This is a genomic window from Snodgrassella sp. W8158, from assembly GCF_016100435.1.
Lineage (GTDB): Bacteria > Pseudomonadota > Gammaproteobacteria > Burkholderiales > Neisseriaceae > Snodgrassella > Snodgrassella alvi.
Genome location: NZ_JACFSM010000010.1, coordinates 1 through 41,148, shown reverse-complemented (window position 1 = coordinate 41,148; position 41,148 = coordinate 1). Strand labels below are relative to the sequence as shown.

The 41,148-nt window shown below is 42.8% G+C and carries 40 protein-coding genes and 1 pseudogene; 24 read left to right on the top strand and 17 right to left on the bottom strand.

The genetic code is table 11. From position 1 onward, the window contains the following. Nucleotides 1–210 precede the first annotated feature (210 nt). Nucleotides 211–1,104 (bottom strand): Rossmann-like and DUF2520 domain-containing protein, encoded by an 894-nt coding sequence (locus tag H3V11_RS11600; protein WP_198225089.1) that lies wholly within the window; start codon nt 1,102–1,104, stop codon nt 211–213. 133 nt (nt 1,105–1,237) lie between these two features. On the opposite strand from H3V11_RS11600, the gene minC reads away from it, so the two are divergent. The 5 genes from minC (at nt 1,238) to dtd (ending at nt 4,659) form a co-directional block, all read left to right on the top strand. Further along, nucleotides 1,238–1,969: a septum site-determining protein MinC gene (gene minC / locus H3V11_RS11595; protein WP_025329961.1), complete on the top strand. Its 732-nt coding sequence runs from the start codon at nt 1,238–1,240 to the stop codon at nt 1,967–1,969. Between the two features lie 62 nt (nt 1,970–2,031). Continuing rightward, entirely contained in the window at nt 2,032–2,847 is an 816-nt protein-coding gene (gene minD / locus H3V11_RS11590; protein ID WP_025329960.1) for a septum site-determining protein MinD, read from the top strand. 3 nt (nt 2,848–2,850) lie between these two features. Further along, nucleotides 2,851–3,117, top strand: a complete 267-nt coding sequence (gene minE / locus H3V11_RS11585; protein ID WP_025329959.1) for a cell division topological specificity factor MinE — start codon at nt 2,851–2,853, stop codon at nt 3,115–3,117. Continuing rightward, complete coding sequence (locus tag H3V11_RS11580; RefSeq protein ID WP_198225087.1) at nt 3,117–4,043, top strand: hydrogen peroxide-inducible genes activator; 927 nt, start codon at nt 3,117–3,119, stop codon at nt 4,041–4,043. Before minE ends, H3V11_RS11580 begins: the two co-directional genes overlap by 1 nt. Nucleotides 4,044–4,224: 181 nt before the next feature. Beyond that, entirely contained in the window at nt 4,225–4,659 is a 435-nt protein-coding gene (gene dtd / locus H3V11_RS11575; protein ID WP_025329957.1) for a D-aminoacyl-tRNA deacylase, read from the top strand. A gap of 36 nt (nt 4,660–4,695) precedes the next feature. Here the strand turns inward: dtd and H3V11_RS11570 are convergent, their stop codons facing one another. Next, on the bottom strand, nt 4,696–5,280 hold the full coding sequence (locus H3V11_RS11570; RefSeq protein WP_144353313.1) for a hypothetical protein: 585 nt from the start codon (nt 5,278–5,280) through the stop codon (nt 4,696–4,698). A 386-nt stretch (nt 5,281–5,666) separates the two neighbouring features. On the opposite strand from H3V11_RS11570, the gene H3V11_RS12110 reads away from it, so the two are divergent. Further along, a complete protein-coding gene (locus H3V11_RS12110; RefSeq protein ID WP_025329955.1) occupies nt 5,667–6,257 on the top strand; it encodes a CHAP domain-containing protein in 591 nt (196 codons plus the stop codon). A gap of 39 nt (nt 6,258–6,296) precedes the next feature. On the opposite strand, the gene H3V11_RS11560 is transcribed toward H3V11_RS12110, so the two are convergent. The 3 genes from H3V11_RS11560 to H3V11_RS11550 all read right to left on the bottom strand — a co-directional run bounded on the left by H3V11_RS11560 (nt 6,297) and on the right by H3V11_RS11550 (nt 9,254). Next, nucleotides 6,297–6,860 carry a DNA-3-methyladenine glycosylase I gene (locus tag H3V11_RS11560; protein ID WP_037393194.1) on the bottom strand — a complete coding sequence of 188 codons (564 nt, stop codon included), beginning with the start codon at nt 6,858–6,860 and terminating at the stop codon, nt 6,297–6,299. 52 nt (nt 6,861–6,912) lie between these two features. Then, nucleotides 6,913–7,479: a TMEM165/GDT1 family protein gene (locus tag H3V11_RS11555; RefSeq protein ID WP_025329953.1), complete on the bottom strand. Its 567-nt coding sequence runs from the start codon at nt 7,477–7,479 to the stop codon at nt 6,913–6,915. A gap of 320 nt (nt 7,480–7,799) precedes the next feature. Continuing rightward, a complete protein-coding gene (locus H3V11_RS11550; RefSeq protein ID WP_025329952.1) occupies nt 7,800–9,254 on the bottom strand; it encodes an anion permease in 1,455 nt (484 codons plus the stop codon). 398 nt (nt 9,255–9,652) lie between these two features. Here H3V11_RS11550 and dnaK point away from each other — a divergent pair, with 398 nt between their 5' ends. The 4 genes from dnaK (at nt 9,653) to H3V11_RS11530 (ending at nt 15,823) form a co-directional block, all read left to right on the top strand. Beyond that, complete coding sequence (gene dnaK / locus H3V11_RS11545; RefSeq protein ID WP_198225084.1) at nt 9,653–11,587, top strand: molecular chaperone DnaK; 1,935 nt, start codon at nt 9,653–9,655, stop codon at nt 11,585–11,587. A 283-nt stretch (nt 11,588–11,870) separates the two neighbouring features. Beyond that, a complete protein-coding gene (locus H3V11_RS11540) occupies nt 11,871–12,038 on the top strand; it encodes a hypothetical protein (protein ID WP_167539456.1) in 168 nt (55 codons plus the stop codon). 157 nt (nt 12,039–12,195) lie between these two features. Then, nucleotides 12,196–13,365: an alpha-hydroxy acid oxidase gene (locus H3V11_RS11535; protein ID WP_025329950.1), complete on the top strand. Its 1,170-nt coding sequence runs from the start codon at nt 12,196–12,198 to the stop codon at nt 13,363–13,365. Nucleotides 13,366–13,543: 178 nt separating this feature from the next. Continuing rightward, complete coding sequence (locus H3V11_RS11530; protein ID WP_198225074.1) at nt 13,544–15,823, top strand: Tex family protein; 2,280 nt, start codon at nt 13,544–13,546, stop codon at nt 15,821–15,823. 65 nt (nt 15,824–15,888) lie between these two features. Here H3V11_RS11530 and H3V11_RS11525 read toward each other — a convergent pair whose 3' ends face one another. After that, entirely contained in the window at nt 15,889–16,326 is a 438-nt protein-coding gene (locus H3V11_RS11525; RefSeq protein WP_037393202.1) for a hypothetical protein, read from the bottom strand. A 112-nt stretch (nt 16,327–16,438) separates the two neighbouring features. Further along, complete coding sequence (gene budA, locus H3V11_RS11520; RefSeq protein WP_100116792.1) at nt 16,439–17,140, bottom strand: acetolactate decarboxylase; 702 nt, start codon at nt 17,138–17,140, stop codon at nt 16,439–16,441. Between the two features lie 76 nt (nt 17,141–17,216). On the opposite strand from budA, the gene H3V11_RS11920 reads away from it, so the two are divergent. The 5 genes from H3V11_RS11920 (at nt 17,217) to H3V11_RS11495 (ending at nt 20,596) form a co-directional block, all read left to right on the top strand. Further along, complete coding sequence (locus H3V11_RS11920) at nt 17,217–17,822, top strand: YnfA family protein (protein WP_232335828.1); 606 nt, start codon at nt 17,217–17,219, stop codon at nt 17,820–17,822. 111 nt (nt 17,823–17,933) lie between these two features. Further along, on the top strand, nt 17,934–19,094 hold the full coding sequence (locus H3V11_RS11510) for an MFS transporter (RefSeq protein WP_198208068.1): 1,161 nt from the start codon (nt 17,934–17,936) through the stop codon (nt 19,092–19,094). 17 nt (nt 19,095–19,111) lie between these two features. Further along, on the top strand, nt 19,112–19,318 hold the full coding sequence (locus H3V11_RS11505) for a cyanate hydratase (RefSeq protein ID WP_232335827.1): 207 nt from the start codon (nt 19,112–19,114) through the stop codon (nt 19,316–19,318). 27 nt (nt 19,319–19,345) lie between these two features. Continuing rightward, nucleotides 19,346–19,939 carry a uracil-DNA glycosylase family protein gene (locus H3V11_RS11500; RefSeq protein ID WP_084562176.1) on the top strand — a complete coding sequence of 198 codons (594 nt, stop codon included), beginning with the start codon at nt 19,346–19,348 and terminating at the stop codon, nt 19,937–19,939. A gap of 27 nt (nt 19,940–19,966) precedes the next feature. Next, on the top strand, nt 19,967–20,596 hold the full coding sequence (locus H3V11_RS11495) for an NAD(P)-dependent oxidoreductase (protein ID WP_025329942.1): 630 nt from the start codon (nt 19,967–19,969) through the stop codon (nt 20,594–20,596). A gap of 60 nt (nt 20,597–20,656) precedes the next feature. On the opposite strand, the gene H3V11_RS11490 is transcribed toward H3V11_RS11495, so the two are convergent. The 6 genes from H3V11_RS11490 to metK form a co-directional block, all read right to left on the bottom strand. After that, the gene (locus H3V11_RS11490) at nt 20,657–21,541 is read right to left on the bottom strand and encodes a lipid A biosynthesis lauroyl acyltransferase (RefSeq protein WP_037393236.1); all 885 of its coding nucleotides are present in this window, start codon (nt 21,539–21,541) and stop codon (nt 20,657–20,659) included. 206 nt (nt 21,542–21,747) lie between these two features. Continuing rightward, nucleotides 21,748–23,277, bottom strand: coding sequence for a DHA2 family efflux MFS transporter permease subunit (locus H3V11_RS11485; RefSeq protein WP_025329940.1), 1,530 nt, complete (start codon nt 23,275–23,277; stop codon nt 21,748–21,750). A gap of 208 nt (nt 23,278–23,485) precedes the next feature. Further along, on the bottom strand, nt 23,486–24,682 hold the full coding sequence (locus tag H3V11_RS11480) for an efflux RND transporter periplasmic adaptor subunit (protein ID WP_025329939.1): 1,197 nt from the start codon (nt 24,680–24,682) through the stop codon (nt 23,486–23,488). Between the two features lie 38 nt (nt 24,683–24,720). Next, a complete protein-coding gene (locus tag H3V11_RS11475) occupies nt 24,721–26,166 on the bottom strand; it encodes an efflux transporter outer membrane subunit (RefSeq protein ID WP_198225072.1) in 1,446 nt (481 codons plus the stop codon). 18 nt (nt 26,167–26,184) lie between these two features. Further along, nucleotides 26,185–26,679, bottom strand: coding sequence for a MarR family transcriptional regulator (locus tag H3V11_RS11470; RefSeq protein ID WP_078474474.1), 495 nt, complete (start codon nt 26,677–26,679; stop codon nt 26,185–26,187). A gap of 784 nt (nt 26,680–27,463) precedes the next feature. Continuing rightward, complete coding sequence (gene metK, locus H3V11_RS11465; protein WP_078474476.1) at nt 27,464–28,633, bottom strand: methionine adenosyltransferase; 1,170 nt, start codon at nt 28,631–28,633, stop codon at nt 27,464–27,466. A gap of 103 nt (nt 28,634–28,736) precedes the next feature. On the opposite strand from metK, the gene H3V11_RS11460 reads away from it, so the two are divergent. After that, nucleotides 28,737–29,609, top strand: a complete 873-nt coding sequence (locus H3V11_RS11460) for a lysophospholipid acyltransferase family protein (protein WP_078474478.1) — start codon at nt 28,737–28,739, stop codon at nt 29,607–29,609. 381 nt (nt 29,610–29,990) lie between these two features. Here the strand turns inward: H3V11_RS11460 and H3V11_RS12105 are convergent. The 4 genes and pseudogenes from H3V11_RS12105 to dinG form a co-directional block, all read right to left on the bottom strand. Continuing rightward, nucleotides 29,991–30,209 (bottom strand): annotated as a pseudogene (locus H3V11_RS12105) (tRNA-dihydrouridine synthase); the annotation flags it as partial. A 160-nt stretch (nt 30,210–30,369) separates the two neighbouring features. Then, nucleotides 30,370–30,762, bottom strand: a complete 393-nt coding sequence (gene rpsI / locus H3V11_RS11450; protein WP_025329932.1) for a 30S ribosomal protein S9 — start codon at nt 30,760–30,762, stop codon at nt 30,370–30,372. A 9-nt stretch (nt 30,763–30,771) separates the two neighbouring features. Next, the gene (gene rplM, locus H3V11_RS11445; protein WP_025329931.1) at nt 30,772–31,200 is read right to left on the bottom strand and encodes a 50S ribosomal protein L13; all 429 of its coding nucleotides are present in this window, start codon (nt 31,198–31,200) and stop codon (nt 30,772–30,774) included. A 144-nt stretch (nt 31,201–31,344) separates the two neighbouring features. After that, nucleotides 31,345–33,477: an ATP-dependent DNA helicase DinG gene (gene dinG / locus H3V11_RS11440; protein ID WP_198225070.1), complete on the bottom strand. Its 2,133-nt coding sequence runs from the start codon at nt 33,475–33,477 to the stop codon at nt 31,345–31,347. Between the two features lie 133 nt (nt 33,478–33,610). On the opposite strand from dinG, the gene H3V11_RS11435 reads away from it, so the two are divergent. The 8 genes from H3V11_RS11435 to trmL all read left to right on the top strand — a co-directional run bounded on the left by H3V11_RS11435 (nt 33,611) and on the right by trmL (nt 40,993). Continuing rightward, the gene (locus H3V11_RS11435) at nt 33,611–34,441 is read left to right on the top strand and encodes a MetQ/NlpA family ABC transporter substrate-binding protein (RefSeq protein WP_084547198.1); all 831 of its coding nucleotides are present in this window, start codon (nt 33,611–33,613) and stop codon (nt 34,439–34,441) included. Nucleotides 34,442–34,725: 284 nt separating this feature from the next. Then, a complete protein-coding gene (locus H3V11_RS11430) occupies nt 34,726–35,325 on the top strand; it encodes a CDP-alcohol phosphatidyltransferase family protein (RefSeq protein WP_078474481.1) in 600 nt (199 codons plus the stop codon). Nucleotide 35,326: 1 nt separating this feature from the next. Beyond that, nucleotides 35,327–36,241 (top strand): phosphatidate cytidylyltransferase, encoded by a 915-nt coding sequence (locus tag H3V11_RS11425; protein WP_078474483.1) that lies wholly within the window; start codon nt 35,327–35,329, stop codon nt 36,239–36,241. 3 nt (nt 36,242–36,244) lie between these two features. Next, a complete protein-coding gene (locus H3V11_RS11420; RefSeq protein WP_037393225.1) occupies nt 36,245–36,889 on the top strand; it encodes a 1-acyl-sn-glycerol-3-phosphate acyltransferase in 645 nt (214 codons plus the stop codon). Continuing rightward, nucleotides 36,882–38,642 carry a bifunctional alpha/beta hydrolase/class I SAM-dependent methyltransferase gene (locus H3V11_RS11415; RefSeq protein WP_100125445.1) on the top strand — a complete coding sequence of 587 codons (1,761 nt, stop codon included), beginning with the start codon at nt 36,882–36,884 and terminating at the stop codon, nt 38,640–38,642. The genes H3V11_RS11420 and H3V11_RS11415 overlap by 8 nt, the downstream gene beginning before the upstream one ends. Further along, a complete protein-coding gene (locus tag H3V11_RS11410; protein ID WP_100125444.1) occupies nt 38,639–39,961 on the top strand; it encodes a phosphatase PAP2/dual specificity phosphatase family protein in 1,323 nt (440 codons plus the stop codon). Before H3V11_RS11415 ends, H3V11_RS11410 begins: the two co-directional genes overlap by 4 nt. Next, nucleotides 39,907–40,314 (top strand): hypothetical protein, encoded by a 408-nt coding sequence (locus tag H3V11_RS11405; RefSeq protein WP_100125443.1) that lies wholly within the window; start codon nt 39,907–39,909, stop codon nt 40,312–40,314. Before H3V11_RS11410 ends, H3V11_RS11405 begins: the two co-directional genes overlap by 55 nt. A gap of 196 nt (nt 40,315–40,510) precedes the next feature. After that, the gene (gene trmL / locus H3V11_RS11400; protein WP_198225068.1) at nt 40,511–40,993 is read left to right on the top strand and encodes a tRNA (uridine(34)/cytosine(34)/5-carboxymethylaminomethyluridine(34)-2'-O)-methyltransferase TrmL; all 483 of its coding nucleotides are present in this window, start codon (nt 40,511–40,513) and stop codon (nt 40,991–40,993) included. The last annotated feature ends 155 nt before the right edge of the window (nt 40,994–41,148 follow it).

The window sequence follows — 41,148 nt, the reverse complement described above, 5'->3', positions numbered from 1 at the left end:
TTCGACTGCGTTCTACTTTAAACTGTTCGTTTGTTTCGTGTCGCGTCATCAGCGAAGAAGGCGAACTATACGCCTCCACAAATCCTCTGTCAACTCCTGCCTGCATTTATTTTTGACTTTCTTCTCACTCAACTGTTTTACTTGCGTTTATTTTTGATCCATTATTTTTGATTACATCAAATTTGTATTCTTTAGCTGTGTATTTACTTTCTAATTCTCTTGCGAATTGATTATTTGCAAAATCTGTTGCTGTTTTTCTGCACTCAATGAGGTTAAGTGTAAGGTTTGCTCTGCCAATACTTTATATAGTGTTTGTTCTGATTGTTCTAATGTTTGCCAGTGGCGGGCAATGGTATTGCTGTCACCACGTTTAATGGGGCCGGTTAAGGCTTCTTCCGGAGACATTATCTGCAATTGATTGAGATTTTGCTGCATTAGCTGATTTACCAGAGCTTCTGCCAATTCTTGTGGCAAAGACAGGGAAGTCAATATATTTCTTGCGAATGCATTTAAGGTTACTAAAAAATTTGCACTTATGGAGAGAGCCGCGTGGTAACGGTTTTTCTGAGCAGAATCAATATTAAAGTAGGATAAGTTTGCTGCCTGTGCCAATTTATATAATAAAGGTAATGCTTCTGCATCGCCTTCTATTGCACATAGATGCCCCGGTAAAGTATTGATGGCCGTTTCTATCGAAGCAAAGGCAAATACCGGATGTAATGAACCTACTAATAATTTTTGTTGATTGTGTGGTATTAATATATTGCTATTTAATGCACCACTGAAATGAAGTATCAATGTGTCAGCCTTTAGCCACTCAATTTGATGTATTTTCCTGCTAATTTCTTCAATGAACTGATCGCTAACACCTATGACTATAATATCCGCTGGTGGTAATGTTTCTAGCTGTTTGTGTACTTGGATGTGCGGTATGTGATTTTTAAGATACTCTGCAGCTGAAAAATTACGATTCCAGACTGCCTGAATATTAATCAGTTTACTTTGATGCCAGATTATGGCTAATGTTGAGGCAACCTTACCTGCACTAACAATGTTTACGCTTGGTCTGTGTGCTTTTTTCAGGCAAATGGAGCTAGTTGTCATTATTAATTTTTCTAACTAAAAGACGATTATTTTACCTGAGGCTTCGTGTTGCAATTGAAGCCTTTTAACCAAAACGGTACACTTCAATACTTACTCTATATTCTAACCATAATTTACTTGGGCAAACACGTTAATGAATGCTGCTTTTAATGTGAAATCTGCGCGTCTGGACACGCTGTCAGTACAATTACTGACAGATGATCTGACTTTGATTAACCAGGAACTAAAGCAACGGGCAGAACGTTTTGGTAATTTACGCAATATGCCTTTTACTCTGGATCTGCAAAATCTTTCCAATCAGGCAAATGTGAATTTAGCGAAGCTGATTGCGCTGTTTGCACGATATAATTTGCGCATTATTGCTATCCGCCATACCGATTTATCCTGGTCCAATCTGGCTAAACAGCATAATATTGCTTTCAGCATTCTTCCAGAGGAACAGGCCAGTGCACGCGTCAAAGCTGTAACTGAGGCGCAAATACCACAAATTACTGAAAAAGAAAAATTTACTTCATCTGTTTCTGCCTTACCAACTCTGGTAATAGATCGCACTATTCGTACCGGTCAGCAGGTTTATGCAGAAAAATCTGATTTAATTGTTCTGGGACTGGTAAGTGAAGGGGCGGAAATTATTGCGGATGGCAATATTCATATCTATGGCCCTTTACGCGGCCGGGCTCTGGCTGGTGCTGCCGGAAATAAGGATACTCGCATTTTTGCACAGTCTATGCAGGCCGAACTGGTATCGGTAGCAGGAATTTATCGCATTTTTGATCAACAATTACCAGCACATCTGTATCGTCACCCTGTACAGATTTTCCTGCAGAATGACCGGCTGGTGCTTAGTGCGATTCAGGCACATTAATTTTATGACTGATTTTTGAATGTATTGACAGATTCATTTATATAACAAAAAGGATTTTGATTGTGGCAAAGATTATTGTGGTGACGTCAGGTAAAGGTGGTGTTGGTAAGACCACAACCAGCGCCAGTATTTCAACAGGTCTGGCTTTAGCAGGCCATAAAACTGCGGTAATTGATTTTGATGTGGGCTTACGTAATCTGGATTTGATTATGGGTTGCGAACGCCGTGTGGTTTATGATCTGATTAATGTTATTCAGGATGAAGCTACTCTGAATCAGGCATTAATTAAAGATAAACACTGTGAAAATCTTTATGTATTACCTGCCTCTCAGACCCGGGATAAAGATGCGCTTACCCGCGACGGTGTAGAAAAGGTTTTAAAAGATCTGACTGAGAAGATGGGCTTTGAATATGTAGTCTGCGATTCACCAGCTGGTATTGAACAAGGTGCATTAATGGCCTTATATTTTGCCGATGAAGCCATCGTCACTACTAACCCGGAAATTTCCAGTGTACGTGACTCTGACCGTATTCTGGGTATTTTATCCAGCAAATCTCGCCGTGCCGAAACTAATGGGATACCGGTAAAAGAGCATTTACTGATTACCCGTTATTCACCTGAGCGTGTAGAAAAAGGTGAAATGCTGTCTGTACAGGATATTCAGGATATTTTGCGTATTCCATTAATTGGTGTTATTCCTGAATCACAAAATGTATTACAGGCATCTAATTCTGGTACGCCGGTTATTTTGCAGGAAAATTCAGTTGTTGCTGAAGCTTATAAAGATGTTGTCGCTCGTTTACTGGGTGAGGATCGTCCAATCCGTTTTCTGGATACTGAGAAAAAAGGTTTTCTCAAGCGACTGTTTGGAGGATAAGACATGTCTATAATAGATTTTCTTTTTGGTAAGAAGCAACAATCCGCAAAAACGGCTCGCGATCGTTTACAAATTATTATTGCGCAGGAGCGAGCTACTCATACACCGGACTATTTACCTACACTACAAAAAGAGTTACTGGAAGTGTTATCAAAATATGTTCATGTTTCTTTAAATGATATTCATATTTCTCAGGAAAAGAAAAACGGTATGGATGTATTGGCATTGAATATTACTTTACCTGAAACAGGAAAGAAAAAGGCCAGTTAATGACGCTGACTGAATTGCGCTATATTGTGGCTGTAGCTCAGGAAAAACATTTTGGACGTGCTGCCCAGCGATGTTTTGTAAGTCAGCCTACTTTATCCATTGCAATTAAGAAGCTGGAAGAGGAGCTTGGGCTGGCATTATTTGATCGCAGCAGTAATGAGGTAATGACAACTGATGCTGGCCAGCGAATTGTGGTACAGGCTCGCCGTGTTCTTGAAGAAGCTGATCGTATTAAGCTGATGGCGAATCAGGAACAGAGTGAGCTGGAAGGAATATTTAAACTTGGTCTGATTTTTACCATTGCACCGTATCTGCTGCCAAAGTTGATTTTATCTTTGCGAGAGATGGCTCCTGAAATGCCATTACAGCTGGATGAAAACTATACAGATGTATTAAAAGAATCACTTAAGCGTGGTGATCTGGATGCTATTGTAGTAGCAGAACCATTTGTTGAAACCGGGCTGGAAACTATTCCGCTTTATGATGAGCCTTTTTTTGTTATTGTTCCAAAAGGCCATGCTTTCGAGCAATTGGACGAGGTTACACCAAAGCAACTAGGTGAAGAACGGGTATTACTGCTCACCGAAGGCAACTGTATGCGTGATAATGTACTGGCTAGCTGTCAGGAATTGGCTTCGCGTCAGAAAATTCAGGGACTGTCTAATAGTATTCAGGGAAGTTCTATCAATACGATCAGACATATGGTGGCCAGTGGTCTGGGTATTAGTGTCATGCCAGCTACAGCTTTAACAGAGAATGATCATCTGTTATTCAGTATTATTCCATTTACCAGTCCGACACCGGAGCGGCGCATTGTTCTGGCTTCCAGACGCAATTTTGTCCGTCCTAAAGCTTTGCGCATGATTAAATCTGCTATTCTGGCTTCGCAGTTAACTGGGGTAAAATTTATTCATGATGCTGATTAAGTATTAGAGTAATCAAAAAACGCCTGTACTCTATAGCAGGCGTTTTTTGATGCACAAAATTTTCTGATTTAATGATTTAAGTTATATATGATTACAGATTATTTAATCATATGAAATTGATTAAATAATCTGTAATCTATAAATGAATTTAAATTCAAACAGATTCGAAACAGGATTTTCTATGATTGCATTAATACAGCGTGTGAAAGAAGCCAGCGTCTGTGTAAACTCTGAAATAGTCGGACAAATAGATCAGGGATTACTGGTGTTATTAGGTGTGGAAGAAGGAGATGATTTACAAAAAGCTGAACGTCTCTGTGACAAAGTACTTGGTTATCGGATTTTTAGTGATCAAGATAATAAAATGAATTTGAACGTTAAACAGGCTAATGGTCAGTTACTGGTTGTTTCGCAATTTACACTTGCTGCCGACACTAAAAAAGGGATGCGCCCTAGTTTTACCAAAGGTGCAGCACCAGAAAAAGCCAATGATTTGTATAATTATTTTGTTGAATTATGCCAGAAACAAATTGTGACTAAAACCGGTATCTTTGCCGCAAATATGCAGGTTTCCCTGATTAATGACGGACCGGTAACATTCTGGCTGCAAGTTTGAGTACTTGTATTTATTCAATAGCAAACAAATTAATTTTTAGTATCGGCTTAGTTCCTGCTTTAATACGCGGATATTGGCTTGCCGGTCTGTTATATTTTGTTGCCAGCGCTGAATTTGTGCTGTTGCTCCCTGCTTTTGTGCCTGACGCAACTTTTGCTGCGCTATTGTTAATGCATTCTGTTCACTGGCAATATCGCGCTGAACCAGTTGTTTTGGTGTCAGTTTGGGTATAGTGATTATTTTAGCCGGGACTGTAGCCATATTATTTTTATTTCTAATCATAGTCACAGTTTCAGGTTTCGGAGGCTGTTGTCGCAGTGAAATACCTATTTTGGGAGAAGCCGGTGTTTTCATTAAGTCACTGTCTTGTCCAAATTCAGCGCTGTACCAAAGACGCTGCAATTGCTCCAAACCCGGAGCATTCTGATTTTCCAGAGAATATTTTTTTAGATTATCATCATCTGCGGGTGGATACTTTGCAATCTGACACTGAACATCTAAAGGTTTGGTTGTATAGCTGACATGGTTATTTGCCAGCGGACAAGCATACCAGACCACAGATTTAGGCTCACTGGCTGTGGATACAGATGCTGTTGTGTCTTCAGCCCAAACTACATCCATATCACTGAAAAACAATAAACAGATAATGAAATAAAAGCTAAATCTGAACTTGTTTTGCATAACAATTACTCGTTACGTCCACATTTAAATACATACACAATGTAGTTTTATAGCACAATTTGCTGATTTGGATAATTAACCAGTGACTGAAATCTTTACAAAATATAATTGTAAGACAAATTATCTGGTGTACGGGTATTTTTTATATTATTGTAATATAAGTACAGAGTTTACGTTATTTAATTTATTCTCCTGATGTTTCTGATAATTTCAAAGATTGCACTTAACCACATAAATAAAAATCATAAAATTACTTCATCCTTCTTAAATTTACTTTTAATTATTAATTAACATAATGATAATATACTAAATAATAGGGAAACAAAATTTTACTTAAATCTAAAAAAGTTTTCTTCCCAATAATTATTGTATTAATATTATTAGGATTCAGTTTTTATTATGTATATGAAGATCTCTTTGTCGATGAAAGCAAAATAGGTACGGTTGTCGATGAATTCAATGGTGTTAAGGTTTACTACAATGGAAAAATCAGCCATGTAAGTGAAAGAAATATAGCACCAGATGGCTATAATTTAGGATTAAAGTATCAATGTGTCGAATTTATTAAGCGCTACTATTATGAACGCTTTAATCATAAAATGCCTGACAGTTACGATCATGCCAAACAATTTTTTGATGATTCGATACCAGATGGAAATCTTAATCCTAAACGTAATTTACTTCAGTTCCATAACGGCTCTCCCACAAAACCTCAAGTTGACGATATTATTGTCTTAGACTGGTCTAAATATGGTCACGTAGCCATTATCAGTAAAGTTACTGACAATGATATTGAGATTGTTCAGCAAAATCCTGGTCCTACTGCCAGTAGTCGTGCCACTTTTCCGTTAATTTATAAAGATGGATTATGGAAAATAGATTCTTTTCGTGTTTTAGGTTATTTACGTAAACGTTAAAAGCAAATTACATGATGAATCACAGAAATAATAGTTATTTTAATGCTGGGCACAAAAACAGTTTGTTAAATGATCATTTACTAATCCCATTGATTGCATAAACGCATAGCACGTAGTCGGACCTACAAAGCTAAAACCACGCTTTTTTAAAGCTTTGGACATAGCGCGACTAATTTCTGTCTGTGTTGGCACCTCTGATAAATGTTTATAGTGATTTATAATCGGTTGATCATTAACAAATGACCAGATAAAACTGGCAAAATCTTCCCCATTTTGCTGCATAGATAGATATGCATGGGCATTATTAATAATTGCTTTGAGTTTGGCCGGATGGCGAATAAGCCCGGAATTCTGTAATAGTGGTTCAATATCGGTAATTGTAATAATTTGATGCGGATTAAAATCATAGAAACAACGCCGGTATTCATCGCGTTTTTTTAATACAGTAATCCATGATAAGCCCGCCTGCTGACCTTCCAGACAAATCTTTTCAAACAGTTTTTGCCCGTCTCTCTGTATTTTTCCCCATTCAAAATCATGATAATGTTCATACAATGGGTCGGCGTTGACCCATTCACACCGTTGTTTCAACTGTTTTTGCATAATATTTGGATCCGCTTAATGTTATAAATTTTGCATAGTTATCTGATAATTTTTAATATAACCATGTCTGAATCAGGGTGATAATACCTAAAAGACAGAACAGAATGCAGGCTCCTATACGGATACGGTTTAAGGGTAAACGCTGCATCAGCCAGTTTCCGAAAAATATTACCGGAACATTAGCTAATAACAAACCTACTGTACTACCCAGAACTACTGAAAACAAATCACGGTACTGAGCTGCCAGCAAAATAGTAGCAATTTGGGTTTTATCACCCACTTCTGCCAGAAAAAATAATACTGCGGTGGCCACGAACGGACCGTAACGCATAAAACGAGTATCTACGCCATCATCTTTATCCGGCTTTAACAGCCATAAACCCACTATCAGAAAACTGAAACCTACAACCCAGCCCATTAACTGCGGTGTAAAAAAACGTGCTACTTCTACGCCAAACCATGCAGAAACAATATGATTAAGTAAGGTGGCACAAAGCATACCGGCAATGATGGAATATTTGCGCGAAAATCGGGTTGCCAGAAATAAAGTCAGTAATTGAGTTTTGTCACCAATTTCAGCAAGCGCAACTGGAATGACAGAAGAAAGAAAAGCATGAATCATTTTCAGAATACCGTTGGCGGGCAAAAGACAAAAGACACAATAAAACCCCCGCCGTAACGGTTTTATGTATCTCAAGTCTCGTTAGTCCGCCAACAGGCAAGGACGTTACGACCATACAGCAAAAACTGTAAATATGTTGACCGTAACCACAGGCTTGAAGAAACCACCTGTGCAACTACTCCCTTAAGGCAGGGCATCATAACCCATTCTATACAAACGCAACAAGTGAAATTCTTTAAAAATTCATTGAATTTGATTTCAAACAATAAAACAGGCTGCCATGCTTTATGGCAGCCTGCAATAATAGATTAATCAGATTAATAATAACCCAGAACTTTCCACCAAACACCACCGATAGCCACAAATATAATCAGTTCGACTACACTCATGATGAAACCGACTTTCCACCATTCGCCTAAAGTAACATAGCCTGAACCGAATATCACAGGTGAAGTACCAGTAGCATAATGCGTTAGTGTCATCATGATGCTGGAAGCTGCAGCCATCATCAGTGCAAACAGCATCGGAGGTGCGCCAAGCGCCAGACCGGCAGAATAGAAGGCAGCAAACATGGCTGTAATGTGAGCAGTAGTACTTGCAAACATATAGTGCGCATACATATAAGCCAGTAATAATAAGGCACAGGCACCCATCCAGCCCATACCCAGTCCGCCTATGCTGCTTTCCAGCACACCAGAGAACCATTTAATCAATCCGAGTTTATTCAGGAAAGTAGCCATCATGACTAATGCAGCAAACCAGGTAATGGTATCCCATGCACTTTTTTCTTTCAGAATATCATCCCAGCTTAATACACCGGTTAACAATAACAATGACAAACCAATGAATGCAGTAGTGGTCGCGTCTATAATGTATGCGTCACCAAACAGCATGGCCGGCACACCTGCCCATAAAATCAGCAATACTGCAAAAATACCCAGCATGATTTTTTCATCACGGGTCATCGGCCCCTGCTCTTTCAGACGCTCTTGAGCAAAAGCAACGGCATTGGGTGTTTGCTTGATTTCAGGCGGATACAACCAGTAAATAATCAGTGGCATCAGGAACATCGCTATCAGACCCGGTATTAACATTGCCAAAGCCCATGTACCCCATGTCAGATTAATATTTTTATTGGTTACATCGGCAATTAGCCTCACAATTAACGGGTTAGGAGCGGTAGCAGTAATAAACATGATTGAGCTGATGGGATTGGCATGATAATTTACCAGAGCCAAAAATTTACCCATACGTTTTTCTGTGCCCTTTTCAGGATCAGAATCATAGCTGGATGCAATAGACTTCATGATTGGGTGAATAATGCCACCGCCACGAGCAGTATTACTCGGTGTAACCGGAGCCAGTATTAATTCCACTACGGCCAGACTATAGGCAACACCCAGCGTACGTTTACCCCATAACCTAATGAACAGATAGCCCACACGTGCACCAAGACCGGTTTTTAATAAACCGCGCGAAATCATAATTGCCACACCAATCAGCCAGATCAGCGGATTTCCAAAACTGCTTAAGGCATCACCCATAGCCTTACTGGGATCATTATTAGTTACTCCGGTTAAGGCAACCAGCATAATGGCAATAATAGATAGTGCACCAATTGGCATTGCTTTGCCGATAATGGCAGCAATAACTCCGACAAACATGGCCAGTAAATGCCATGCCTGAGGTGAAACCCCCTCTGGAACCGGTATGAACCAGATAATCAGAGCGATTATCAGCGCAATAGCCGCGGGAATGGGTTTAAACCCAATTTTTACAGGCATACAACATACTCCTAAATCATAAAGATACAGACTACAACCAGACAGAAATCACTAACCTGAATGTGATTGTATACTTTTATAGCAAAATACCGTCTGATATAAAGCAAAAAAGTATCAGACGGTATTAACGAAAGTCAGATGATTATACTGTTTAAGCCTGAATGAATATAACATATAGCTGTGTAAGTAAACGCTATTGATGTTAAAGCAGATTTTCCGGATGCGATTAAATAGATAAATTTTGCAAAACTATGCTTGAAATCGTGCCGGGCATACCCATTTACGATTCATTAGCAATAGTATGGCGGTGGTAATTAACCACCCTGTTTGCAGCCGTAATATAGCGGCGCAAAGTACGAAATTAAATAATTAGGAGATTATTAATTATGGCAAAAGTAATCGGTATTGACTTAGGTACCACCAACTCCTGTGTTGCCATTTCCGAAGGTGGCCAGACTAAAGTAATTGAAAATGCGGAAGGTACACGTACTACGCCTTCAATTGTTGCTTATCTGGACGATAACGAAATTCTGGTAGGTGCACCAGCCAAACGTCAGGCTGTTACCAATCCGAAAAATACTATTTATGCTGTAAAACGTCTAATCGGCCGCAAATTTGATGATGCTGAAGTACAGCGCGACATTAAATCTATGCCCTTTCAGATTGTTAAAGCAAATAATAACGACGCATGGGTAGAAGCACATGGTGAAAAATTATCACCTCCGCAAGTATCTGCCGAAGTATTGCGTAAAATGAAAAAAGCAGCTGAAGATTATCTGGGTGAAAAAGTAACTGAAGCTGTTATTACTGTGCCGGCTTATTTTAATGACAGTCAGCGTCAGGCTACTAAAGACGCCGGTCGTATTGCCGGTCTGGATGTAAAACGTATTATCAATGAACCAACTGCCGCAGCTCTGGCTTTCGGTATGGATAAAGGCGAAAAAGGCGACCGCAAGATTGCCGTATACGACCTTGGCGGTGGTACATTTGATATTTCTATTATTGAAATCGCTGAAGTTGATGGCGACAAACAGTTTGAAGTACTGGCCACCAATGGTGATACATTCCTGGGCGGTGAAGACTTCGACCAGCGTTTGATTAACTACATCATTGATGAATTCAAAAAAGATCAGGGTATCGATCTGAAAAATGATGTAATGGCTCTGCAACGTCTGAAAGAAGCTGCTGAAAAAGCAAAAATCGAACTTTCCAGTGGTCAGCAGACAGAAATCAATCTGCCTTACATCACAATGGACGCTTCCGGCCCGAAACATCTGGCGATGAAAATTACCCGTGCCAAATTTGAAAGTCTGGTAGAAGATCTGATTACCCGCTCGATCGAACCTTGCCGCACTGCAATTAAAGATGCCGGTCTGAGCGTAAATGATATTAATGATGTTATTTTGGTAGGCGGTCAAAGCCGTATGCCAAAAGTACAGGAAGCTGTTAAAGATTTCTTCGGTAAAGAACCGCGCCGTGATGTTAATCCTGATGAAGCTGTTGCTGTAGGTGCTGCTATTCAGGGTGCCGTACTGGCCGGTGACCGTAACGACGTGCTGTTACTTGATGTAACACCTTTGTCTCTGGGTATTGAAACCATGGGCGGTGTGATGACTAAACTCATCAACAAAAACACCACCATTCCGACTAAAGCAACTCAAACATTCTCTACAGCTGAAGATAATCAAAGTGCGGTAACCATCCATGTATTACAGGGTGAACGTGAACGTGCTTCTGCTAATAAGAGTCTGGGACAGTTTAATCTGGGTGATATTCCTCCTGCACCCCGTGGTGTGCCTCAGGTAGAAGTTACTTTTGATATCGACGCCAACGGTATTTTGCATGTATCTGCAAAAGACAAAGGTACTGGCAAAGAAGCTAACATCACCATTCAGGCTTCTTCCGGTCTGAGCGAAGAAGAAATCGAACGCATGGTAAAAGATGCAGAAGCTAATGCTGAGGAAGATCGCAAACTATCCGAACTGGTAAGCAGTCGCAATCAGGCTGAAGCTTTGATTCATTCAGTACAGAAATCTTTGACTGAATATGGCGACAAACTGGATGCTGCTGAAAAAGAAAAAATTGAAGCAGCCATCAGGGAAGCTGAAGAAGCTGTTAAAGGCGAAGATAAAGCTGCAATTGATGCTAAAGCCGAGGCTTTAGGTACAGCCAGCCAGAAACTGGGCGAAATGATGTATGCTCAGGCACAGGCCGAAGGTCAGCAAGCTGGTGCCCAGACTGAACAGTCACAAAGCAAAGGCAGCGATGACGTTGTAGACGCTGAATTTGAAGAAGTAAAAGATAAAGAGAAAAAAGACTAATTTTTTCCTGATACTCTATTTAACCCCGCTTCCAAGCGGGGTTTTATTTTATCTGGCCATTGCTCTGCAGACTAAAAAATACCATTTATATCTGTCATTTCTGCAGCAAAATTTCTGATTTTATTATTATTGCCAGTTTATAATCATTCAGACAGATGAAAATATCCATAAGCAGAAATTGTGAATATTTAATGTCCTGTAAAAAAACAGACATATTTGCAAACTGACCGTTACAATAATCGTAGCGATTATTTACAATAAAGAAATACAACTGGAGCAAAAGATGGATTTTTATATTTTACTGATTTTACTTGGTGTTTGTTGTGCCATATTAACTGCCGGATTTTGCGGACGCTCACAACGCTGGGGACCATGGACTATGCTGGTTGGCATTAGCTGCCTGCTGATTCTGATTATGGTGATGATATATAAACTATCGCGCGTTGTCTGAATTCTGATTTCTGTCTGTCAGCTTCATTCTGATTCTGGCAGATGAATCGGTTGGAAATCAATGATGGTGATTACAACCGAATAAAATTGATGTATAACATTATCTTCTTTAGCTAAGACTGTTTTCTTCAAAGAAAATTTGAAAAATAGGTATCCACATGCAAAACAAATTAAGCAAAATAACCTGTATCGAAGATTTGCGTAAAGTTGCCAAACGCAAAGTACCTAAGATGTTTTATGATTATGCTGATACTGGTTCGTGGACTGAATCTACCTATCATGCCAATAGTAATGATTTTCAGGAAATTAAATTACGCCAGCGTGTATTGACGGATATGACCGGCCGTACACTGGAAACAACAATGGCTGGTCAGACAGTAAAAATGCCGGTAGCACTGGCACCTACCGGATTAACCGGTATGCAGCATGCCGACGGAGAAATTCTGGCTGCACGTGCGGCCGAAAAATTCGGTGTGCCGTTTACGCTGTCTACTATGTCTATATGTTCTATTGAAGACGTGGCCGAAAATACCAGTGCTCCGTTCTGGTTTCAATTATATGTTATGCGTGACCGGGAATTCATGCGCGATCTGATTCGCCGTGCTCAGGAAGCCAAATGCTCAGCATTGGTGGTTACTGCTGATTTACAGGTTCTGGGACAAAGACATAAAGATATTAAAAACGGGCTGTCTACGCCGCCTAAACCCACACTGCGCAACTGGATGAATCTGGCTACTAAGCCGGAATGGTGTCTGGCTATGCTGAATACACAGCGTCGCACTTTCCGTAATATTGTCGGTCATACCAAAGGCGTTGCCGACATGACATCACTGTCTTCATGGACATCTGAACAGTTTGATCCGCGCCTCAGCTGGAAAGACATTGAAGAAATCAAGAATCTATGGGGCGGAAAATTGATTATTAAAGGCATTCTTGATGCCGAAGATGCAGAAATGGCTGTGAAATCCGGCGCAGATGCAATTATAGTGTCTAATCATGGTGGTCGCCAGCTGGACGGCGCTCCTTCGACCATCCATGCATTACCCAATATTATTTCTGCTGTAGGCAATAATATTGAAGTCTGGCTGGATAGTGGTATCCGCAGCGGACAGGATGTTCTCAAAGCTATTGCTATGGGAGCCAAGGGTACGCTAATTGGCCGCGCATTCCTGTATGGTCTGGGTGCATATGGTGAGGATGGTGTAACACGTGCGCTGGAAATTATTTATAACGAAATGGATATCAGCATGGCCTTTACCGGTCATACTGATATCAAAACCGTTAATAAAGATATTTTGATACCGGGCACTTATCCGGTAGCCGGTTAAATCTGCTTGATTCTAAGGATATTTAAAAGCTATTTGTCTCAGACAAATAGCTTTTTTATCAATACCGCTCATCTTATTCAGCATTTGGTATAACTAACTGGCTTTTTAACTGACATGAACAGGTGACAAAGCCACTTCAGCCGGCTATGCTTGCCTTTTTATTGCTTATTAGACTGTTATGAACATCACTGAGAAAATTGCTTCAGAGCTGAATGTTGCTTCCGCACGAATTCAGGCAGCGATTGACCTGCTGGATGATGGCGCTACGGTACCGTTTGTAGCACGCTACCGTAAAGAAGCCACAGGTGGGCTGGATGATACTCAGCTGCGGACGCTGGCTGAACGATTACAGTATCTGCGTGAATTACAGGAACGCAAACAAACTGTATTATCCAGCATCGAAGAACAGGGCAAACTGACTGATGAGCTGCGCCAGAGCATAGAAGACGCTGATAATAAAACTGCACTCGAAGATATTTATCTTCCTTATAAACCCAAACGCCGTACCAAGGCACAAATTGCACGCGAGTACGGGCTGGCACCATTAGCTGAATTACTGCTTACTCAGCCAGATCTGGATCCGGAAACTGCCGCACAAAATTATTTAAACGACAATGTCGCTGACAGCAAAGCCGCTCTGGACGGAGCGCGCGCAATTCTGATGGAACAATTTGCCGAAGAAGCCGGTCTGATAGGACGTTTGCGCGAGAAATTGTGGCGTGAAGGCGAAATCCATGCCACAGTTATCGAAGGTCAGGAAAGTGCCGGTGAGAAATTCAAAGATTACTTTAATCACCGTGAACCGATTCACAGCATGCCCAGCCATCGTGCTCTGGCCATACTGCGCGGCCGTAATGAAGGAATATTGTCGCTCAATTTGAAATACCAGCCTGATGATACACCTGCCGGCGAACAGAGTATTTATGAGCAGCTGATTGCACAACAGTTTGGTATCGCAGATATCGGACGTGCTGCTGACCGCTGGTTACGTGACACAGTGCGCCTAAGCTGGCGTGCCAAAATTTTTCTTTCATTAGAACTTGAAGCCCTCAACCGGCTTAAAGAAAATGCTGATCAGGCTGCCATCAGTGTATTTGCCCAAAATCTGAAAGATTTGCTGCTTGCAGCTCCGGCCGGCCGTCTTACCACTATCGGGCTGGATCCCGGTATCCGTACCGGAGTAAAAGTAGCGGTAGTGGATGATACCGGTAAGCTACTGGAAACAGCTACTATCTATCCGCACCAGCCGCGTAACGACTGGAAAGGTGCTCTGACTGCACTGATGCATCTGGTAAAACAATATAAAGTCCGGCTGATTGCCATTGGTAACGGTACGGCCAGTCGCGAAACCGACAAGCTGGCCGGTGAACTGATTCGTACCCTGCCTGATTATCATTTGCAAAAAATCGTTGTTTCCGAAGCCGGTGCCTCTGTTTACTCCGCTTCTGCTTTAGCAGCCAAAGAATTTCCTGAGCTGGATGTCAGTCTGCGCGGTGCTGTGTCTATCGCCCGCCGCTTGCAAGACCCGCTGGCAGAACTGGTGAAAATCGACCCTAAATCAATTGGTGTTGGTCAATATCAGCATGATGTTAACCAGAGCCAGCTAGCCAAAAGTCTGGATGCAGTTGTAGAAGATTGTGTAAACGCTGTCGGAGTGGATGTGAATACCGCATCAGTCGCCCTTTTGGCGCGTATTTCCGGTCTTAATAGTACACTGGCACAGAATATTGTCAGTTATCGTGACCAGAATGGTGCTTTTGCCAATCGCAAAACTCTGCTTAAAGTACCGCGTCTGGGCAGTAAAACTTTTGAACAGGCAGCCGGCTTTCTGCGTATTCAGGGCGGTGATGAACCTCTGGATGCCAGTGCAGTCCATCCGGAAAGCTATCCTATCGTTGCCAGAATGCTCAAAACGGCTCAGCTGCGGGCTGACCAGCTGATTGGCAACCGCAGTGTGCTCAAAACACTTAAACCCGCAGATTACATCGATGCTAATGTCGGTTTACCTACGATTAACGACATTCTGGCTGAATTGGAAAAGCCCGGTCGTGACCCGCGCGGTGAATTCCAGACCGCAACATTTGCTGATGGTATCGAAGACATCAGCGACCTTAAACCCGGCATGGTTCTCGAAGGTGTAGTCAGTAATGTGGCCGCATTTGGCGCTTTTGTCGATATTGGTGTGCATCAGGACGGACTGGTACATGTTTCTGCCTTAGCTGACCGCTATATTGCTGACCCGCGTGATATTGTTAAAACCGGCGATGTGGTTAAAGTGAAGGTTATCGATGTTGATATAGCGCGTAAACGTATTGCTCTGTCCATGCGTCTGAACGAAGATGCTCAGCCTGCATCCCGCCAACACGAACGACCACGCCGGCAAAATGGTAAAACACAAAATGTATCCGGCACAGATAATGCTATGGCGGCAGCATTTGCGCGGTTAAAACAGCAATAGACAAAAAACCGCTATAAAGGGGCATCTCAGCCCCTTTTTTCATTAAACAGCCTGCATATAATATCTTAGCGACAATCTTTGCCAGACAACGGCACACTTACCTGTGAATGATCCTGAAAAGTATAAACATACACAAAATTAAATCCCCCCAGCAACATACGCCGTGTCAGAGGCTGACGGCACGCCTGCTCTAAATCCTTTTTCACTGATGCCGGATTGAAATTAGCCTGATTTCGCTTACTATCCAGCATGGTATACGAATAATAAATAGTCTGATTGTGCCGTACAGCTGCTGTAAACAGATTCTGTTTGTGTTGCTGTGGCAGTTTCTTCTGTAATGCCAGCAATTGCTGATCTACAGACGTAGTCAATACCGGATCAATGGCCAGAGGCATATGCCGAGGTTTACTGGCAGCTTCTGCAGAAGCTGCACCAGATTCATCTGGCTGCCGGTTACAGGCTGCCAGTAAGCACAAACAAAATAGCGCAATTATTTTTTTCATGGCTGACACTTTCAGAGCAGATACAGACAGGAGTTATTCGGTAATACCGGAAAATTTTGTCCTCTCCCCTTAATTTACTCCAGATAATCAATAATAGTGTAACACGCGCTGATTAATTTTCTACTTGCTTAATAACTTTATTTAAATCATCCATTTTCAGATTCTTGCGTAAATATTCTTCACTTTCAGGTAAAGCAATTTGAACCGATTGTTTGCACTCATACGCCAGCTCAGCATTACTTGCAGAAAAATCTATAACATGACCACCAAGTTTACGTGTAGTATCAATAAAATGCAGATGAAAACCGGCTACAGATAATTCTTTGAAAAACTCTGGCGTCCAGAAGCCGATTAATGTGCCGGTGACATTCTCTACCGTATCCACTACTTGCTGTTCAAAAACTTTAATTACAGACGGATAAGGTTTATGCTGAGCAAACGGACGACGAATCTTCAGCTCATCAAACTGTCCGCTGATTCTTACTGCCACGAATACATTATCCAGCGGCAGATAGTGCGCCAGATGCGCATACAAATTGCTTTTACAGACATCAGTTATATCCACGACTTTATCAGGCTGAAATGTTGTAACCTGTACGAACGGCAACAGCTCATTATCGCCCATCACCTTAACCGCCTTATCACCGTCGGCCTCCAGAAAATCATGGTCAACAATTACCTCACCGGCCAGAGCATGAGAACAGCCTAAACCAAAATCACCATATTTTTTTGCTTCTCCCACACTAAATACTCCATCAAACAACCCTGCCATCAATGCATTAATGGTTGAAAACTGGACAATTGCTTTTTTCATTTTTTGCTCCGAGAATAGACAATAAATTTTATTTACATATTAATATACTCTAAAATAAAAATTTATTGAATAAACAATGTTTATATGGTTATTGCTGGTCAATTTAATACCAATAAATAACCGGACATCAGCAGAATCAATTAATTATTTTGATAATGTATTTAAATTCAGAACAGCAAGGTTTGAATCAGGTTTTGTATTGCAGTTACACTGGCAACAGCACTCACCTTTGGCAGATATCCTGCTGAAATCAGATTGTCCGGTGCAGGTAAGACTATTATGGTATAAGCGGTTCTCTTTATTTCTGCATCTGCAAGGCAGGTGGCCACAATCAATCAGACTGATTCGAAAACTCACCATGAAATCTTTTGTTTATTATTTTCTGGCTGCTGTTGCTGAAATCAGCGGCTGTTTTTCTTTCTGGGTCTGGCAACGCATGGGCAAATCAGTACTCTGGCTACTACCCGGCACACTGTCACTGTTGTTGTTTGCATGGTTGCTGACGCTGGTGGAAAGCAATATTGCCGGACGGGCATATGCCGTTTACGGCGGTATTTATATCTGCTGTTCGTTGCTGTGGTCTTGGCTGGTAGAAGGATCTGTACCGGATAAATGGGATATCAGTGGTGCACTGGTATGCCTGCTTGGTGCAGCAATCATTTTGCTTGCTCCGCGTGGCTAAACAAAATTTGTTTATATGATTATGGTATTTACCAGTGCGAAAAGTGACAAGCCGGCAGGCTGCGTCTAAACTGACTGTTTATTGCTGAACAAACTATAGCTGTAAATTATTATGCTACTGAAAAGTTTACTTTCATTATCGTTAGGCACATTTGCACTGGGTATGGCAGAATTCAGCATGATGGGTATTCTGCCGGATGTGGCGGTTTCACTGAATATCAGTATCGCTCAGACCGGACATTTTATTGCTGCTTATGCAATCGGTGTCTGCTGCGGTGCATGGCTGCTGGTATTAAGTTACCGTCTGCCACCCAAAACTATTTTATTGTCATTATCGGCATTGATTGCCATTGGTAATATACTGGCTGCATTATCTCCGGGCTATATGACTTTACTGGTAGCACGTTTTATTTCCGGTCTGCCGCATGGCGCATACTTCGGTATCGGCTCCATTGTTGCTACCAAACTTGCACCACCGGGACGCTCTGCGCAGGCTGTAGCACTAATGATTGCCGGAATGACAATAGCCAATCTGATTGGTGTACCAGTAGGTACATGGCTGAGTTTGCATTTAAGCTGGCGTCTGGTATTTACTCTGGTGGCTGTAGTGGCCATCATACTGGTATTCACCTTACGGCGTTTTATCCCGCAAATGGATCGTTTACCCGATACCGGTATTCTGGGACAATTCCGTTTTCTGAAATCTGCTGCACCATGGCTGATACTGGCTGCCACCATGTTTGGTAACGGCGGGATTTTCTGCTGGTTCAGCTATATTAGCCCCTTACTCACACAGGTATCCGGTTTCAGTGGTAATCAAGTCAGCTTACTGATGGTACTGGCCGGCGCCGGTATGGTCGCCGGTAACTGGTGCGGTGGCCGTCTGGCCGACCGTTATACACCGGGTCAGGTCGCAGCCGGCTTACAGGGACTGGCAGCCGCAGCACTATTACTGATTTTTCTGTTTGCTTCGAATAGCTGGTTATCAGCCATACTGATGTGTGTATGTACATTCTGTCTGTTTGCCGTATCCGCACCACAGCAATTGTTATTACTGCGTCACTCTCCGGGTGGTGCATTGCTTGGAGCCGCCAGTGTACAGATGGCATTTAATCTGGGTAATGCCATTGGTTCTTATAATGGCGGGCTGGCCATCAGCCATCACTGGGGGTATCAATATCCGGCATTACTCGGGGTGCCACTGACATTAATTGGTTGTGCCTGCCTGTTGTGGTTTCACCGTCGCTATGAAAATCAGGGACAGGATATCTGAACTATAAGGAAATAATAATGGATGAATCTATACCACCGGAAATCAGGCAACGTCTGCAACTTGCCAAAAAAAACGGTAATAAAACCGAACAACTGCGTTTATGGCAGGAATACAGTAGTCTGCAAGGCTTTTCCAGTGAATGGGTAATGGCTGCACGGCTGGGAGAAGCAGGTTATACAGATGAACAGGCTCATATGGTAGCCTGTCTGTTCGGCCGCTGCTAGTAAGTACGGGTTATATTATAGATACTTATGGCTGAAATTATTGTTGAAACACACCCGCTGAAACCTTTTTTACCTGCAAATGCACGGCTGCTGATGCTCGGGTCATTCCCTCCGCCTGCCGGACGATGGAAAATGAATTTTTATTACCCGAATCTGCAAAATGATATGTGGCGTATTTTCGGGCTGGTATTTTTTCAGGATAAACATTACTTTTTTACTGATAACAATAAAGCATTCAACGAGAAACTCATCCGTACTTTTTTATCAGAACGCGGTATAGCCATTAATGACGCTGCTTATCAGATCAGACGTTTACAAAATAATGCAGCCGACAAATTCCTCGAAGTTGTTACACCGGTAAACTTATCGGCAGTACTGACTCAGATTCCGCACTGTCAGCATATTATGACTACCGGAGACAAAGCTACCAGCACATTATTACAACTATTACCAGCAGATACGCCAGTACCGACTATCGGCCATCCCAGTCATACTATACTGGACGGCCGGCATTTAACTTTATCCAGACTGCCTTCTTCATCGCGTGCTTATCCGCTTGCACTGGAACGCAAGGCAGCAATTTATCGTGATTATTTTGCTAACATTGGGTTATTGAATTAATTTTAACTATTCAGCGGGGGAATTTTTATGCATATTCTGATTTTTGGTGCCAGTGGCGGCGTTGGCAGAGCATTGGTTGAGCAGGCATTAGACAGCGGAGATGAAGTAACTGCTGCACTACGTTCACCGGAAAAATTTGATTTACAGCATCCTAAATTACATATTCGCCACTGTGATGCATTTAACGCTACTGATGTAGCGGCACTATTTAGCGGTAACAGCCAGTATGATGCTGTCGCTTCTGCTCTGAATACCAATCAGGGAGTTAAACCGGGTGATGATTTGCAGCGCATGCTTGACAACATCGTTACACAATTACAGAAACATGGCATTAAACGTATTGTGTATTGCGCCTCTGCCGGCGTGGATAATGAACTTGAAGGAGAGCGCGGTCAGGCTGCAATGGAATTTTTACGTTATCCGCTGGCAGACCATCGGGCGGCAATCGGAATCATTCAGGCAGCCGGTCTGTCTGCAACCATTGTGCGCCCGCTTGGCTTAACTAATGATGCGCTTTCGGCTCATTATCTTGAAACAGCACAGGGTGTACCAGCAGGAAGTGGTCGTATAGCCCGCGCAGATGTGGCACATTTTATGCTGAAAGCACTGCACAATGATGCTTATATCGGACAATCTGTCGCATTATCCGGCGTCTGAATAAATAATTGCTATAAGATAAATCTGACCGTCTGTCTGCTGTAGCAGGCAGACGATTTGTTATTTGCGGATTTTTCGATAAAACGACGCTTCACCCTCCGGACGGGTTTTAAAGCGTTTATGCAGCCAGTAATATTGTGCCGGCTGTTCACGTATTCTTGCTTCAATAAAATCGTTCATGCGCTGAGTATCGGCAACCACATCTTCACTGGGGAAATGTTCCCACTGCGGATAAAAGCGCAGAGTTACTGTACCATCAGCCTCGCGGGTTGGAATAGCAGGAATCACTTTTGCCTTAGTCAGAGCAGCAATCCGGCTCAGACCGGCAATTGTAGCAGTTGGAATACCGAAAAAATTCACAAAAATTGATTCACGCCGGCCAAAATCCTGATCGGGCAGATAAAGAAACGGAGCGGTACTGGTTTTGATTTTCTTAATAATTGCACGCAGCCCTTCCGTACGCCCAATCAGAAAAACATTATGATAACGATGACGTCCTTTAAGTATCTGCTCATCCATCTGTTTGTTTTTCTGATGTGAGTAAACACTAATCAGAGGTACATCCTGATTAAGAGCATAGACAGCTGCTTCAAAAGCAGTAAAATGCGGATAAAGTAAAATTACCTTTTCACCCGCGGCGAGAGCTTCATCAAGATAATGTTTATCCTGATAACGCACCAGCTTTTTCAGCCGGCCGGCATCTCCATACCAGTACAAACCATATTCCAGTAATAACATAGCCATATGGTAGAAATGTTCACGCAGTATTTTGCGCCGCTGCTGTTCTGTCCATTCAGGAAAACAGTGACGCAAATTAATCAGACCAATACGTCGTCTTGGTGCTACCGCATAATAACTTATCCAGCCTACACAGCGTGCCAGCGCATGAATCATACATAATGGCAGTAATTGCAGCACATACAAAAAAGCAAACGCCAATTTCATCATCATTACTATTGTTACCTAACTGATTATCGCCAGCTCTATCATTAACTGCGCTCTATTGTACACAAGCTGCGGTCACTTTACATTCACTGTTGTATATAACTTATTGCAATAACACCAGAACAAGTGGTGACAGGCAAAATACTCCGGATAAAAATAAAACGGCCTGCAAAGACACAGACCGTATGAACCGGATTACAGACAAACTAATGTGCCCCGCCGCCACCGCCACTGCCAAACGGCGGTCTGGCAAACCACACCAGTACAATCAGAATCAGGAATGTCATCCCATACAGCCAGAACAGATCATTGGCACCCATAATATGAGCCTGCTGCCCTATAGTCTGCTCAATCGAACCCAGCGGCTGAGTACCACTTAAACCGAGCTGGTTCATCCCCTGAATCGATTCATTCATCGTACTGTTATAAGGATGAATGTTTTCTACCAGTTGTGTATGATGCAAAGCCTCACGTTTATCCCATAACACATTGACCATTGAAGTACCAATACCGCCGGCCAGAATACGCACAAAATTGGAAATACTTGAAGCACTGGCAATCTGTGAACCGGACATATTAGACAGAGTAATCTGGGTTAGCGGCATAAAGAACATAGCCATACCAATCCCCTGCACAAACTGCGGCCAGAATACATCCATAAAACTCATACCGGCATTAAAATTGGTACGCCAGAAGAAACAGATGGCATATACAGTAAAGCTGATGGTTACCAGCACCCGCATATCCAGCCTGTTACCAAACTTACCAATCAATGGCGACAACAATACCGGGAAAATACCGATAGGCGCCGTTGCCAGCCCTGCCCAGGTAGCGGTATAGCCCAACTGCATCTGTAACAGCATCGGCAATAATACAATTGCGCCCATATAGGTCATATAGGCGGTACTGAGCGTAATCACACCTACGGTAAAATTACGGTCTTTAAACAGGCGTAAATCCACAATCGGATATTTTGCATACCATTCCCAGATAACAAAATAGCTCAGACATACTGTGGCAATAACCGCTAATATAATGATTTCATTGGATGAGAACCAATCCAGCTCATGACCACGGTCAAGCATCATCTGTAAGGCACCCACACCCACAACCATCAGGGACAGCCCCATCCGGTCGATTGGCTGGTTTTCGGTTTCAGTTTCGCGTTTTTTCAGCATCTGCCATGAGATACCCGCGGCCAGCAACCCGATTGGCACATTAATAAAGAAAATCCAGCCCCAATGCCAGTTGTCACTGATAATCCCACCAAGAATCGGGCCGAAAATCGGTGCCACAATAATCACCATTGACCACATAGCCAGCGCCATCGGGCGCTTTTCCGGCGGATAAGCTGCCATCAGCAGACTTTGTGACAGCGGAATCATCGGACCGGCCACAGCCCCTTGCAATACACGGAAAAACACCAGCAATGCCAGACTGGGGGCAATACCACATAAAAACGAGGCCAGCACAAAGGACAGTGTAGCCACGACAAATACTTTTACTTCACCAAAACGGCGTGCCAGCCAGCCAGTAAGCGGTACAGAAATAGCATTTGCCACAGCAAACGCCGTAATTACCCATGTACCCTGACTGTTGGCTGCACCCAGATTACCGGTAATAGTCGGTAATGCCACATTGGCAATAGTTGAATCCAGCACCTGCATAAAAACGGCCAGTGACAGAGCCACCGTAACCAGAGCAAGTGCCGGACCTTTTAAAGGAGAATGCGTCATTCAAGCAGCCTTATCGCAGAAATATTTTTTATCTGCAGCATATCCGGATAGCTGTACTCACAAGTACAGTCAATACTATTCACAAAGACGATACTTCCGGAATAACAAAAAAATCAGGCAAAATCATTACCATGAATAATGGCTGCTGGCGGCAGAATATGCCCTTCTGCTTTAGCAGCCGTCGGATTATGGTTCAGCATTAACTCAATCAGGGTGCATATTGAGCAAAAATTTCCTCAATCATATTATTGATTGGAGTCCAGTCAATTGCAGCCATATTTCCATTAGTGGGAATCGCATTAGCCGCAGTTAAATCCTGACCATTCTGGTTGCGCGTATTCACTTCAACATCCATTGATAAGCCTACCCGCAGCGGATGCGCAGCCAGCTCTTTCGGATCCAGAGCAATCCGCACCGGCACACGCTGTACCACTTTAATCCAGTTACCGGTTGCATTTTGTGCCGGCAACAGTGAGAAAGCAGCTCCCGTACCTGCTGACAGACCGGCTACCTTACCGTGATAAGTCACCTTACTGCCATATACATCAGCACTGATTTCCACCGGCTGACCAATACGGATTTTAGCCAGCTGACTTTCCTTAAAGTTTGCATCCACCCACACATTATTCAATGGTACAACCGCCATCAGTGCAGCACCGGTTGCTACCTTCTGCCCTACCTGTACATTACGCTTGGCAACCTGCCCGTCAACCGGAGCCTTAATCTGAGTACGTTGCAAATCCAGCCATGCACTCTTCAGATGACTGACAGCAGTCATCACTGCCGGCTGCTGACGCAGCGGAACATTGTGACCCAATACAGCTTTGGCCGCGCTTTCCTGACCCTGCATAGCTTTCAGATTAGCCTGTGCTTCCTGTACTGCATCACGCGCATGACTCAGCTCCTCAGCAGAGATGGCATCTGTACCGGCCAGACTCTGGCGGCGCTGTAAGTCAGCCTGCAAACGTTTTAACTGTGCCTGTTGCGCTGCAACCTGTGCACTGGCCTGACGTGATTGAGCAGTCTGCTGCTGATTCTGGCGAATTGCATTAATCAGCTCATCATGTGCCCGTTCAAACGCCAGCTGCATATCACTGTTATCCAGCTCTACCAGCACCTGACCGGCTTTCACAGTTTGCGTATCATCCACATTTACCTTTTGTACCGTACCGGTAATTTGCGGGGTTATCTGTACCAGATGACCATTCACATACGCATCATCGGTAGATTCTTTATGCTGCCAAACCAGCAGATACATCAGAAGACAACCCAGTGCAATCAGCAGAAAAATCACGGTCAGCAACACGAGTTTACGTTTGCGGCCTGCCGGTACTCGTTCTGACTGCGGCTGAACCGCCGGTTGTGAGGTGGTTACCGCCTCGTTAGTTTGCTTTTGTTCACTCATACGAAAATAGCTCAATAAAATTTAAAAATAACAGTAAATTAACGAGCAGCCTCAGCATCTGACATCTGGAAACCGCCGCCCAGAGAAGCATGCAGACTATTCCAGCTTTGCTGCTGCCAGGCAATGGTTTTAACCAAATCAGCCCGTGCACTCAGAGCAGCGTCTTCACGCTGTAGTCTGGTAATAGCATTGTCCAGACCGGCTGCCTGACGCTTGCTGCTGGCAGCCGCATTTTTCTGTGCTACCTGCCATGCCTGCTGCTGTAATGGCAGTGCCACAGTACTGTGCTGATAATCACTAATTGCATCAGCTGCCTGCTGCAAGGCAGTCAATACGGTTTTATCATATTGAGCTACCTGTTCATTATAAGCAGAGCGTTTACCGGATAATGCCGCCTGTAAACTGCCTGAAGTAAATAACGGCAGAGTAATGGCCGGAACAACACCCAGCATTCGTGAAGAAGAGTGCACCAGATCAAACGCATCAACATGCGCAAGACCTGCCAGACCCTTAATTTCAATATTAGGATAAAAAGCAGCCTCAGCCGCCTTCACACCAAAGTAATTTGACTGTAACAACGCCCGCTGTGCAGCAATATCAGGCCGCTGCCCTAAAATATCCGCCCGCAAACCATCAGTCGCAACTGCAGGCACCTTACCAAATGGCTGCGGTACTGCTTCCGGCAACTGGGTCGGTGATAATCCGACCAATGCCGCAATACCATGACGGGTACGTTCAATATCCGCCTGTGTCTGACGTAAAGCGCTTTGCAAATTCAGTACAGTCTGCGTAACAGCATACTCATCACTTGCCGGCTGTAAACCTGCGCGAATCCGGTTTGCAACCAGCTTCTGCAACTGCTGATTCACTGCAATACGCTGTTTCAGAATATCCGACTGTTCCTGTAACTGCTGCCATTGCGTATATTGCGACACAATACTCTGACTCAGTACTAGCCGGGCCTGTTCCTGCTGATAAGAAGCTGCAAGACGGGAACCCAGCGCAGCCTTAATCAGATTACGCTGTCTGCCCCAGAAATCAAAAGTATAATTAACCGCTACCGCAGCCATTTCATTACTGAAAACATGATTTGGGTTATCACCGTCCCGATTTGAGTCAGGCTTCGGATTCAGATAGGCGGCCACACCATTAGCCTGTACCCCGACCTGAACACCAGCTTCGCCTCTGGCACCACGCCATTGAGCCTCAGCTTCTGCAATACGCGCAGCCGCAATACGTAAATCCGGCGCATTGGACAAGCCGGTTTCCACTAATCTGTTTAACAATGGCTGATTCAGCCCAAGCCACCAGTTTTGTTTTACTGCTACAGTCTGCCCTGCCGGCAGTTGCAGCTGACCGGCATCCTGTGGATTTTCTAACTCAGGCTGTTTGCCAAAATTGGCACAAGCAGATAACAGCAGCAAAGCAACAGGGCTAACAAGAGCCAGCTGACGTAATCGGGGCGCAGATACAGTTAATTTCATGCAAATCTCAGCAAAAAGTTAAGCAGCGGTTAATAACTTAGTTAACAGCTGCTGTAATTGTTCATATTCCGGTTCACTCAGGGCTGACCATACCCGCCGGTGTACCTCATTGGTTTCCGGACTAACCGTTTGAATCAGATTCTCACCGGCTTTAGTTAGTTTCAGCGTAATTTTGCGCCGGTCATAAGGATGAGTAGAGCGCGTAGCCCAGCCATTAAGCACCAGATCATCCGATAAACGCGTTGCACTGGTACGAGTCAGATTCAGGATACTGCTCAGTTCTGATGGTAAAATCTCATGATTCGGTCGTGAATACACTGCCAGCAATGCATGCCACAGACTTTCTGATAAATGGTGCTTGTGTAAACGTTCATTCAGCTCACCGTGAATCGACGTATGTACCAGACGGATTAACCGGCTGAGCATCACCAACTGAACATTCATGCTTGGCATTTTCACTGCCAGCACCCCTAAAGTAGCTTCCAGTTCGGTAGCAGGAAGAGAAAAACCCATCTTAGAACACCTCAAAATCCAAAAAATAAACCATTTTAATAACCATACCACTTATTATAAATGAAGCTTATTATTTAGCTGAAAATATTCCATTCCTAAAATAGTCACTACCTTAGCAAATTTTTTGAAAAGCCCTCTTATCTATCTGTATATCTGCATATTGCCGGTAACAGTAAATACCCTATACCGTTATCGTTTTTTCCAGCCCTCATCTATCACCTGTCAAATACAATTACCGGAAACAGACTCTACAGACCAGAACAGCAAATTGCTTTAGCGCATCATCCGTCGTTGCAGAAATGAAACAACCCGGACAGCATTCAGCAATACCGGTTAACCGGTTTTCAACTCAGATAAACCATCACTTAAATTTGTTAATAATTGGCTGCAAAGACCATAAACATAATTATTTTTCTATACAAACCATAAAGTAACAACTCAAAACCATACTTATGTGTTAAGAGCATAATTATATTTAATAACAGATTAAATATAGAGACATTTTGAATTTTTTTACGCCTTATTAACCAGATACCTGTTTTACCGGCTTCTCCACAACAACCTTTCACACCAGCCTTAAACAAAATTGCATCTTCCACCCTGTACAAAACTGCAATTTTCTTAGCAAATACATTACCAATAACGACATAAGCAGCATATTCAGCTTATTCCACAGACAATCTACCGATACAACACCATCACAATATATACATATCCTGACTAACTACCGCATCAGCAAAAAAACAGGCTGCGTCAAAAGCAGCCTGTTTCTACATAACCAGAATTAAATACCTGCGGCTTCACGCAGCAGTTGCGCTTTATCCGTACGTTCCCAGGTAAATTCAGGCTCTTCACGCCCGAAATGACCATATGCCGCCGTTTTCGCATAAATCGGTCGCTGCAAATCCAGCATTTTAATAATACCCTTCGGACGCAAATCAAAATGTTCCTGCACAATTTCAATCAGCTTGTTTTCATCGATCTTGCCAGTACCGAAAGTATCAATCGCAATCGAAGTAGGCTGTGCAATACCGATAGCATAGGAAATCTGAATCTGACACTGACTGGCCAGACCAGCGGCAACAATATTCTTCGCCACATAACGGCAGGCATAAGCAGCAGAGCGGTCAACCTTGGTAGGATCTTTACCGGAAAAAGCACCACCGCCATGAGGAGCTGCCCCACCATAAGTATCCACAATAATTTTGCGACCAGTAAGACCACAGTCGCCTTGCGGACCACCAATGACAAAACGCCCGGTCGGATTAATCAGATATTGCGTCTCTTCAGTCAGCATATCAGCAGGTAACACCGGCTTAATAATATATTCCTTAACAGCTGCAACCAATTCATCACGTTCGATATCCGACTCATGCTGCGTAGACAGCACCACAGTATCAATGCGTTTTACCTTTCCGGTTTCACTGTCATACACACAGGTAAGCTGTGCCTTGGCATCAGGACGCAGCCACGGCAGTTCACCACTTTTACGCACTTCACTCTGACGCTGCATCAGACGGTGTGCATAATAAATTGCAAACGGCATCAGTGTTGGCGTTTCATCACAGGCATAACCGAACATCAGTCCCTGATCGCCTGCACCCATGTCCAGGTCAAGCCCTTCCCCTTCATTAACCCCCTGAGCAATATCAGGAGACTGCTCGTCATAACACACCATCACCGCACAGCCACTGGCATCAAACCCCAGTTCTGATGAGTTATAACCGATACGTTTAATTGTATCGCGTGCAACCTGTATATAATTAATATGCGCACGTGTAGAAACTTCACCGGCCAGAACACACAAACCGGTATTTACCAGAGTTTCAGCTGCAACACGTGCAGTAGGATCCTGAGTCAGGATAGCGTCTAAAATAGAATCGGAAATCTGGTCGGCAACTTTATCCGGATGACCTTCGGATACCGACTCTGAAGTAAACAGAAATTCACTCATAATTGGCGGATACTTTCTGATGCTAATCAAGCATTATGATGGGCAGTTATAAATGCTTTTGTTACAATGTCGCCCAAATTTTCGAGTTTGAGATACAGAACGGATGCAAAAGCTGGTTTATTTCATATTTTTCCTGTTGGCATTAATCCCCTTACCTGTTTTACAGGGTTTAGGTTCCGTACTGGGGCGCCTTGGCTTTTACTTCGCCACCAGTGAACGTAAACGCACAACTAAAAATCTGCATTTTAGCAAACTTGCCGCCAACGACCAAGAATCAGAAAAACTGGTTAAATCTATTTTTGCAGAAACAGCCAAAAGCGGGCTTGAGTTATCCATAGCCTGGACCCGCTCAAGCAAGCATATCGTCTCATTATTTAAAGAAGTACACGGCTGGGAGTACATAGAAGCCGCTATTGAACGCAACGAAGGTTTGCTTTTAATTACACCACATCTGGGCAATTATGATCTTGCTGGCCGTTTTCTGAGCGAAAAACTGCCTTTTCCGCTTACTGCCATGTACCGCCCGCCTAAAATAAGCTGGCTGGAAAACGTTATGAATAGCGGACGTGTGCGTGATAACGGCTATACCGCTCCTGCCAATATGCTGGGGGTAAAACAGATTGTACGGGCATTAAAAAATAAGCAGGCTACTATTGTACTGCCCGATCAGGTACCCGGCGAAGGAGAAGGTGTATGGGCAACCTTTTTTGGTCAGCCTGCCTACACCATGACCCTAGCCTCTCGTTTGGCCATCATGCCTGAAGTCACTCCCCTGTTCTTTTGCGGCGAACGCCTGCCGAACGGTCGCGGCTTTGCCCTTCATATCGCACCACTTGAAGGCACACTCAACGGCAACCGCGAGCATGATGCACAGATTATTAATAATAATGTTGAAAAATGGGTAACACGTTTCCCAAGCCAGTACCTGTTTGGCTATAACCGGTACAAATGGCGTAAAAACAGACCTGCTACCTAAAAAAATCATCAAAAAATTAGCAAACTATATCTTATACAAACAATATAGAAATCACAGAAGAATTATCCTTAAATTATAATTATTCGGAAATTATTTAATACATTATTTAATTAAAAATCGTCATATCAATTTAATAAATATTTATCGAGTATGATCTGAAATTAGATTAAATAAAATTATATAGATTAATTTCTACTAGATACAAATCATTAATTATTATTAATAAAACAGATATATTAATCTTAAAATTAATACCAAAAGTATAAATAATTTGTTTAGCAAAAATATTAAACAATTATCTAATTATGATTTGTTTTATTTTTATTAAATTATATAACTTGTAATTTTTTGCTTTTATATTTGCCCGTAAAACTCGACTTAATCCAGACCGATGCGATGCTTAATCGTAACCGGAATATTAACCGTTTCCTGCATAGCATTAAGCATTGTGCTACCAGTTCAACCACGCATCAGACAGATACCAAAAGCACCTTGCCGTACCCGCGAGCTAGTGCTGAGGCAGCCGCAGTTCAGATTAATTTCATCATACTCATAACCAGCAGCAATTTTAACAGCCTGTACTAGAACTGCCGGCTTACTGCGCCATCTAGCTGCTAAGCAATAGGTTGCTCCTGCGGATAATATACCAGTAATCTGTTTCAGAATTTACAATATATCTTTATTGACCTATTCACAAAAAAAAGAGCCAATAAAGGCTCTTTTTTGAATATATAAACTGTTTTGGTAGTGGCAATACAGATTAACGTTTTGAGAACTGTTTTGCACGGCGTGCTTTGCGCAGACCGAATTTTTTACGTTCAACTTCACGTGCATCACGAGTAACCAGACCAGCAGCAGACAGAGTTGGTTTCAGAGCTGCATCGTAATCAATCAGTGCACGGGTAATGCCATGACGAATTGCACCAGACTGACCGGTTTCACCGCCGCCTACTACATTTACTTTAATATCGAAAGCTTCGAGATTTTCAGTCAGTACCAGAGGCTGACGAACAATCATGCGGCCGGTTTCGCGACCGAAAAATTCATCCAGCGGACGACCATTTACAATAATCTGACCGCTACCCTTTTGCAGGAAAACACGAGCCACTGAACTTTTGCGGCGACCCGTGCCGTAGTAATATTTACCGTTCATTGCGTGTCCTTAGATATCCAAAACTTTAGGTTGTTGAGCAGCATGGCCATGTTCTGCAGTAGCATATACTTTCAGTTTTTTAATCATGGCATAGCCCAGCGGGCCTTTAGGTAACATACCTTTAACGGCTTTTTCCAGCGCACGGCCAGGAAACTGGTTTTGCATTTCAGCAAAAGTGCGCTCATAAATACCACCAGGAAAACCTGAGTGGCGATAGTATTTTTTGTCAGTCTGTTTCTGACCAGTCACACGCAGTTTGTCAGCGTTAATTACAATAATGTAATCACCAGTATCAACATGTGGCGTGTATTCTGGCTTATGTTTGCCACGCAGACGGCGGGCGATTTCAGCAGCCAGACGACCCAGAACTTTGTCTTGAGCATCAACCACATACCAATCGCGCTTCACCTCATGGGGCTTAGCTGAAAAGGTTTTCATAAAAGCTAATCCAGATAAATATACGAAAGCTTCTAATATTAAAGATTAATCAATTGATTGTCAATTGCTGTACAGGGTTTGTATGACAATTTCCCTGTACTGAGCAGGATACAGTTGCATTGATGATTACATCTGTAGTCATATTCAGCCGATACGTCTGAAAGGCGGTAAACACGCCAGTAACTGTTTACCATATCGCGCAGTCAGAATACGATTATCCAGAATAGTAACCCGGCCGTAATCTGTTTCAGTCCGAATCAGCCGCCCTACGGCCTGAATCAGCTTGATACTGGCTTCCGGCACAGTAATCTCCATAAACGGATTACCGCCGCGTGCCTCTATCCACTGATTGCGGGTTTTCTCAATCGGATTATCCGGCATAGCAAACGGCAGCTTGGCAATAATGACCTGCACACACATCTCACCGGGTAAATCCAGACCTTCAGCGAAACTGTCCAGACCGAAAATAATACTCGGACGACCGGCAGCAATTGCCTCATGATGGCGCTCTAATAATATCTGTTTGGGTATTTCTCCCTGCACCAGCAATAAAGGCAAATGACTATCCGGCAATTTCAGCGCGACCTCCTGCATTTGCCGCCGTGAAGAAAATAATACCAGCGTCCCAATAGGTTCGCTTTCATTAATCAGCTTCGGCAGCCAATTAACAATTTCGCTGGTATGCGCTGCCGCATCTTTCGGACTGGCTGCCAGTGCCGGTATATACAGCTCACCCTGTTCTGCAAAATGAAACGGGCTGTCCAGTGCCAGCATAGTAGTATCAGGCAGCCAGCTCAGGCCTGTTTGCTTTAACAGTAAATCAAATGTACCCAGTGAGCGTAATGTGGCCGAGGTCAGCAATGCCCCCGCCGCCCGCCGCCACAAACCACTGGTCAGCTTACTGGCACTGGTAATGGGAGAGGCATGAAAGTTGTAGTCAATCTTATCTTTAGCTATCCGGGTAATCCATTTAGCCAGTGGTGCTTCGCCTTCAACTTTTTCCATGGACATTAAATCCCATACATCCACGACCTGTTCAGTTCGCGCCAGCAGCATGCCCAAATCCGTACTGAGCTGATCAAGCAGGCTGTTATCCTTATTCTTATCCCGTCTGGAGGCAGATAATGCCTCATTCATACCGTTTAAATGTTTCAGCAGCATTCGTGCGGCGATAGCGGTATTATTTACCAGCATATTCAAACTCGATGGTATTTCACCATCCGGCCACAGCCAGCTGCTTTCTTCGATACCGTCCTGTACTGCCAGACTGGGTTCATCAGCCAGACAAATCAGCCATTCCTGCAAACTTTCCTGCAAACCCGATGCAGCTTCAACAGCCAGCACTGCGAGTTCACTTTTATCCAGCACACCAGCTACTTTATCTACAATATTACCAATCCGGTCTAAAAACCATAATGTCTGATTCAGACTATGTTCAGCCGCAAATTGCTGTAAAGCTTTATGCGGCAAATGGTGCGCTTCGTCGATACAATAAAAACTGTTGGCCGGTGCCGGCAAAATTACACCGCCGCCCATGCCGATATCAGCCAGCAGTAAATCATGATTGGCTACCACAACATTCACCGTTTCCAGCGTCTCCCGCGCCAGAAAAAAAGGACACTCGGCGCGGTTCGGGCACCCGGACTTCAAACAGCCATGGCGATCATTAGTTACTTTCTGCCATAGTCCGTCGTCAATTTGTTCCGGCCATGTATCCCGGTCTCCATTAAAAGTACGGGCAGCAAACTGATCTGCCATATTACGCAATACTGCCAATTCTTCTTTTTTAGGCTTCCGCTCCCAGAGTACCATTTGTGGTTCAAAACCCTGCAAACTGTCCTGTGCGTTTAATTGGGTTAATTGATACAGTTTATACGGACATAAATAACGTCCGCGTCCTTTAGCCAGAGCAAAACTAAGACTCAGTCCGCTGTGCCTGACTACAAACGGTAAATCACGCCCGACCAGTTGTTCCTGCAAGGCGACAGTCGCACTGCTTACTACCAGTATTTTGCCGCGCGTCTGCGCCATAAGTCCGCCGGCAAGTAAATATGCCAGACTTTTACCTACTCCTGTCGGCCCCTCTACTACAACGATAGACTCACCATTGCGCTCCGGTGCATCCTCACCATCCTGCTGTTGCTGAGTGCGTGAAAATGCATTGGCAACAGCTGCAATCATTTCCCGCTGTGCCTGCCGGGGCCGGAAATTAGGCAAACTTCTGGCAATACTTTGGTAATGATCACGTATGGCGTTTTTTTCTAAATCAGTAAGCATAACAATTCAAACAATAGGTAAATAGCATAAACCCATATTCTTTTTAGTAGTAAAGTTATTTAAAATCAGTATATTTACAAACTAATTCCAATTATATACTTAAATTCCATATTAAATTTTTAGCAGGCACATTATGAACAAAATTATCTATTTCGTTTTATTCTGTCTCGTGACAACAGGTCTTATTGCCTGCTCTAAAACTCAGCAAGATTCCACAGCAGCCAGTACGACCAAAAAAGAGCTGGTTTTTGGTGCCTCTGCTATGCCTTACAGCACAGTATTTGAACAAGGCATTAAACCTATTCTGGAAAAACAGGGCTACACCATTAAAACCATGAATTTTTCCACGCTGGAAGTGAATAATCAATCTGTTAATAATGGTCAGGTTGATTTTAATCTGGATCAGCATACTGCCTATCTTAATGTCTTTAACCGTGAAAAAGGTACACATCTGTATCCTTTGGTACATATCCCTACCATACCGGCTGCCATTTACTCAGACAAATACACATCCTTTCAGCAGGCGCCTAATGGTGCTACTGTGCTGATTCCCAGTGATCCGGCCAATACTTCACGTGCATTGCGCATTCTGACCGATAATCATTTCATTCAGCTCAAATCCGGCACTAACCCGATACTGGCAACATCCAGAGACATTGTCAGCAATCCAAAACAATTGAAAATTAAAGAAATGGATTCAGTCATGATTCCGCGCACACTGGGTGAAGTAGATTTCGGTTTCGCCTCCGGTGGAATTGCTTACCAGTCTAAACTTGATCCGAAAAAAGCCGTACTTCGTGAAAAAGTAATTCCGGAAATGGAAATGGTGGTTACCATTAATGAAAAAAATAAAGATACCCAGTGGGCAAAAGACTTAAAAGCAGCCTATCAATCACCAGAATTTAAACAATTTATGCAGAAATACAATCAAAATCAGATGTGGGCATTGCCACAAGGTGAATAAACCTATTTCATCCTGAAAATTGCCGGTAATACTATCACGCATTACCGGCAATTCATCTATAAATTCATCACATAACAGTAAAAATTTCAAAACGTATTAGCAGTTCACTAATTATTAATCAAAACACTGAAAATAAATCCCGCACTGTAATATTTATTAACGTGAGTTTTGCAGTATGGCTTAACAATCGGTACAGCAGCCTAACATGTTTAATAAAAATAACAAAACAAAATTTTTAAATACATTTTATAATATAGAAATTACATAACTTAATTTATAAAAGCATGACTCTTTACAGTATCAAACCTGCTTTTCAAAAATTATTACGCCCGCTCATGTTCTGGCTGTATCGAAAAGGCGTTACAGCAAACCACATTACACTTTCTGCAATTGGTCTTTCTGTATTAATCGGTGTCATACTGGCTATTTTTCCGCATCCGGGATTATTCTGGCTGCTACCGATTACATTATTTATCAGAATGGCGCTCAATGCACTGGATGGCATGCTCGCTCGTGAATGTAACCAGCAAAGCCGGCTTGGTGCTGTCTTAAATGAATTGGGTGATGTCTTATCTGATATTGCCTTATATGTGCCGTTCATTCTGTTACCGGGCAGTAATACAACTGTGGTACTGGTAATGCTCTTCTGTGCAGTACTTACGGAATTCTGCGGCATTCTTGCTCAAACAATTAATGGCATCCGCAGCTATGCGGGTCCCATGGGTAAAAGTGATCGTGCCCTGATTTTCGGTACATGGTCTTTATTACTGGCTATCTGGCCAGAATTAACATCATGGAACAATCTGCTGTGGTGTATATCAATTGTCTTACTGGTCTGGACTTGTGTTAACCGTTGTCGCAGTGCACTGACCGGAGAACACTGATATGCTGTTGCAAAAATCCTTACTGGTTATTTTCAGCCTTTTATTACTGGCTACAGTTATCAATGGCTTATTAGTGTACCTGAAACCGGATAAAGACTGGCATGAACTTACACTGCGTATTCGAACGTGGTGGATTATTATTATACTGTTTTCTCTGGCATTAATCAGTCCATCCTGGTTAGGGATATGTTTTTTTGCTCTGGTCAGCTTTATGGCGTTAAAAGAATATTTAACGCTGGTACCGGCACGCCATGCAGACCGTATGCCTATCCTGTGGATGTTTATCACTATTCCGATTAATTACTGGTTTATCGGCAGTAACTGGTACGGTTTTTTTATTATATTTATTCCGGTATATATGTTCCTGTTTTTACCAGCACGAATGGTTATTGCTGGTGATACCAAACATTTTCTGCGTACAGTGTCTCAATTGCAGTGGGGTTTGATGACAACTGTATTTGCTTTCAGCCATGTTGCCAGTTTGCTGGTACTGCCGAATGATCATCAGCAAACTGGTGCACTATTGGTACTGTTTCTTGTGGGTTTAACAGAATTCAATGATATTACTCAATACTTGTGGGGTAAATCTCTGGGTAAAATCAAAATAACACCTAAAGTCAGCCCGAACAAAACTCTGGCCGGACTACTTGGCGGCATAGCCAGCACGACAATTGCTGCCATGCTGCTGGGTCCTATACTGACACCACTGAGCTGGGAAATGTCTTTAATTGCAGGTCTGATCATCAGTATAAGCGGATTCTGTGGTGATATTGTCATGTCTGCAATCAAGCGGGATATTGGTATTAAAGACAGCGGCACGATATTACCCGGCCACGGAGGTATTCTTGATCGTCTGGACTCATTGATTTTTACTGCACCGGTATTTTTTCATTTCGTTCGCTATTTTTACTACTAAATCATGCTTAAATCATTACTCAAACCCATATTTGCATTATGTATAGAATGGCCGTTTATGCGTTTCTGGCTGGGTTTGCGTATTCATCAACATCACAATCTGCCTAAACAGGGTCCGGCAATCATTGTTGCTAATCATAATAGCCACATGGATGTATTTGCACTGATGGGTCTATACTCACCTTTACAGCAAAATCAGATTCATCCGGTAGCTGCAGCAGATTACTTTCTAAGTAATAAATGGCTGGCCTGGTTTGCAATTAATATTCTCAACATTATTCCGGTTACCCGTCAGAATGGCGGTCAGAACAATCCGCTTCAGGGCTGTGAAGAAGCCTTACGTCAAAACAAAATCCTTATCCTATTTCCAGAAGGCTCTCGTGGCGAACCCGGAAAAATGCAACCGCTCAAATCAGGTATCTGGTATTTAAGTGCTGCTATGCCAACTGTACCCATCATTCCGGTATGGCTACAGGGAACTGAACAGATTATGGCTAAAGGTAATCGTATTCCGCTGCCTCTATTCATAGACATTAATATTGGCAGTGCCATGTATTACCAACCTGATAAGGACCAGTTTAAAGCAGATTTATTAAATAATTTACTCGCATTGCGTCCGCAATATACGAAAAGAGATTCTGATGACTGAACAACGCCAAGCAAAAGAAAGTACATTTTATACCAGCGATAAACAAGAATTATTTTATCGACACTGGCCTGCAATTACCTCCGGCACAATACGTAAAGTTATTGTATTGTTTCACCGCGGACATGAACATTCTGGTCGTTTGCAGCACATTGTGGATGAGCTGAACATGCCGGATACGGATTTTTATGCATGGGATGCCCGCGGGCATGGCCACTCTCCCGGCCCTCGCGGTTACAGCCCGTCTCTGGCTCGTTCTGTACAGGATGTGGATGAATTTATGCATTTTGTTGCCGCAGACAGCCAAACTCCCCTTTCGAATATCATAGTGATTGCCCAGAGTGTGGGAGCAGTACTGGCAGCAACATGGGCACATGATTACGCCCCGAAAATTCGCGGACTTGTATTAGCCTCTCCTGCATTTAAAGTAAAACTGTACGTGCCGTTTGCCCGGCCATTGCTTAGTTTCGGACAATATGTGAAAGGTCTGTTCTTTGTTAATTCCTATGTCAAAGGCAAGTATCTGACCCATGATCCTGAACGTATTAACAGTTTTAATAATGATCCACTGATTACCCGTGCAATTGCAGTAAATATTTTACTGGATTTATACCGTACAGCCGACCGCGTCATTGAAGATGCTGCTGCTATTACTTTACCTACGCAACTGCTGATATCCGGTCAGGATTATGTAGTGCACAGGCAACCACAACTGGATTTCTATCAGCGTATTCGCAATCCGCTCAAAGAAATGCACATTCTGCCCGGTTTTTATCACGACACATTGGGCGAACTTAACCGAGAAGAAGCTTTTACAAAAATTCGCAGCTTTATCGATACCTTATATCAGCAGCCAGTAGCCGCTTTTAATTATCAGCATGAAGATCGCTGGAGCCCGAGTGCAGATAACTGGCGTGAATTAAGCGGCGGACCGGTTCCGCTTTCTTTCAGTGCCTTTAGTTATCGTGCCTTACATAAAGGTATGACAACCCTTGGTAAACTTTCTAATGGTATTAAACTGGGTTGTGAAACTGGCTTTGATTCCGGCAGTACACTGGATTATGTTTATCAGAATCAGCCTCAGGGTCAAAACTGGCTGGGAAAACAATTTGACAAAGCTTATCTCAATAGCATTGGCTGGCGAGGTATCCGGCAACGCAAAATTAATCTGGAGTATATGATTAAACAAGCTGTATCAAAACTACAGGAAGAAAATCTTCCGGTTCGGGTTGTTGATATTGCTGCCGGTCATGGCAGGTATGTCATTGAAGCATTATCCAATATCAATGCAGTTGAAGAAATTTTATTACGCGACTACAGTGAACTTAATGTCAGCAAAGGTCAGCAGATGATTGCTGATTATGGTTTAAGCAATAAAGCGCGATTTGAAATTGGTGATGCCTTCAATCAGGAACAACTCGCAGTACTTACACCTCAGCCTACACTGGGTATTGTTTCCGGACTTTATGAACTTTTTCCGGATAACTCTCTGTTACGCAATTCACTAAATGGTTTAGCAGCAGCTATCCCTGCCGGTGGTATCCTGATTTACACAAATCAACCTTGGCACCCGCAATTGAAAACCATTGCATGGTCTTTAACCAGCCATCGTCAGGGTCAGCCGTGGATTATGCGTAATCGTTCGCAAGGTGAAATGGATGCTCTGGTAAGTGCAGCCGGTTTTGATAAATGTGCACAAATTATTGATGAATGGGGGATTTTCAGCGTATCCATGGCAATTCGCCGCGCATCATGAAGTTGCGTAGTCAATTAAACTGTTTGGCAGTAGGCTGGTTAATCATTCTGGCGCCGTTTTTCTTAGTAACGTATGAACTGGTTAATCAGTTTACTGCCACACGAGCTGATATTAATAGTGTGGTATATAGCTGGGAACAATACATCCCATTTATTCCGCTCACTATTATTCCTTACTGTAGTCTGGCTTTGCTCTATAGTATATCTTTATTTTTGTGTCACTCTGTATCTGAACAGACTCGTCAGGCCTGTCGGTTAGTATTAGCCTCTACTATAGCCTATATCAGTTTTTTACTATTTCCTTTTCGTTTTAGCTTTATCCGACCCAAAGTTGAAGGTTTTACCGGCTGGTGGTTTAATCAGCTGGAGCAGTTTAATTTATCTTATAATCAGTCTTCAATACTCTATATCATCCTAAGCTGGCTGCTGTGGCAACACTTTTTACAACATACTCCTAAACGTCTGCGCTGGCTGATTCATTGCTGGTTTCTGTTAATTGGTATTTCTGTATTGACGACATGGCAGCATCATTTTATTGATGTAATCGTCGGCGTAGCTATTGGTATGTTTATTGACTGGCTAATACCGGTTAAAAAAATACCAAAAACCCATATTCATATACCGTGTACACAGTCAAAAAAGCTGACTAAGTATTATGCAACAGCAGCGCTTGTGTGCTTATGTTTTGGAATTTATTCTATTCCGTGGTTATTATGGCTGGCATTATCTTTATTTATTGTCAGTTGTTCATATCATTTTGGTGTTAATACAATATATAAATCACAGCATGGCAAATATTCAGCGGCTACCTATATTATGTTATTTCCTTGGCGATGTCTGATGACTATTTCCAGATGGCTGTATACCCGTAAAATTCCTGCTATCAGCCCAATCAATGAGCACATTTTTATGGGTAGTTATCCTTGCAGCAGTGTTAAACAAAAAGCTATTCTGGATTTAACATTCGAATTTCCACGCGCCCAATCTACATATAATCGCGTGTATACATGTATACCTATGCTGGATCTTGTTTGTCCCAGTATGATGCAATTGCAACAAGCTGTCAGTGAATTAGAAAAATTACGTACACAGCACAATAGTGTTTTAATCCATTGCTCATTGGGACTATCACGTAGTGCCATTGTAGTAGTAGCATGGCTGCTGGCTTTTGATGATTTTAAAACTGTAGAACAGGCCTGTACATTTGTGCAGCAACAACGCCCGCAAATTGTACTAGGCTCCAAACATATGGAACTTCTTGAGCAATGGCACATCAGCATAACCCAGAATCCAATGAACATGAACTTAGTAAAGTGTTAGTCAGCCACACATTAGCAAGCTGGCGCTTTTTGTTATTGATGGCATTAATACCTTTATTATGGGCAATATTTTGCGCATCTGCCGGCTTAATACGTTCACTGATCACAGCTGGTGCCGATATAGTTATTTATCAATGCTGGCGGCTATGGCTGGATAATCATTATTTCTCTGAACTCACTCAGGAAAATAACCGGCAGGCTGGTATTATTCTTGCTTCTATTTGGCAAAAACAAAAACTGCAAGATTTTACTTTGGAACAAAGATATGAGGGAGCTCTGAAGCAACTCAAATATTCCTTAATAAGCTGTGCTCTGCTCTGGCTAATCTGGATTATTACTTTATTGTTTAAATAAAATATCTGTAGATTTAATGATAAAAAAATAAGATTAATTTATGTTAAATTAAAATGGTATAGAAATTTTCTATCTATAAACAGTTAAGCGAATAAGCAATAGATTTGTCATATTTTTCATTCAAAGCAGTAGTCACTTAAATTTCTAATATAGATTATACTAATCATCTTTTTTGTATCAATAAAAAACTAATCAGATGAGTCTGCACATAGCTCTGTATCAACCCCAAATTCCTGCTAATACCGGCAATATCGCCCGCACTTGTGCCGGCACACATACCAGCCTGCATTTAATCCATCCATTAGGTTTCTCTACCGATGACAAGATGCTTAAGCGTGCTGGTCTAGATTACTGGCCTCATGTAGATATTCATTATCATGATAGTCTGGAAGCATTCATCAGCATGACTGAAACCCAGACTAATGCACAAGTTTACCTGATAGAAACCTACGGCACACGCAATTACACTCAGTTCGACTACAGCGACCGCAATCAGCAAATCTACTTTCTCTTTGGTCGCGAGACCACCGGACTACCACAGACATTCGCCCAGGCACGCGCCAAGCAATGTCTGCGAATCCCGCAGTCAGAGCACATCCGCTCACTGAACCTGTCCAACGCCGCCGCCATCGTCCTCTACGAAGCGCTGCGTCAGCAGTCCTTCCCCTCTCTAACCTAGATACAGCAACAGCAGCCGTTTGGCTGCTGCGGTATTGTTTTTCCTTCTGTTTTACTTCTCAGTACTAAAATAAGAAACCCGGCTGACTAATCAACCGGGTTCTTCTATAGGGAGTCTGGCGGTGTCCTACTTTCACATGGGCAATCCATACTATC

Bases quoted from the DNA above. Each gene is read 5' to 3' on its own strand.
- H3V11_RS11525 (WP_037393202.1), bottom strand. From the start codon at position 16,326: ATGAAAAAAATAATTGCGCTATTTTGTTTGTGCTTACTGGCAGCCTGT.
- H3V11_RS11570 (WP_144353313.1), bottom strand. From the start codon at position 5,280: ATGGATGTAGTTTGGGCTGAAGACACAACAGCATCTGTATCCACAGCC.
- budA (WP_100116792.1), bottom strand. From the start codon at position 17,140: ATGAAAAAAGCAATTGTCCAGTTTTCAACCATTAATGCATTGATGGCA.
- H3V11_RS11405 (WP_100125443.1), top strand. From the start codon at position 39,907: ATGGCACATCAGCATAACCCAGAATCCAATGAACATGAACTTAGTAAA.
- H3V11_RS11530 (WP_198225074.1), top strand. From the start codon at position 13,544: ATGAACATCACTGAGAAAATTGCTTCAGAGCTGAATGTTGCTTCCGCA.
- H3V11_RS11500 (WP_084562176.1), top strand. From the start codon at position 19,346: ATGGCTGAAATTATTGTTGAAACACACCCGCTGAAACCTTTTTTACCT.
- rplM (WP_025329931.1), bottom strand. From the start codon at position 31,200: ATGAAAACCTTTTCAGCTAAGCCCCATGAGGTGAAGCGCGATTGGTAT.
- H3V11_RS11495 (WP_025329942.1), top strand. From the start codon at position 19,967: ATGCATATTCTGATTTTTGGTGCCAGTGGCGGCGTTGGCAGAGCATTG.
- H3V11_RS11475 (WP_198225072.1), bottom strand. From the start codon at position 26,166: ATGAAATTAACTGTATCTGCGCCCCGATTACGTCAGCTGGCTCTTGTT.
- H3V11_RS11425 (WP_078474483.1), top strand. From the start codon at position 35,327: ATGCTGTTGCAAAAATCCTTACTGGTTATTTTCAGCCTTTTATTACTG.
- dnaK (WP_198225084.1), top strand. From the start codon at position 9,653: ATGGCAAAAGTAATCGGTATTGACTTAGGTACCACCAACTCCTGTGTT.
- H3V11_RS11580 (WP_198225087.1), top strand. From the start codon at position 3,117: ATGACGCTGACTGAATTGCGCTATATTGTGGCTGTAGCTCAGGAAAAA.
- dtd (WP_025329957.1), top strand. From the start codon at position 4,225: ATGATTGCATTAATACAGCGTGTGAAAGAAGCCAGCGTCTGTGTAAAC.
- H3V11_RS11510 (WP_198208068.1), top strand. From the start codon at position 17,934: ATGCTACTGAAAAGTTTACTTTCATTATCGTTAGGCACATTTGCACTG.
- H3V11_RS11435 (WP_084547198.1), top strand. From the start codon at position 33,611: ATGAACAAAATTATCTATTTCGTTTTATTCTGTCTCGTGACAACAGGT.
- H3V11_RS11560 (WP_037393194.1), bottom strand. From the start codon at position 6,860: ATGCAAAAACAGTTGAAACAACGGTGTGAATGGGTCAACGCCGACCCA.
- minE (WP_025329959.1), top strand. From the start codon at position 2,851: ATGTCTATAATAGATTTTCTTTTTGGTAAGAAGCAACAATCCGCAAAA.
- H3V11_RS11420 (WP_037393225.1), top strand. From the start codon at position 36,245: ATGCTTAAATCATTACTCAAACCCATATTTGCATTATGTATAGAATGG.
- H3V11_RS11490 (WP_037393236.1), bottom strand. From the start codon at position 21,541: ATGAAATTGGCGTTTGCTTTTTTGTATGTGCTGCAATTACTGCCATTA.
- H3V11_RS11920 (WP_232335828.1), top strand. From the start codon at position 17,217: ATGTTTATATGGTTATTGCTGGTCAATTTAATACCAATAAATAACCGG.
- H3V11_RS11460 (WP_078474478.1), top strand. From the start codon at position 28,737: ATGCAAAAGCTGGTTTATTTCATATTTTTCCTGTTGGCATTAATCCCC.
- rpsI (WP_025329932.1), bottom strand. From the start codon at position 30,762: ATGAACGGTAAATATTACTACGGCACGGGTCGCCGCAAAAGTTCAGTG.
- H3V11_RS11470 (WP_078474474.1), bottom strand. From the start codon at position 26,679: ATGGGTTTTTCTCTTCCTGCTACCGAACTGGAAGCTACTTTAGGGGTG.
- H3V11_RS11415 (WP_100125445.1), top strand. From the start codon at position 36,882: ATGACTGAACAACGCCAAGCAAAAGAAAGTACATTTTATACCAGCGAT.
- H3V11_RS11430 (WP_078474481.1), top strand. From the start codon at position 34,726: ATGACTCTTTACAGTATCAAACCTGCTTTTCAAAAATTATTACGCCCG.
- minC (WP_025329961.1), top strand. From the start codon at position 1,238: ATGAATGCTGCTTTTAATGTGAAATCTGCGCGTCTGGACACGCTGTCA.
- H3V11_RS11410 (WP_100125444.1), top strand. From the start codon at position 38,639: ATGAAGTTGCGTAGTCAATTAAACTGTTTGGCAGTAGGCTGGTTAATC.
- H3V11_RS11600 (WP_198225089.1), bottom strand. From the start codon at position 1,104: ATGACAACTAGCTCCATTTGCCTGAAAAAAGCACACAGACCAAGCGTA.
- H3V11_RS11485 (WP_025329940.1), bottom strand. From the start codon at position 23,277: ATGACGCATTCTCCTTTAAAAGGTCCGGCACTTGCTCTGGTTACGGTG.
- H3V11_RS11540 (WP_167539456.1), top strand. From the start codon at position 11,871: ATGGATTTTTATATTTTACTGATTTTACTTGGTGTTTGTTGTGCCATA.
- metK (WP_078474476.1), bottom strand. From the start codon at position 28,633: ATGAGTGAATTTCTGTTTACTTCAGAGTCGGTATCCGAAGGTCATCCG.
- H3V11_RS11535 (WP_025329950.1), top strand. From the start codon at position 12,196: ATGCAAAACAAATTAAGCAAAATAACCTGTATCGAAGATTTGCGTAAA.
- trmL (WP_198225068.1), top strand. From the start codon at position 40,511: ATGAGTCTGCACATAGCTCTGTATCAACCCCAAATTCCTGCTAATACC.
- dinG (WP_198225070.1), bottom strand. From the start codon at position 33,477: ATGCTTACTGATTTAGAAAAAAACGCCATACGTGATCATTACCAAAGT.
- H3V11_RS11505 (WP_232335827.1), top strand. From the start codon at position 19,112: ATGGATGAATCTATACCACCGGAAATCAGGCAACGTCTGCAACTTGCC.
- H3V11_RS11480 (WP_025329939.1), bottom strand. From the start codon at position 24,682: ATGAGTGAACAAAAGCAAACTAACGAGGCGGTAACCACCTCACAACCG.